General features: G+C 59.9%; 51 protein-coding genes and 1 pseudogene (1 of these 52 running past the window's edge). 30 read left to right on the top strand and 22 right to left on the bottom strand.

Translation table 11 applies throughout. The features are described 5' to 3' along the window. Both QMX84_RS03940 and paaZ read left to right on the top strand, forming a co-directional pair. On the top strand, window positions 1–1,386 hold the 3' portion of the coding sequence (locus QMX84_RS03940) for a cation acetate symporter (protein ID WP_282363221.1). It extends 261 nt beyond the left edge of the window; only the last 1,386 of its 1,647 coding nucleotides appear in the window; the start codon falls outside the window, past its left edge; it ends in the stop codon at window positions 1,384–1,386. A 29-nt stretch (window positions 1,387–1,415) separates the two neighbouring features. After that, complete coding sequence (gene paaZ / locus QMX84_RS03935) at window positions 1,416–3,470, top strand: phenylacetic acid degradation bifunctional protein PaaZ (RefSeq protein WP_282363220.1); 2,055 nt, start codon at window positions 1,416–1,418, stop codon at window positions 3,468–3,470. A gap of 77 nt (window positions 3,471–3,547) precedes the next feature. Here the strand turns inward: paaZ and QMX84_RS03930 are convergent, their stop codons facing one another. After that, window positions 3,548–4,501 carry a LysR family transcriptional regulator gene (locus QMX84_RS03930; protein WP_282363219.1) on the bottom strand — a complete coding sequence of 318 codons (954 nt, stop codon included), beginning with the start codon at window positions 4,499–4,501 and terminating at the stop codon, window positions 3,548–3,550. Between the two features lie 94 nt (window positions 4,502–4,595). On the opposite strand from QMX84_RS03930, the gene QMX84_RS03925 reads away from it, so the two are divergent. From QMX84_RS03925 to QMX84_RS03835, 19 genes are all read left to right on the top strand, one after another. After that, on the top strand, window positions 4,596–5,087 hold the full coding sequence (locus tag QMX84_RS03925) for a GNAT family N-acetyltransferase (protein ID WP_262124484.1): 492 nt from the start codon (window positions 4,596–4,598) through the stop codon (window positions 5,085–5,087). 566 nt (window positions 5,088–5,653) lie between these two features. Continuing rightward, a complete protein-coding gene (locus tag QMX84_RS03920) occupies window positions 5,654–6,061 on the top strand; it encodes a biopolymer transporter ExbD (RefSeq protein WP_048372729.1) in 408 nt (135 codons plus the stop codon). A gap of 3 nt (window positions 6,062–6,064) precedes the next feature. After that, the gene (locus QMX84_RS03915) at window positions 6,065–6,826 is read left to right on the top strand and encodes an energy transducer TonB (protein ID WP_282363218.1); all 762 of its coding nucleotides are present in this window, start codon (window positions 6,065–6,067) and stop codon (window positions 6,824–6,826) included. A gap of 46 nt (window positions 6,827–6,872) precedes the next feature. After that, window positions 6,873–9,113, top strand: a complete 2,241-nt coding sequence (locus QMX84_RS03910; RefSeq protein ID WP_282363217.1) for a TonB-dependent receptor — start codon at window positions 6,873–6,875, stop codon at window positions 9,111–9,113. Between the two features lie 73 nt (window positions 9,114–9,186). Continuing rightward, entirely contained in the window at window positions 9,187–9,834 is a 648-nt protein-coding gene (locus QMX84_RS03905; RefSeq protein ID WP_048372726.1) for a MotA/TolQ/ExbB proton channel family protein, read from the top strand. 19 nt (window positions 9,835–9,853) lie between these two features. Then, the gene (locus QMX84_RS03900; RefSeq protein ID WP_282363216.1) at window positions 9,854–11,578 is read left to right on the top strand and encodes a bifunctional metallophosphatase/5'-nucleotidase; all 1,725 of its coding nucleotides are present in this window, start codon (window positions 9,854–9,856) and stop codon (window positions 11,576–11,578) included. Continuing rightward, window positions 11,575–11,991 carry a cytidine deaminase gene (locus tag QMX84_RS03895; protein ID WP_048372724.1) on the top strand — a complete coding sequence of 139 codons (417 nt, stop codon included), beginning with the start codon at window positions 11,575–11,577 and terminating at the stop codon, window positions 11,989–11,991. Before QMX84_RS03900 ends, QMX84_RS03895 begins: the two co-directional genes overlap by 4 nt. A gap of 77 nt (window positions 11,992–12,068) precedes the next feature. After that, complete coding sequence (locus QMX84_RS03890; RefSeq protein ID WP_262124479.1) at window positions 12,069–13,328, top strand: NupC/NupG family nucleoside CNT transporter; 1,260 nt, start codon at window positions 12,069–12,071, stop codon at window positions 13,326–13,328. Window positions 13,329–13,396: 68 nt separating this feature from the next. Next, window positions 13,397–14,170 (top strand): deoxyribose-phosphate aldolase, encoded by a 774-nt coding sequence (deoC, locus tag QMX84_RS03885; protein WP_282363215.1) that lies wholly within the window; start codon window positions 13,397–13,399, stop codon window positions 14,168–14,170. After that, window positions 14,170–15,492 carry a thymidine phosphorylase gene (gene deoA / locus QMX84_RS03880; RefSeq protein WP_282363214.1) on the top strand — a complete coding sequence of 441 codons (1,323 nt, stop codon included), beginning with the start codon at window positions 14,170–14,172 and terminating at the stop codon, window positions 15,490–15,492. Before deoC ends, deoA begins: the two co-directional genes overlap by 1 nt. Beyond that, window positions 15,489–16,730 carry a phosphopentomutase gene (locus QMX84_RS03875; RefSeq protein WP_282363213.1) on the top strand — a complete coding sequence of 414 codons (1,242 nt, stop codon included), beginning with the start codon at window positions 15,489–15,491 and terminating at the stop codon, window positions 16,728–16,730. Before deoA ends, QMX84_RS03875 begins: the two co-directional genes overlap by 4 nt. A 2-nt stretch (window positions 16,731–16,732) precedes the next feature. Continuing rightward, the gene (gene deoD / locus QMX84_RS03870; protein WP_282363212.1) at window positions 16,733–17,443 is read left to right on the top strand and encodes a purine-nucleoside phosphorylase; all 711 of its coding nucleotides are present in this window, start codon (window positions 16,733–16,735) and stop codon (window positions 17,441–17,443) included. 50 nt (window positions 17,444–17,493) lie between these two features. Beyond that, a complete protein-coding gene (locus QMX84_RS03865) occupies window positions 17,494–18,582 on the top strand; it encodes an endonuclease/exonuclease/phosphatase family protein (protein ID WP_282363211.1) in 1,089 nt (362 codons plus the stop codon). 115 nt (window positions 18,583–18,697) lie between these two features. Next, on the top strand, window positions 18,698–19,318 hold the full coding sequence (locus QMX84_RS03860; RefSeq protein ID WP_048372709.1) for a TetR/AcrR family transcriptional regulator: 621 nt from the start codon (window positions 18,698–18,700) through the stop codon (window positions 19,316–19,318). 278 nt (window positions 19,319–19,596) lie between these two features. After that, window positions 19,597–20,442: an ABC transporter substrate-binding protein gene (locus QMX84_RS03855; RefSeq protein WP_282363210.1), complete on the top strand. Its 846-nt coding sequence runs from the start codon at window positions 19,597–19,599 to the stop codon at window positions 20,440–20,442. Between the two features lie 83 nt (window positions 20,443–20,525). Further along, on the top strand, window positions 20,526–22,034 hold the full coding sequence (locus QMX84_RS03850) for an amino acid ABC transporter permease/ATP-binding protein (RefSeq protein ID WP_123749407.1): 1,509 nt from the start codon (window positions 20,526–20,528) through the stop codon (window positions 22,032–22,034). Window positions 22,035–22,051: 17 nt separating this feature from the next. Continuing rightward, entirely contained in the window at window positions 22,052–22,717 is a 666-nt protein-coding gene (locus QMX84_RS03845) for a GntR family transcriptional regulator (protein ID WP_241486426.1), read from the top strand. Between the two features lie 14 nt (window positions 22,718–22,731). Beyond that, on the top strand, window positions 22,732–23,583 hold the full coding sequence (locus tag QMX84_RS03840; RefSeq protein ID WP_262124468.1) for a DUF1989 domain-containing protein: 852 nt from the start codon (window positions 22,732–22,734) through the stop codon (window positions 23,581–23,583). A gap of 118 nt (window positions 23,584–23,701) precedes the next feature. After that, window positions 23,702–24,280, top strand: coding sequence for a flavin reductase family protein (locus QMX84_RS03835; protein WP_282363209.1), 579 nt, complete (start codon window positions 23,702–23,704; stop codon window positions 24,278–24,280). Window positions 24,281–24,498: 218 nt separating this feature from the next. On the opposite strand, the gene QMX84_RS03830 is transcribed toward QMX84_RS03835, so the two are convergent. After that, window positions 24,499–24,984 (bottom strand): ATP-binding protein, encoded by a 486-nt coding sequence (locus QMX84_RS03830; protein ID WP_282363208.1) that lies wholly within the window; start codon window positions 24,982–24,984, stop codon window positions 24,499–24,501. A 219-nt stretch (window positions 24,985–25,203) separates the two neighbouring features. On the opposite strand from QMX84_RS03830, the pseudogene QMX84_RS03825 reads away from it, so the two are divergent. From QMX84_RS03825 to QMX84_RS03815, 3 genes and pseudogenes are all read left to right on the top strand, one after another. Continuing rightward, window positions 25,204–25,554 (top strand): annotated as a pseudogene (locus QMX84_RS03825) (glyoxalase superfamily protein); the annotation flags it as partial. A 111-nt stretch (window positions 25,555–25,665) separates the two neighbouring features. Continuing rightward, window positions 25,666–26,199: an RNA polymerase sigma factor gene (locus tag QMX84_RS03820; RefSeq protein WP_048372695.1), complete on the top strand. Its 534-nt coding sequence runs from the start codon at window positions 25,666–25,668 to the stop codon at window positions 26,197–26,199. Continuing rightward, window positions 26,192–27,157 (top strand): FecR family protein, encoded by a 966-nt coding sequence (locus tag QMX84_RS03815; protein ID WP_282363207.1) that lies wholly within the window; start codon window positions 26,192–26,194, stop codon window positions 27,155–27,157. The genes QMX84_RS03820 and QMX84_RS03815 overlap by 8 nt, the downstream gene beginning before the upstream one ends. A gap of 42 nt (window positions 27,158–27,199) precedes the next feature. Here QMX84_RS03815 and QMX84_RS03810 read toward each other — a convergent pair whose 3' ends face one another. Further along, window positions 27,200–28,237: an ABC transporter substrate-binding protein gene (locus QMX84_RS03810; protein ID WP_282363206.1), complete on the bottom strand. Its 1,038-nt coding sequence runs from the start codon at window positions 28,235–28,237 to the stop codon at window positions 27,200–27,202. A gap of 291 nt (window positions 28,238–28,528) precedes the next feature. Here QMX84_RS03810 and QMX84_RS03805 point away from each other — a divergent pair, with 291 nt between their 5' ends. Next, complete coding sequence (locus QMX84_RS03805) at window positions 28,529–30,970, top strand: TonB-dependent siderophore receptor (RefSeq protein ID WP_282363205.1); 2,442 nt, start codon at window positions 28,529–28,531, stop codon at window positions 30,968–30,970. A 78-nt stretch (window positions 30,971–31,048) separates the two neighbouring features. Here the strand turns inward: QMX84_RS03805 and QMX84_RS03800 are convergent, their stop codons facing one another. Continuing rightward, window positions 31,049–32,182, bottom strand: coding sequence for an NAD(P)/FAD-dependent oxidoreductase (locus QMX84_RS03800; protein WP_282363204.1), 1,134 nt, complete (start codon window positions 32,180–32,182; stop codon window positions 31,049–31,051). A 62-nt stretch (window positions 32,183–32,244) separates the two neighbouring features. On the opposite strand from QMX84_RS03800, the gene QMX84_RS03795 reads away from it, so the two are divergent. Further along, a complete protein-coding gene (locus QMX84_RS03795; protein ID WP_262124460.1) occupies window positions 32,245–32,706 on the top strand; it encodes a MarR family transcriptional regulator in 462 nt (153 codons plus the stop codon). Window positions 32,707–32,861: 155 nt separating this feature from the next. Here QMX84_RS03795 and QMX84_RS03790 read toward each other — a convergent pair whose 3' ends face one another. Next, entirely contained in the window at window positions 32,862–34,352 is a 1,491-nt protein-coding gene (locus tag QMX84_RS03790; protein ID WP_282363203.1) for an MFS transporter, read from the bottom strand. Window positions 34,353–34,523: 171 nt separating this feature from the next. On the opposite strand from QMX84_RS03790, the gene QMX84_RS03785 reads away from it, so the two are divergent. Beyond that, entirely contained in the window at window positions 34,524–35,372 is an 849-nt protein-coding gene (locus QMX84_RS03785) for a LysR substrate-binding domain-containing protein (RefSeq protein WP_282363202.1), read from the top strand. A gap of 24 nt (window positions 35,373–35,396) precedes the next feature. Here the strand turns inward: QMX84_RS03785 and QMX84_RS03780 are convergent, their stop codons facing one another. The 7 genes from QMX84_RS03780 to QMX84_RS03750 all read right to left on the bottom strand — a co-directional run bounded on the left by QMX84_RS03780 (window position 35,397) and on the right by QMX84_RS03750 (window position 42,787). After that, a complete protein-coding gene (locus tag QMX84_RS03780; protein ID WP_153332026.1) occupies window positions 35,397–36,452 on the bottom strand; it encodes a linear amide C-N hydrolase in 1,056 nt (351 codons plus the stop codon). A gap of 24 nt (window positions 36,453–36,476) precedes the next feature. Continuing rightward, on the bottom strand, window positions 36,477–37,280 hold the full coding sequence (locus QMX84_RS03775) for a hypothetical protein (RefSeq protein ID WP_315975367.1): 804 nt from the start codon (window positions 37,278–37,280) through the stop codon (window positions 36,477–36,479). Window positions 37,281–38,111: 831 nt separating this feature from the next. Continuing rightward, a complete protein-coding gene (locus QMX84_RS03770; protein ID WP_282363201.1) occupies window positions 38,112–39,137 on the bottom strand; it encodes a GlxA family transcriptional regulator in 1,026 nt (341 codons plus the stop codon). Window positions 39,138–39,260: 123 nt separating this feature from the next. After that, window positions 39,261–39,932 carry a methionine ABC transporter permease gene (locus QMX84_RS03765; RefSeq protein ID WP_048389456.1) on the bottom strand — a complete coding sequence of 224 codons (672 nt, stop codon included), beginning with the start codon at window positions 39,930–39,932 and terminating at the stop codon, window positions 39,261–39,263. Further along, complete coding sequence (locus tag QMX84_RS03760) at window positions 39,929–40,909, bottom strand: methionine ABC transporter ATP-binding protein (RefSeq protein ID WP_282363200.1); 981 nt, start codon at window positions 40,907–40,909, stop codon at window positions 39,929–39,931. Before QMX84_RS03760 ends, QMX84_RS03765 begins: the two co-directional genes overlap by 4 nt. Beyond that, entirely contained in the window at window positions 40,906–41,721 is an 816-nt protein-coding gene (locus QMX84_RS03755) for a MetQ/NlpA family ABC transporter substrate-binding protein (RefSeq protein WP_153336260.1), read from the bottom strand. Before QMX84_RS03755 ends, QMX84_RS03760 begins: the two co-directional genes overlap by 4 nt. 28 nt (window positions 41,722–41,749) lie before the next feature. After that, window positions 41,750–42,787, bottom strand: a complete 1,038-nt coding sequence (locus QMX84_RS03750) for an isopenicillin N synthase family oxygenase (protein WP_282363199.1) — start codon at window positions 42,785–42,787, stop codon at window positions 41,750–41,752. 316 nt (window positions 42,788–43,103) lie between these two features. Here QMX84_RS03750 and QMX84_RS03745 point away from each other — a divergent pair, with 316 nt between their 5' ends. The 3 genes from QMX84_RS03745 to QMX84_RS03735 all read left to right on the top strand — a co-directional run bounded on the left by QMX84_RS03745 (window position 43,104) and on the right by QMX84_RS03735 (window position 44,568). Further along, window positions 43,104–43,265, top strand: coding sequence for a hypothetical protein (locus tag QMX84_RS03745; RefSeq protein WP_282363198.1), 162 nt, complete (start codon window positions 43,104–43,106; stop codon window positions 43,263–43,265). A gap of 5 nt (window positions 43,266–43,270) precedes the next feature. Further along, window positions 43,271–43,909 carry an XRE family transcriptional regulator gene (locus QMX84_RS03740; protein ID WP_282363197.1) on the top strand — a complete coding sequence of 213 codons (639 nt, stop codon included), beginning with the start codon at window positions 43,271–43,273 and terminating at the stop codon, window positions 43,907–43,909. Between the two features lie 131 nt (window positions 43,910–44,040). Continuing rightward, window positions 44,041–44,568, top strand: a complete 528-nt coding sequence (locus tag QMX84_RS03735; RefSeq protein ID WP_282363196.1) for a hypothetical protein — start codon at window positions 44,041–44,043, stop codon at window positions 44,566–44,568. 255 nt (window positions 44,569–44,823) lie between these two features. Here the strand turns inward: QMX84_RS03735 and QMX84_RS03730 are convergent, their stop codons facing one another. The 10 genes from QMX84_RS03730 to QMX84_RS03685 all read right to left on the bottom strand — a co-directional run bounded on the left by QMX84_RS03730 (window position 44,824) and on the right by QMX84_RS03685 (window position 56,678). Next, window positions 44,824–45,405, bottom strand: coding sequence for a peroxidase-related enzyme (locus tag QMX84_RS03730; RefSeq protein WP_282363195.1), 582 nt, complete (start codon window positions 45,403–45,405; stop codon window positions 44,824–44,826). Next, window positions 45,402–45,917: a CMD domain protein gene (locus QMX84_RS03725; protein WP_282363194.1), complete on the bottom strand. Its 516-nt coding sequence runs from the start codon at window positions 45,915–45,917 to the stop codon at window positions 45,402–45,404. Before QMX84_RS03725 ends, QMX84_RS03730 begins: the two co-directional genes overlap by 4 nt. Further along, window positions 45,914–47,173 (bottom strand): acyl-CoA thioesterase/bile acid-CoA:amino acid N-acyltransferase family protein, encoded by a 1,260-nt coding sequence (locus QMX84_RS03720; RefSeq protein WP_282363193.1) that lies wholly within the window; start codon window positions 47,171–47,173, stop codon window positions 45,914–45,916. Before QMX84_RS03720 ends, QMX84_RS03725 begins: the two co-directional genes overlap by 4 nt. Next, on the bottom strand, window positions 47,173–48,741 hold the full coding sequence (locus QMX84_RS03715; RefSeq protein ID WP_282363192.1) for an ABC transporter substrate-binding protein: 1,569 nt from the start codon (window positions 48,739–48,741) through the stop codon (window positions 47,173–47,175). The genes QMX84_RS03720 and QMX84_RS03715 overlap by 1 nt, the downstream gene beginning before the upstream one ends. Window positions 48,742–48,758: 17 nt before the next feature. Then, a complete protein-coding gene (locus tag QMX84_RS03710; protein ID WP_282363191.1) occupies window positions 48,759–49,745 on the bottom strand; it encodes an ABC transporter ATP-binding protein in 987 nt (328 codons plus the stop codon). After that, window positions 49,735–50,748, bottom strand: a complete 1,014-nt coding sequence (locus tag QMX84_RS03705) for an ABC transporter ATP-binding protein (RefSeq protein ID WP_153332017.1) — start codon at window positions 50,746–50,748, stop codon at window positions 49,735–49,737. Before QMX84_RS03705 ends, QMX84_RS03710 begins: the two co-directional genes overlap by 11 nt. After that, window positions 50,745–51,656: an ABC transporter permease gene (locus QMX84_RS03700; protein WP_282363189.1), complete on the bottom strand. Its 912-nt coding sequence runs from the start codon at window positions 51,654–51,656 to the stop codon at window positions 50,745–50,747. The genes QMX84_RS03705 and QMX84_RS03700 overlap by 4 nt, the downstream gene beginning before the upstream one ends. Beyond that, window positions 51,653–52,627: an ABC transporter permease gene (locus QMX84_RS03695; protein ID WP_282363188.1), complete on the bottom strand. Its 975-nt coding sequence runs from the start codon at window positions 52,625–52,627 to the stop codon at window positions 51,653–51,655. The genes QMX84_RS03700 and QMX84_RS03695 overlap by 4 nt, the downstream gene beginning before the upstream one ends. Next, the gene (locus QMX84_RS03690) at window positions 52,624–54,084 is read right to left on the bottom strand and encodes an NAD(P)/FAD-dependent oxidoreductase (RefSeq protein WP_282363187.1); all 1,461 of its coding nucleotides are present in this window, start codon (window positions 54,082–54,084) and stop codon (window positions 52,624–52,626) included. The genes QMX84_RS03695 and QMX84_RS03690 overlap by 4 nt, the downstream gene beginning before the upstream one ends. 95 nt (window positions 54,085–54,179) lie before the next feature. Then, the gene (locus tag QMX84_RS03685; RefSeq protein WP_282363186.1) at window positions 54,180–56,678 is read right to left on the bottom strand and encodes a TonB-dependent receptor; all 2,499 of its coding nucleotides are present in this window, start codon (window positions 56,676–56,678) and stop codon (window positions 54,180–54,182) included. Between the last annotated feature and the right edge of the window lie 279 nt (window positions 56,679–56,957).

Raw genomic sequence — 56,957 nt, 5'->3', positions numbered from 1 at the left:
CTGGGCATCTCGGCGATGATGTTTCTCAACGGCTATGACGGGCTTTTGTACGCGCTGGGCGTATTGGCCGGCTGGCCGATCATCCTGTTCCTGATTGCCGAGCGCCTGCGCAATCTGGGCAAATACACATTTGCCGACGTGGTCTCGTATCGCCTTGAACAAACGCCGGTACGCCTGACTTCAGCGTTCGGCACCCTGACCGTGGCGTTGATGTACCTGGTGGCGCAGATGGTCGGGGCGGGCAAACTCATTGAGCTGCTGTTTGGCATCGACTACCTCTACGCGGTGATCCTGGTTGGCGTGCTGATGGTGTTCTATGTGACCTTTGGCGGCATGCTGGCGACCACGTGGGTGCAGATCATCAAGGCGGTGATGCTGTTGTTCGGCACCAGTTTCATGGCCTTTATGGTGCTCAAGCATTTTGGCTTCAGCACCGAAGCGATGTTCGCCCAGGCGAGCGCAGTCCACGCCAAAGGCACCGCGATCATGGCGCCGGGCGGCTTGCTAGCCAACCCTGTCGAGGCCATTTCCCTGGGGCTTGGCTTGATTTTCGGCACCGCTGGCCTGCCGCATATTCTCATGCGTTTTTTCACCGTCAGCGATGCCAAGGAAGCCCGCAAGAGCGTGTTCTACGCCACCGGCTTTATTGGCTACTTCTACCTGCTGCTGATCATCGTCGGCTTTGGCGCCATCGTCATGGTCGGCACCGCCCCGGAGTTCCGTGACGCCAGCGGCGCAATCATCGGCGGCAGCAACATGATCGCCGTGCACCTGGCGCAGGCGGTGGGTGGCAACCTGTTTTTGGGGTTCATTTCGGCGGTGGCCTTCGCCACGATCCTGGCGGTGGTGGCCGGGCTCGCACTGTCGGGTGCCTCAGCGGTGTCCCATGACGTGTATGCCTGCGTGATTCGCAAGGGCCAGGTCAGCGAACAGCAGGAAATTCGCGTGTCGCGCATCGCCACCCTGTGCATTGGCGTGCTGGCGATCATCCTCGGCCTGTTGTTTGAATCTCAGAACATTGCCTTCCTTTCCGGCCTGGTGCTGGCAATTGCCGCCTCGGTGAATTTCCCGGTGCTGTTCCTTTCCATGTACTGGAAAGGCCTGACCACCCGCGGCGCCGTACTCGGCAGCCTGTCGGGGCTGGTCTCGGCGATTGTGCTGCTGGTGCTCAGCCCGGCGGTGTGGGTCAACGTGTTGCACCACGACAAGGCGCTGTTCCCGTATTCCAACCCCGCGTTGTTTTCCATGAGCCTGGCGTTTTTCAGCGCGTGGTTCTTTTCCGTGACCGACCGTTCGCCCCGCGCGGTCCTTGAGCGCGGCCGATACCTGGCGCAGTTCATTCGTTCCATGACCGGCATTGGCGCTGCGGGCGCCAGCAAACACTAATCCCATATTTTTAACCCGGAGGAACCGTGATGCCTCACGCCCCTACCCTGCAAAGTTTTATCGCTGGCCGCTGGATCGGCCAACACGGCGCTCAAGTGCTGCGCAGTGCCATCGACGGCCACGAACTGGCGCGCACCCACGAGGAGCGTCTGGACTTTGCCGAAGCCATCGAGCACGGTCGCCATCAAGGCATCAGCGCCCTGCAGGCTCTTGATTTTCAACAGCGCGCCCAGCGTCTCAAGGCATTGGCGTTGTACCTGAGCGAGCGTAAAGAACAGCTCTACGCGCTGTCCCACCACAGTGGCGCGACCCGTGCCGACAGCTGGATTGATATCGAGGGCGGCAACAGCACGCTGTTCACCTATGCCAGCCTCGGCTCACGCGAACTGCCTTCGGGCAACATCGTGCACGAGGGCCCGGCGATGCCACTGAGCAAGCTGGGCACGTTCGCAGGCACGCACATTCTGGTGCCCCGTGGCGGCCTGGTGGTGCACATCAACGCCTTCAACTTCCCGATCTGGGGCATGTTGGAAAAATTTGCCCCCAGCTTTCTGGCCGGCATGCCGTGCATTGTCAAACCGGCCAGCGCCACCAGCTACCTGACCGAGGCCGTGGTGCGTCTGATGGACGAGTCGGGCTTGCTGCCTGCGGGCAGCCTGCAACTGATCATTGGCAGCACCGGTGACTTGCTCGACCGCCTGCAAGGCCAGGATGTGGTGACTTTTACCGGGTCCGCCGACACCGCCGCCAAGCTGCGGGTCAACCCCAACCTGATCCGTCACTCGGTGCCGTTCAACGCCGAAGCTGACTCGCTGAACTGCGCAATTTTGGCCCCGGACGTGAGCCCGGACGATGAAGAGTTCGAACTGTTCATCAAAGAAATAGCCCGCGAGATGACCACCAAGGCCGGGCAAAAATGCACCGCCATCCGTCGCGCCATCGTCCCGGCCAAGCACATCGATGCGGTGGCCAGCCGCTTGCGTGATCGATTGCGTAAAGTCGTGGTCGGCGACCCGTCGGTCGAAGGCGTGCGCATGGGCGCCCTGGCTTCCCATGATCAACATAAAGACGTCAGCGAACGCCTTGAAAGCCTGCTGCAAAGCAGCGACCTGCTGTTCGGTGCCCGCGACGGTTTTGAGCCACGCGGAACAAACGTCAGCCAGGGTGCGTTCTTTGCTCCAACCTTGCTGCAAGCCCGTGACCCGCATGCTGAAGGCGGCGCCCATGACATCGAAGCGTTCGGCCCGGTCAGCACCTTGATGGCCTACGACGATCTCGACGAAGCACTGGTACTGGCCGCTCGCGGCAAAGGCAGCCTGGTGGCCAGTTTGATCACCAAAGACCCGCACATTGCGGCCAAGGCCATCCCGGTGGCGGCAGCCTGGCACGGCCGTTTACTGGTGCTTGATCGTGAATCGGCGGCAGAGTCCACCGGCCATGGCTCGCCCCTGCCGCAACTCAAGCACGGCGGCCCGGGCCGCGCGGGGGGCGGCGAAGAGCTCGGCGGTTTGCGTGCAGTCAAACACTACCTGCAACGCGCCGCCGTACAGGGCTCGCCGAGCATGCTGGCAGCGGTGACCGGTGAATACGTACGCGGCGCCAAGGTCATCGAAACCGAGGTGCACCCGTTCCGCCGGTACTTCCAGGACCTGCAGATCGGCGAGTCACTCCTGACCCACCGGCGCACCGTCACCGAAGCCGACCTGGTGAACTTCGGTTGCCTGTCGGGTGATCACTTCTATATGCACTTCGACGACATCGCCGCCAAGGAATCGCAGTTCGGCAAACGCATTGCCCACGGCTACTTTGTGCTGTCGGCAGCGGCCGGCCTGTTCGTCTCCCCGGCACCCGGCCCGGTACTGGCCAACTACGGGCTGGACACTCTGCGGTTTATCAACCCGGTGGGGATTGGCGACACCATTCAGGCGCGCCTGACCTGCAAGCGCAAGATTGACCAGGGCAAGAAGAGCCCCCAAGGCATCCCGCAAGGGGTGGTGGCGTGGGATGTTGAAGTGACCAATCAACTGGGCGAACTGGTCGCCAGTTACGATATTTTGACCTTGGTGGTTAAGCGCGAAGCTTAAACTTTTTAGTCTTAAAACATCGAAACTCTCGTAAAAACGCCCTAAAGGAGTGGGCTGACTCTTTTGGGGCGTAACGGTTAACACGCTGATGCACTTGATGAGGCAGCAACATCAGCGTTAGCAAGCACAAACCTCAATTGCTCACACACCCAACGATGCGCTGGAGTACCGGCATTACGCGCATGGAAAAGTACTTTTAGGGTATAGCGCGGCGATAAAAAGGGGGTCTCAAAGACTGCAAAACCCGTGTCCTGACAGAGCTGGCCCGCCACGCGGCGAGGCAGGGTCAGCAAAAGCCGCGAACCGTGCACCAGTGATGGTGCTACTGCCAAACCTGGCACTTGTACGGCGACATCCCGCGTGAGGTTTTGCCGCGCCAACGCTGCATCGATCACGCTGCCAGCATCCCGCCAGGGGATGACGGCGATATGCCTGGCGCTTAAATACTGTTCAAGCGTAAGCCCGGCACCCGCCTGCACATGGGTGCTGCTGGCCACGACCACATAGTCATCGGTAAATCCTTCCAGCGCTTCGATCCCTTCATATGAGCCGCTGTACTCATCGGCAAAACCCAGTACGAACTGGGTTCTTCCGCTTGCCAGATCATCCAGTGAATCCCTGTGGCTGGCGCTGTGGACCTCAAGCCGAACACGGGGTGCCAGTTGCTCAAGCCTGGCAATCAGGCCCGGTAACACGGCAAGTGAGGTAGCGTCTGTCGCGGTAAAGGTGAAGGTCTTCTGGCTGGTGGACGGCGTGAACGTGCCAGCCGCATCGACTCCTGAGGACAAAAGCTGAAGCGCCTGATCAACCGCCGCTGACAGTTGTTCTGCCTGGGCGGTCGGCTGCATGGCGCTGCCCTGACGTACAAAAAGCTCATCGCAGAGTGCCTGGCGCAGTCTGGCGAGGGCATGGCTACAGGCCGAAGGACTCATTGCAAGTTCTTCGGCCGCCGCCGTGACGCTACGATGGCGATACAGCGAGTCAAAAACCAAGAGCAGGTTTAGATCTAGGCGGCGCAGATTTAAGTGCATAGCGTGCATCACAGCCTGAAAAAAATGCAGTATGCGCATTCCACGCCGATCTTAAAATGGCAAACCTACTCGCGCTTCAACAGGATTGATCCACATGACACACCCCATCTTCCGCCAGGCAGTACCCGCTGACACCGATCGCTGCTTCGAAATCGAAACCCTCGCCTACGAAGGCGACGAAGCCGCCACCCTCGCAAAAATTTCCACGCGTATCGGTCAGTATCCAGAAGGCTTCCTGGTGCTGGAACTGGAGGGCGAAATCGCCGGGTTCATCAACAGTGGTTGCGCCCATGAAGTGGTCATGTCCGACGAGTCTTTCAAAGAGCTGATAGGCCACGACCCAGACGCAGCCAATGTCGTGATCATGTCGGTGGTGCTGGATCCGGCCCATCAAGGCAAGGGCCATGCGGGCAAGCTGATGCGCCAATTTGTCGAGCATATGCGCGGCATGGACAAATCCACCATTCACCTGATGTGCAAAGAACAGCACATCGACCTTTACAAACACTTTGGCTATGCCTACGTGCAGCCTTCGCCCTCCGAGCATGGCGGGATGGCGTGGCACGAGATGGTGATGGTCCTGTAGGAGGGACCGCGCCGTCTTAGACGCCGCGCTGTCGCGCAGCAAACAGGCCACCGATAATCGTCAGCATCCCCCAATCGGTTCCCTCTCCTTCGGGAGAGGGCTAGGGTGAGGGGGCTCTTTTGATCTTGAGCTGTTTGCAAGTTTTAACCTCGCTGTCATACAAATCACCATGACTTGACCGTAACGTGTCGTCGACATTGTCACGGTCTGCTTCCCCTTCCCATGCTGAAAGCCACTCATAAATCCAAAAAACTGACACACATGTCAGTTTTTTTCAGTTTGAGCCAGCAACTCACCTACATCCTGCGTCCCAAAACAAAACCCATAAAAACGCGTTAAAACCCATAAAAAACCGCGACTTACACAGCAGCTTTACAGAAACAACACACATCCAGAGCTTTCGTAACAAAATAATATTGCTGAAATCAAAATGAAACACCGCTCCCCTACTCTCCAACCTGTCACTTGAGACAGGTTCGACAGCTACTGTGCCCTGGCTAACCACAAGTGAGAATCTGAATGGGCGATCAGCTGTGTGATCCCCTCTGTGGACTGGAGTACACGTGATGCGAAGCTGGGAAGAACCGAAGAAAAAGCGCCTGCATATCGAGATCATTCCGATGATCGACGTGATGATGTTTCTGCTGGTGTTTTTCGTATTGATCAGTCTCAACGTGATCCCTGCGCTGGGGATCAAGACTCAGTTGCCAGGCGCTGCACACGCGCAACAACTCAAGCCGCAAAACAAGGCTGTGATTACCCTGGGCCTGGACGACCGCCTGCAACTGGACGGCAAGGACCTGGACCAGACCGAACTGGTGGTACAGCTCAAGGCCATGGAAAATCCTGAGCAGAAGATGGTGATCATCCTCAACAGCGATGAGGGTGTTGAAGTAGCGCGTTTGGTGAGCGTGATGGACGTGCTCAAAAGCAGCGGTTTCTCCTCCGTTTCCATCGCGACCCGGAAGCTCTAAGTCATGTCGGTTCTTTTCAAATCCCGCAAAGCAATCGCCTGTCTTCCAGCGATTTGCCTGCTGGCGGTGGCCATTCATAGCGCCACCCACACGACCTTGAAGATCACGCCGAAGTACGACGATACAACCGTCGAAATCGCCTTGATCGATCCTGAGGAGTTGCTCCCGCCGCCGCCTGAACCCGAGCCTGAGCCAGTGGTTGAACAACCGCCACCGCCGCCGGAAATCGAAGAGGCCGAAGCGCAAATCGAAGAGCCGCCACCACCGCCACCCAAGCCCAAGCCGCCGGCACCAAAACCGCCGCCGCCCAAGCCCAAGCCGCAAGTGGTCAAGGCCGCACCGACACCGCCCAAGCCTCAACCCGTGGTGCAGGCACCGGCCCCCGCGCCAACAGCAGCACCGCCTGCGGCAGCCCCGGTGACCAGACCTGTTGCGCAAGTGCCACACACCAACCCGGCAGACCAGGAGAGCCGCTACACCGCTCGCCTGCTGGCGGAGTTAGAGAGATACAAGCAATACCCGCGAGGTCGCGAAGCTTCATTACAACGCCCGGAAGGCAATGTGGTGGTGTGGTTGCTGATTGATCGAAGCGGCAAGGTGCTCGATTCGGGCATTGAAAAGAAGGCGGCAAACATGTTGCTCAATCGAGCAGCACAAACAAGCTTGAAACGCCTCGACCAAGTTGTGCCTTTTCCCGACAACACTTTTTCGGGTAAGGATAAATACCGCTTTAGCGCCACGCTTGTATACAACATTGAGCAATAACTAAAACCACTTCTGCTCCACTCATGATGTTCAAGAGGAAAGCGTTTTGAAACTCAATACTTTATTTGCAACGTTGCTGGCCGTTGGGGTTGGCGGCTGGACTTTGTCTGCGCTCGCGCAAGATTCAGTTGATATAGGTGACGTTAAAGTAACCGGCCAAAGTCTGGGCAATGGCCATATGGTTCAGGAAGACTCGGCCAAGAGCCGCTCCACTGTGACCAAAGAGGCGATGGACGAAATGGCACCCACTGCCAACGCCCTCGACAAACTCAAGTACACGCCCGGCATCAACGTGTCCAGCACCGACGCCTCGGGCCTCAGCGGCACCAGCTTCACCATGCGCGGCATGAACTCCGACCAGGTCGGCGTCTCGGCTGACGGCATCCCGATCAACGACTCGGGTGACTACTCGATCTATCCAAACTTGCTCGGCGACCCGGAAAATTTCAGTGAAATATTCGCCACTCAAGGTTCTTCGGAAATTGACGGCCCGCATATTGGTTCCAGCGGTGGCAACATCGGCCTGGTGACCCTGCGTCCGACGAAAGACTTTGGTGTTTTCGTTAAACAAGCAGTGGGTTCCAACAGCCTCGACAAATCGTTTGTGCGTATTAACACCGGCGATATCAATGGTTTTAAAACCTATATATCGGCGTCGCACACCGAAGGTGATAAGTGGCGCGGTAAAGGTGTTGTACGCGCAGACAAAGTTGAATGGAACACGTTGTTTGAAGACGGCAATGGCAACTCGACCAACGCCATCATTAAATACAACCGCCAGGACAACTATAACTACAACACGCTGAGCAAGGCGCAGTTCGAGAAGTCGGGTCGCAGCCTTGATTACGCAGAAAACCCGATCTACAACAGCAGCGGCAAGTTGACCTCGTATTACAAGATCAACCGTAACCCGTTTGAAAACGTGTCCGCCACGCTGACCCAGCGCTTCCAGCTGCGCGACGACCTGTCACTGTCCATTGCGCCTTACTACATGTGGGCCAACGGCGGCAGCTTCAGCGGCCAGACTGCGTCCGCCCTGTCGTCCACCAGCAGCAAAGCCGGCAACTACGACCTCAAGGGCCTGCCGTACGACACCTACTACCGCCCTTCCTGGACCGAAACCTGGCGTACAGGTATCTACAACAAGCTGAAATGGGACATGAACGAGTCCCACAGCATCGACCTGGGCTACTGGTACGAGCGCGCCCGTCAGCGCCAGACCCAGCCATTTATCAGCATCGATGCCAACGGCGCGCCAAGCGACATCTGGGGCGATTACAACTCCGGCAACCAGGTTAAAGACAACAATGGCGTAACCGTACAAGGCCGCCATCAGTACACCGTTACCCCGGCACAGAAACTCTCGCTGCAAGACACCTGGATCGTGACACCCGACCTGACCCTGGTCGGTGGCCTTGCCTACCAGTACGTCGAGCGTGATGGTAACAACCTCGGCGACCTGTACAACAAGCCTGAAAAGCGTGACGCCAAGTACCACCAGTTCCTGCCGAACTTCAGCGCCCGTTACCAGATCAACGAGCAGAACCAGGCGTTCTATAACATCACCCGCAACATGCGTACCCCGCCTAACTACGTGCTGTACAACGTCGGCGACTCGATCAGCACCAAGCCTGAGCTGAGCTGGAACCAGGAACTGGGCTGGCGCTTCACTAAGGACGACATGGCGCTGAGCGCAACGTTGTTCCATATCTCGTACCGCGACCGTCAGTTGTCGACCACCAACTCGGATGGCGACTACGAAATGCTCAACGTCGGCAGTGTGGTCAACAAAGGTCTGGAATTGGAGTGGAGCGGCCTGCTGCCGTACAACTTCAACTACTACACCTCGTACACCTACACCGATTCCGAGCAGAAAGACGACATCACAATCCGCAACAGAAACCTGCCGACCGCGGGCAAACAACTGGCCAACGTGCCGAAAAACATGCTTAACGCCAGCATCGGTTGGGACAACAAACGCTACTACGCCAACATCGCCGGCAAATACGTCGGCAGCTACTACGGCGACTTGACCAACGACCAGGAAATCGCTGGCCGTACCACCGTTGACCTGAGCGCCGGTGTGCGCCTGCCAGTCGACAAAAAGATCTTCAAATCTGCCGCCATCCGCGTCTCGATGCTCAACGTTTTCGACAAGGAATACCTGTCGTCGGCACGCACCGTGGTGCTCAACGCCGCGCCGGTTAACGGTCTGAACGCTGCAACGCCGTACTACAACGTCGGTGAAGAACGTACTGCCATGGTTTCGTTTGAAGCCAGCTTCTAACCCTTGATTTGACCTGTAACCAGGCCCGGCTAAACAGCGGGCCTGGGCTGTACCCACCCATAGGAAGAACCTGATGAACATGAATCTGCTGCACGATCTCACTTTCTACGTCATGTACGGCGCTGCTGCGCTGGCCGCCTTTGTCGTCGTTGAACGTTGCATCTTTTTCAGCTACTCCCTGCGCAAGGCCCGCCAACTGGTCCCGGCCATCAGCGGCAAAGTGCGCAGCGTCGACGACCTGCCAGCAGCCTTGACCCAACGTGACAGCCTGCCGCTGCAACTGCTCTCGCAAATTTACGACGGCCGTCGCCAACTGCACTCGCACCAGGAACTCGAAGACCTCGGCCAAGCCATTTACATCTCCATGCGCGGCAAGCTGTCCCACAGCCTATGGATCCTCGAAGCCGTCGTCGCCGGCGCACCGCTGCTGGGTTTGCTCGGCACCATCATGGGCATCATCGACACCTTCAAGGCCCTGGCCGAAGCCGGTGTTTCCGACCCGGGTGAAGTGTCCCGCGGTATCGGTACGGCGCTGTACGCCACCGCGCTGGGTATCGCCATTGCACTGGTGGGCATGGTCTTCAACAGCCACCTGCAAGACCGCCTGGAACTGATCAACGACAACCTGAAAATGCTTCTGCTGCGCGCAGGCCTGGGCACTCAGTACGTCGCCTCCCCTACGCCTGCCGCCTCGCTGGCCGGCCAGCCACGTACCGCCTGAGCCAAGCCAAGGAGCCCCCATGTCGAATGTATTCTCGCGCCTGTGCCAGGCCAGCCTGATTCTACCGCTGGCCATGGCAATAGCCGCCTGTAACCCGCCCGGCAAAACGGTCGAGGTCAACATTGCTGCCATCAACGACTTCCACGGCAACCTCGCACCCAACCCGTTCACCTACGCCGATGCCTCGGCGCCCGGTGGCAAGGTGACGATGCAGGCGGGCGGCATCAACGCCCTCAGCGGTGTGGTCAGCGAATTGCGCAAAAAAGACCCGCAAACGCTGTTGGTCGGCGCCGGGGACATGATTGGGGCCAGCCCGCCGATGTCTGCCATGTGGGCCGACGAGCCGACGTTGACGGCTCTCGGCACCCTGGGGCTGAAATTCAGCGTAATCGGCAACCATGAACTGGATCAGGGCACGATTGAGTTGCAACGCCAGATCAACGGCGGCTGCGACTCACCTCGCCCGGAAAAGGCCTGCCTGTACAGCAAGGATTACAAAGGCACGCGCTTCCCCTATGTGGCAGCCAACCTGATGGACGCACAAACCGGCAAGACGCTCTTTCCGGCTTACCAGATTGAAGAAGCCAACGGCGCGAAAATCGCGTTCGTCGGTGCCGTGCTGCGCAATGTGTCGACCTATGTCAGCACCCAAAGCATGAACGGCCTGTACACCATCGATGAAGCCGAAGCGGCCAACGCGCTGCTGCCAGAACTGCACAAGCAAGGCGTGGACGCGGTGATCATGGTGATTCACCAGGGCGGCGAAACCGCCGAATCCTTCGACAAGACCGATTGCAGCCAGCTCAAGGGCGACATCCTCGATGTGACCAATCGTCTGGCCCCGGAAATCAAGGTGGTGATCACCGCGCACACCCACCAGGGCTACATGTGCCGCCTGGGCGACAAACTGATCACCCAGGCCAGCTCGTACGGGCGTCTGGTCACGCACCTGAACCTGAAGATCGACACCGGTAAGCACCAGTTGCTGGATGCCAAGGCCGAAAACATTGTGGTCGACCCCAAGCGCTACCAGCCGATGCCAGAAATCGCTGCGCAACAGGCCGAAGTCGAAGCCCGCAGCCATGAGCAACTGAACAAGCCAATCGCGCGCATGGCCGCAACAGAAGTCAAACGCACACTCAACGCCGCAGGCGAGTCCGCCATGGGCGACCTGGTGTCCGATGCGCAATTGCATGCCACCCGTTCGCTGGGTGCGCAAGTGGCGTTCATCAACCTCGGCGGGATCCGTACCGACCTGATTCTTGACCCGGGCCAGGACCAACTCAGCTACAGCCAGGTGGCCTCGGTCCAGCCCTTCAACAACACCCTGAACATCCTCACCCTGACCGGCGCACAGCTGAAACAACTGCTGGAACAACAGTGGCAAAACAACGGTTTCGGCTTCTACCCGTTGCAGCCGTCGTCTTCGCTGACTTACAGCTGGGATGCCAGCAAACCTCAAGGTGACCGGGTACTGGCCAACAGCATGAAAATTGACGGTGTGCCGGTGATTGCCGACTACCCGTACCAAGTCACGGTCAACTCGTTTATGGCCGGTGGCGGCGATAACTTCACGGTCTTCAAGGACGCCAGCGAACGTCTGGACACCGGTCTCAATGACCTCAATGCGCTGATCGACTACCTGCAAGCCAACGACCGCGCCGGTAACCCGGTGGGCGAACACACCCCCGCGAAGCGCATTCACAAGGTCGACGATGCATTGGCCAAGAGTGCCCAGCGATGAGCCGCACGGCCCAAGCGCAAGCACTCTACGAGCGCCTGCTGCCCGAGGCCATTGCGGCCTCGAAAGCCGCCTGGTGCCCGCACTCGGACTTCCCTGTCGGGGCCGCGTTGCTGACCGCGGATGATCAAATCATCCGCGGCTGCAACGTCGAGAACGTCTCGTATGGGCTGACCAACTGCGCTGAACGCAGCGCACTGTTCAGCGCGATTGCCCAGGGACATGCCCCCGGCAGCTTCAAGGCGATGCTGGTGTATGCCCCCAAAGTGGCGCTGATTTCCCCCTGCGGCGCCTGCCGTCAGGTCATGCACGAACTCATGCTTGCTCACTGCCCGGTGTTTTGTGTCGGGCATCAAGAATCGGCCAGCCGCGACTGGACCATCGAGCAACTGTTACCCGGCGCTTTCCGTTTTTAACGACCCACTGCCCTGCCCGCCGCAGCACCCCACAGAGGTGCAGGCGATTTCGCTGCTTTACACATGGGAATGCAGTCATGAGCTTCATTGGTGTAGGTGTATTGATCCTTCTGGCGGTATTGCTCTCCAGCAACCGCCGGGCGATCAAGTTACAAACAGTGGGCGGAGCCTTTTTACTGCAAGCAGGCGTCGGTGCATTCGCGCTGTACGTGCCATGGGGGCAGACCACCCTGGCGGCCATTTCCAACACCGTTTCGTCGCTGCAAGACTATGCCAACGAAGGGATCAGCTTTCTCTTCGGGCCGCTGGCCAGCGAGAAGATGTTCGAAGTATTCGGCCATCAGGGGTTTGTCTTTGCGATCAAGGTGTTGCCGCTGATTGTGTTCTTCAGCAGCTTTATTGCCATTCTTTACTACCTGGGCGTGATGAACGTGATCATCCGGGTGATCGGTGGCGCCTTGCACCGCATCTTGGGCACCAGCCGCACCGAGTCGATGTCGGCCACCGCCAACATCTTTGTCGGCCAGTCCGAAGCGCCGATGGTGGTGCGCCCGTTTCTGGCCAGCATGACCCGCAGCGAACTGTTCGCGGTGATGGCGGGCGGCCTGGCCTCGGTGGCCGGCTCTGTATTGATCGGCTACGCCAGCCTCGGCATCGAGCTTAAATACCTGATCGCTGCCAGCTTTATGGCCGCCCCCGGCGGGTTGCTGATGGCCAAACTGATGGAACCTGAAACCCACCTGCCCCATGACGACCCGAGCTGCGTTGAGGTGTACCCCGAGGACAAACCGGCCAACGTCATCGACGCTGCGGCACTGGGCGTCAGCAACGGCCTGCACCTGGCACTCAACGTCGGCGCCATGCTGCTGGCCTTTATCGCCCTGATCGCCATGCTCAACGGCATTCTCGGCTGGTGCGGCGCCTGGTTCGGCCTGCCGCACCTGAGCCTGCAACTGATTCTTGGTCACCTGTTTGCGCCGCTGGCGTTCCTGATTGGCGTACCTTGGAGCGAAGCCACGGTTGCTGGCGGATTTATCGGTGAAAAACTGGTGCTCAACGAGTTTGTTGCTTACGTCGACTTCGCGGCTTACATCGATCCGGTGCAAGCGGCAAGCAAAGGCGTCAGTGTGTTGTCGGCCCACACCCAAGTCATCGTGACCTTTGCCCTGTGCGGTTTTGCCAACCTCTCATCAATCGGCATCATCCTCGGCGGCCTGGGGGTCATGGCCCCCTCCCGTCGAAAGGATCTCGCCCGCATGGGCCTGCGCGCCGTCACCGCCGGGACATTGTCTAACCTTATGAGTGCAGCACTGGCCGGCGTGTTTATTTCACTGTGAAACGCACCTTATTACCCCAACAGGCGCCCACCACTGACCGGGCGCCCTTGAAAGATCGAAGAACCGACATGAATGACACCGAACTCCAACTGGCACGTCGAGTCATCGCCCTGCTGGACCTTACCTCACTCAACGCCGACGACACCGACGCCAGCATCCTGGCGCTGTGCCGCAAGGCCCTGACCCCGGTCGGGCCTGTCGCCGCAGTGTGTGTCTACCCGCAGTTTGTCCGTTTGGCGCGCAGCACCCTGAATACCCTGGGTGGCGACTCGATCCAGGTGGCCACCGTGTGCAACTTCCCCGCAGGCGATGCGCCGCTGGCCGAGGTGCTGGCGCAAATTCGCCAGGCACTGGCAGACGGGGCCAACGAAATCGATGTGGTTTACCCGTACCGCGCCCTGATTGGCGGCGACGAACAACGCGGGCGCGAGCTGGTCGCCGCCTGCAAAGCGCTGTGCGAAGGCCGAGCGCTGCTCAAGGTGATCCTCGAAACCGGTGAACTCAACGCCTTGCTGATCCGCCGGGCGAGCATCGATGCCATCGAAGCCGGCACCGACTTTATCAAGACCAGCACCGGCAAAGTGAAAATCAACGCCACCCCTGAAGCGGCTGAATTGATGTTGCATGTGATCGCCAAAACCAACCCGAACGTCGGCTTCAAGCCCGCCGGCGGCATGCGCATGCTGGGCGATGCAGCGGTGTACCTGTGGCTGGCCGAACACACCCTTGGCAAAGACTGGATCTCGCCGCGCCACTTGCGCTTTGGCGCCTCCAGCCTGCTCGACAACACGCTTGAACTCATCGGCCTGAGTGCCGACACCCCAGCGCAAGGAGCGTACTGATGAACTGGTTGCCACAAGAAGTCATTCGCCGCAAAAGCGCAGGCCTGACCCTCAGCGACAGCGATATCCAGCGCTTTGTTCGCGGCATCACCGACAACAGCATCGGCGAAGGCCAGATCGCCGCCTTCGCCATGGCCGTGATGCTCAAGGGCATGACGGTGCAGGAACGCGTCGCTTTGGCGCTGGCCATGCGCGACTCAGGGCAAGTCATGAGCTGGGACCTGCCGGGCCCGGTGGTCGACAAACACTCCACCGGCGGGGTCGGTGACATGGTCAGCCTGCCGCTGGCACCGCTGCTGGCCGCCTGCGGTTGTTACGTGCCGATGATCTCCGGACGCGGCCTGGGCCACACCGGTGGCACCCTCGACAAACTCGACAGCATCCCCGGCTACAACAGCCTGCCCTCCCCTGAGCGCTTGCAGGCCATCGTCGCTGACGTGGGTTGCGCGATCATTGGCCAGACCGGTGATCTGGCCCCGGCCGACAAGCGCCTGTACTCGATTCGCGACGTGACCGCGACCGTCGAATCCATCGACCTGATCACCGCCTCGATCCTCAGCAAAAAACTGGCGGCGGGCCTCGATGTACTGCTGATTGACGTCAAAGTGGGCAACGGCGCGTTTATGTCCACGGCCGACAACGCTGTGGCCCTGGCCGACTCGCTGGTGTCCGGGGCCAACGGCGCCGGGGTCAAGACCCGCGCCCTGATCACTGACATGAACCAGCCGCTGGCGCGCTCGGCGGGCAACGCGCTGGAGGTCGAAGAAGCGATTGCCCTGTTGCGCGGTGAAGTGCGCAGCGAGCGCCTGTGGGAAGTAACCCTGGCGCTGGCCACCCAAGTGTTGCTCTGTGCAGGCCTGGCCAGCAGCGCCGAACAGGCCCGTGAGCACTTGCTTGACGCCTGGCGCAGCGGTGAAGCCCTGCGCCGCTTCTCACGCATGGTCGAAGCACTCGGCGGCCCGGCCGACCTGGCCCAGCACCCGCAGGCCTACCTGGCCTCAGCCGAGGTAGTGATCCCGGTCTGCGCCCCGGTGTCGGGCGTGGTCAACAGCATTGATACCCGGGCCATCGGCATTTGCGTGGTGTCTCTGGGCGGCGGCCGCCTGCACCCGCAAGACCGCATCGACCCGAGCGTCGGCCTCAGCCAGTTAAAACTCCCCGGCGAGCACGTTGAAGCCGGTCAACCGTTGGCCATGGTGCATGCCAGCAACCCGTTCAAGGCCGAGCAAGCCGCCAAGGCCGTGCTTGCGGCCTATACCATTACCGAGCACACCGACAGCGCCTCGCCGTTGATCGTGCAGCTGTTGATGGAGGCTTCATGAGCCGGGCACTGCTGCTGGTGCTCGACTCTTTCGGCATTGGCGCCAGCGCCGATGCCGACGCCTTTGGTGACAGCGGGGCCAACACCTTGCTGCATATCGCCCAAGCCTGCGCCCGTGGCGAAGCCGACACCCCACAACGCCAAGGGCCGCTGCACTTGCCCAACCTGGCCCGCCTCGGGCTGGGGCATGCCGCGGCATTAAGCGCCGGGGTGTTCCCGCCCGGCCTGCCAGCCGAGAGTCAGGTTGATGGCGCCTACGGCTACGCCCGTGAGCTGTCCAGCGGCAAAGACACACCGTCCGGGCACTGGGAAATGGCCGGTGTGCCGGTGCTGTTTGAGTGGGGTTACTTTACCGAACAGCAAAACAGCTTCCCGCCCGAACTGCTGGAGGCTTTGATCGCACGGGGCAACCTGCCGGGCATCCTCGGCAACTGCCACGCCTCCGGCACCACTATCCTCGAGCAACTGGGCGACGAGCATCGGCGCAGCGGCAAACCGATTCTCTACACCTCCGCCGACAGCGTGTTGCAAATCGCCGCCCACGAGGACGACTTTGGTCTTGAGCGGTTGCTGGCCCTGTGCGAAATCGCCCGTGAATTGTGCGATGCGTACACCATCGGCCGGGTCATCGCCCGGCCCTTTAAAGGTGATAGCCCGAGCACCTACGTGCGCACGGGCAACCGCCATGACTACACCGTGCCGCCGCCCGCCCCGACCGTACTTGACCGTTTGTGCGAAGCCGGTGGCCAGGTTTTTGCCGTGGGCAAGATCGGCGATATTTTTGCCCACCGTGGCATCAGCCGACTGTACAAGGCCGACGGTAACGATGCGCTGTTCGACGCCACCCTCAGCGCGCTGGCCGATGCACCGGACCGCACGTTGATTTTCAGCAACTTTGTCGACTTCGACATGCTCTACGGCCATCGCCGTGATATCCCCGGCTATGCCGCAGCGCTGGAGGCCTTCGACCGGCGCCTGCCCGAGTTGCTCGTGCAGATGCGCCCTGACGATCTGCTGCTGATGGGTGCTGACCATGGCTGCGACCCCAGCTTTGCCGGCAGCGATCACACCCGCGAACACATTCCCGTGTTGGCCTGGGGCGCAGGCATTACGCCTGGCAGCCTCGGCGAACGCGACAGTTTTGCCGATTTTGGTCAGACCCTGGCCGATTTCTTCAGGCTACCGCCATGCTCCCATGGGCGGTCTTTTCTTCTCGATACACCGGCGCGAGGCAACTGATCATGGCCACTGTGCACATCAACGCCGAACCTGGCGCCTTTGCAGACACCGTGCTGATGCCCGGCGACCCGCTGCGCGCCAAGATGCTCGCTGACACCTACCTGACCGACGTGGTGCAGGTCAACGGCGTGCGCAACATGCTGGCCTACACCGGCCGCTTTAACGGCCAGCGGATCTCGGTGATGGGCTCCGGCATGGGCATCCCCTCGGTGTCCATCTATGCCCACGAACTGTTCAGCCAGTTTGGCGTGGAACAGATCATCCGCGTCGGCAGTTGCGGCTCGGTGCAGCCCCACGTCCAGCTCAGCGAGCTGATTATCGCCATGGGCGCCTGTACAGATTCCAACGTCAACCGCAAACGCCTGGCCGGCCACGACTTTGCCGCCATCTGCGATTACCGCCTGCTTGAGCGCGTGGTGCGTCAAGCCGACAGGCAAAAACTGCCGGTACACATCGGCAATATTTTTTCCGCCGATCTGTTCTACGAACCAGAGGCAGGGCTGTTTGAACGCATGCAAAAAATGGGCTTGCTGGCCGTAGAAATGGAAGCGGCCGGGCTGTATGGCGTTGCCGCCGAGCTGGGTAAAAAAGCCCTGACCGTCCTCACCGTCAGCGACCACATCCTCACCGGCCATAAGCTCAGCGCCCAACAACGCCAGGACGACTTCCACGCCATGATGCAGTTGAGCCTGGAGGCGCTGACCACTCCGTAACCCCTAACGCTTAAGACCAACACTTCCCTACTTGCCTGGATCGATCCACCATGAAATTCCTCCGTGCCCCTATCGCCATTGCGCTGAGCGTCCTGTGCCTGAGCGCCTGCACCCCCCATCACAGCGCCGACTCGGCGCGGGTGTCGCTGATGACCTATAACGTCGAAAACCTCTTCGACACCGTGCACGACGAGGGCAAGGACGACTACGCTTACCTGCCCCTGAGCGTCAAGCAAGCTCACCCGGAATACCTCGCCACCTGCACCAAAATTGACGTGGCGGCGTGGCGCAAGGAGTGTGAAGAAAACGACTGGACCGACGCCCTGCTCAACGAAAAACTCAAACGCCTGAGCGCCGTCATCCAGCAGATCAACCAGGGCCGTGGCCCGGACATCCTGATGCTCGACGAAGTTGAAAACATCAACGTGATTGAGCAGCTCAACAGCCACCTCGGCAAGTCGAACTACCAGACCCGTGTGCTGATCGAAGGTTGGGATGCGCGGGGTATCGACACCGCCGTGCTCAGCCGTTTACCGCAATGGGACAAGGCCCGCCTGCACCGAGTGCCGTACAAAGCCTTGGGCAACGAAGACCAGGAACGCGTGAGCAAAACCCGCGGCATCCTTGAAGTGCGCTTGCTGCTGCCGGGTGGGCAAAAAGCCGCCGTGTTCGCCGTGCACCTGCCATCTGGCGGCGCTCCGGGCTACCTGCGCCAGCAAGCCGTGGCGTATCTGGCACAGCTGAAAAGCGAACTGCCAAGCGATGTGCTGCCCATTGTCGGCGGTGACTTCAACATCAATGCCGGGGAAGAAAAACAGAACGGCTATATCGCCAAAGACCTGGCCCGCACCTGGGCCGTCTCGCAATTCATTGGCTGCAATGACTGCAAAGGCAGCTACTACTACCACACCAAACGCGAGTGGTCGTTCTTCGACATGCTGCTGTTCCCCAAGCAAATGACCACGGCGGGCGGCTTCAATGGCTGGCAGGTCGACCCGGCGAGCATCCGGTTAGCCAACCGCAGCCCGTACCAGGTCAATCGCTGGGGCAGCCCGGCACGTTTTGACAGTGCCCGGCATGCCGAAGGCGTGTCTGACCACTGGCCGCTGTACGCAGAAATCTTCCGCACTGCGCCATAAAAAGGCGGACAGGTCGGCCGTCTGTTCAGGCGGCTGACCTGATTGTCGTGAATGATTTGAACTATGCTACGCACGCATAGACCCGAGCTGATCCTTCGCCCGAATATGGAATTCGATGACCAATCCTAAAGTTAAAATCCGCCGAAAAAACGTCGAAAAAATCCTTTTAGCTGCGGAGAAAATTTTTGCCGAACAAGGCTATGCCGGGACCAAAATGGCCGACATTGCCCTGCATGCCGAACTGCCACGCTCCAACCTGCATTACTACTTCACCACCAAGGAAGACCTCTACCGCGAAGTGCTGGTCAACCTCCTCGGCACCTGGGACCTGGAAGGCGACTGCTTTGTACAGTTCGACGACCCGCGCGTGGTACTGACCAGCTACGTGATGAAAAAAATGACCCACTCGCGTTTGCGCCCCCACGGTTCAAAACTCTGGGCCAACGAGATCATGCGCGGTGCGCCCCTGTTTCAGGACATGCTCGAAGAACACATGTCCAAGGGCGCCAAATTCATGGAAGAGAAGATCCGCCAGTGGGTTGAAGAAAAACGCATCAACCCGGTAGAGCCCTCTGCCCTGCTGTACATGATCTGGGCCTCGACCCAGCACTACGCGGACTTCGACTACCAGGTCAACGTGCTCAACGGCCACCAGCCGCTGTCAGACCAACAGTTTGATCAAGCGGTACAAACCATCACCACGGTCATCCTGCGCGGCATCGGGCTGGAGCCGTAGGCTGCCCTAGCCCCCGCCTCGCGATCTTTCAAGATCAAAAGATCGCGAGGCAAGCTCGCTCCTACACATAAAAACCCACACCCCGCCCCAAAACGTGGCGCCCGGTAACAAATCGCACCGCTTAAGCGCACCTTCTCTCCTCAAAAAATCATTTATCTGACTCTAAAGCGCTCTTTCGCACGCCATAAATAATAGTTGGCACGAAATACGCTTACTCACAAATAACAGATTGTTGAACAATCATTGCCGCACTGCTGTCACCCACCGAGGATACGAAGATGCGTAAAGGTCTGATGAGCACTACCACCAAGCACACTCTGGCGCTGACAGTCGCCCTTGCGTGTTTAGCGCCGCTGGTATCGGCGGCAGAGGTCAAAGGCACGCTCAAACAAGGGGAGCTGTCGGTCGGCTCCGACCTGACCTACCCGCCCTACACCTACCTGGATCAAAAACAACCCGCTGGCTTCGACCCGGAGTTCATCCAGTTGCTCGGCCAGCAATTGGGGCTGAAGCCGCGCTTTCTCGATACTCGCTTCGCCAACCTGATTCTCGGGGTCAACGCCCAGCGCTTCGACGTGGTGGCCTCGGCGCTTTACGTCACCCCGGAGCGCGCCAAGCAGGTCGACTTTGTCAGCTACCTGAAAACCGGCTCATCGTTGATGGTGCTCAGCGGCAGCGACTTCAAGCCTCAGCAGCCCCAGGACTTGTGCGGCAAGCGCGTTGGCTCGATCAAAGGCGCCTCGTGGGTACCCAAGCTGAATCAGGTTTCCGCCGAGTACTGCCTGCCCAATGGCAAGCCAGCGATTGAGTCCCGCGAGTTCCCGACCTCGCCTGAAGCCACCCAGGCCCTGCTGTCGCGCGGGGTCGATGTGCAAATGGAAGACCCGGCCGTGGCCAAGATCACCGTCGAAAAACTTCAGGGCAAAACCGTTATCAGTTCCAACGAACTGATTTACCCGGTGGTCATCGGCCTGGCCGTGCGCAAGGGCAACCAGCCGCTGCTGGAAGAACTGACCGAAGCCCTCGCGCAAATCAAGCAGAACGGCAGTTACGGCCAACTGCTCGCCCGCTACAACCTGGCTGAACCCACGGCTCAGGAAATCAGCACGGCATTGGGCAACTGAAACACCCCGTGAGGCGTAACCGGTAGCGGATTCCCCGGTGCTTCCCTACCGGCGCAACGATCACAGACATTCGGAGCAAGCACATGCAATTCGATTGGCACTACACCCTGGGCCTGTTGTGGAACGGTGACTTCTGGCGGGCCGTCGCGACGGTGGTTGAACTGAGCCTGGAAACCTGGGTGCTGGGGATCATCTTCGGCTTCTTTCTGGCCCTGGCCAGACAGTCGCAACGCCGCTGGCTACGCAATGCCGCAGGCCTCTATATCTGGTTCTTTCGCAGCCTGCCGCTGCTGGTCCTGCTGATTTTTGTCTACAACCTGCCGCAGGTGTTTCCGTCCACCAGCGTGGTGTTGTCCAACCCCTACAGCGCCGGGCTTATCGCGCTGGTGCTCAGTGAAGCGGCGTATATCGCCGAGATTCACCGTGGCGGGCTGCTGGCCGTGGTCAAAGGGCAACTGGAGGCCGGCAAGGCGCTGGGCGTCGGCTATAAAGGCATTCAACGCCTGATTGTGGTGCCCCAAGCCTTGCGTGTCGCGCTGCCCACCCTGGCCAATGAATACATCACGATCGTCAAACTGACCTCGCTGGTGTCGGTGATTTCGCTGTCAGAAATCCTTCTGGTAGGCCAACAGCTTTACACCCAGAACTTCCTCGTGATGGAGACCATGCTGGCCGTGGCGTTCTATTACGTGCTCATCGTCACGGTGTTCAGCCGCCTGCTGCACCTGCTGGAAAACCATCTGGACGTAACCCGCCGCAAACCCAAAACCATCGCCCCGGCTGAACTGGGCCAAGTGGTTACCCGGCGTAACAGCGATCAAGCTGCGCCCGGCGAATTTGCCCTGCAAGCGCAAAGCGTGCGCAAGTCGTATGGCGAGCTGGAAGTGCTCAAAGGCGTGGACTTGAATGTGCGCTGGGGCGAAGTGGTGTCGATCATCGGCCCTTCCGGCTCGGGCAAGACCACGCTGATCCGCACCATGAATGGCCTCGAGAGCCTCGATCATGGCCAGATCACCCTGCAAGGCCAGCCATTTCTGCGCGGCACGCAAGACCCCGAAGGCCCGCTCAGCCACAAAGTGCACATGCAAAACATCGTGCATGTGGGCATGGTCTTCCAGGGCTTCAACCTGTTTGCCCACAAGACCGTGCTGGAGAACGTGATGCTCGCCCCGGTCTATCACGCCCACGGCGCGGGTGAAGAACTGCGCCTGCTGAGCCTGGCCCTGTTGAAAAAGGTCGGCATGCTCGATCACGCCGGCAAATACCCGCATCAACTGTCTGGCGGCCAGCAACAGCGGGTGGCCATCGCCCGGGCATTGGCCATGCGCCCTTCGGTGATGCTGTTTGACGAACCCACCTCGGCCCTCGACCCGGAACTGGTCGGCGACGTGCTGGCGGTCATCGAAGAGCTGGCGCGAGAAGGCATGACCATGGTCATCGTCACCCACGAAATGAACTTCGCCTTCAAGCTTTCGGACCGCGTGGTGTTTATGGAGGGCGGTCAGATCATTCAAGACGCGGCGCCGCGCGAGATGCTCGAACAACGCAGCGAACGCATGACCAAGTTCCTCAAAGACGTACAGCTTGCATGAGCCCAAGGAGTCTCAGCGTGAATCAACCCAAGGAAAAAAGCCTGTCCCTGTCGGACCAGGTCGCCATCGAATTGCGTGAAGACATCATTGGCGGGCGCCTGCTGCCGGGCATGCCGCTGACAGAAAGCGAACTGGTGAATGCCTACAACGCCTCGCGCAACACCGTGCGCGAGGCCCTGCACCAACTGGGCCGTGAAGGCCTGACCAGCTACGTACGCAACAAAGGCGTGATGGTACGGCGCATGGGCATCGACGACGTGCGCGACATTTTCAATGTGCGCCGCACCCTCGAATTACAGGCCATTGCCGCCAGCAAACCGCTGCGCGAGTACCAGTCCGACCTGATGCTCGAAGCCATCGAAGCCGCGCAACTGGCCCAGGACCGGGAAAACTGGCAAGCCTTCGGCACCCACAGCTTGCGCTTTCACCAACACATCGTCGGCTTGCTGCGCAGCCCGCTGTTCGATGAGTTTTTCACCCAGGTCGCGGCGCAAATGCGCCTGGTGTTTTCCAGTGCCCCCAGTGAAGAAAACTTTCAGAAACCCTGGCTCGAACGGGACCGGCAGATCCACGACCTGCTCGCCGAAGGCAACAAAAAAGCCGCCGAGGAAGCCATGAGCAGCTACCTCAATGATTCCGAAACCGTGCTGTTGGACATTCTGGCCAGCACGCCCAAACCCTGAGAAGAGGACCCACTATGTACAAGGACTATCCAGCGGCCTACCAAGTCAGCAAAGGTGCCGCGCTACAAGTCGACAAGCCTTTCTATGACCGCGTGCGTGAATCTGCCGGCAAACGCACCCTGATCGAACAGTTCGAAGTGCCGATCCGTACCGGCCGTGCCTGGAAAGTACCGGCTGGCCATGTGTTTCGCGTGACCACGCCGATAGGCCCGCAAGTCGGCGACTTCAACATCTGGAACGCCAACGACCCGCGTGAGCGCATGTGGGCCGCCCGCACTCGCCAACTTCAGGGCGCGCACGTCACTACTTATGACCGCCTGTGGTCGAACCTGCCATTTTTGCGGCCTTTGGTAACCATCACCGACGACAGCCTGGCCGATTACGGCATTGATGAACACGGCGGCCGCCTGCACGACTTGCTCGGCACCCGCTGCGACCCTTACGTCAACAAGATGCTCACCGGCGAAGACTTTCATCATCACTGCCACTCAAACCTGACCCGCGCAGTCCTGCCCCACGGCCTGACCGAGTTCGACGTGCATGACGTGCTGAACATCTTCCAGTGCACCGGCCTGAACCACGACGACATGTACTTTATGAAGGCATGCCCGGCCAAACAGGGTGATTACCTGGAGTTTTTCGCCGAAATTGACGTGCTGTGCGCCCTGTCGACCTGCCCTGGCGGCGACCTGTCATTGCCCATGTGGGGCCCGGACGCAGAAGACCCGCTCAAGGTCTGCCGCCCGTTGGGCGTAGAAATCTACAAGCTCGACGAGTCGCTGCTCGAAGGCTGGAAGCAACCCGAGCGCGCCGCCTATAACGGCAATCACGGCTTGCTGATTGCCAAGGCGGAGTGGGAAAAGTAATACCGCTGCAACCGTGCACGTGTAACCCGCAGCGGCGCTGTCAACGCCGGCCCGCTGACGGGTTTGCACAAATCAGTCATTATCTGCTCCCTACCCGGCCCTCTTTTCAGGAGCAAGAATGGACAAGCACATTGCCGCCGTCCCGCTGGACAAAGCCTATCGACTGATCAACCACGGGCCGACCATTCTGGTGTCGGCGCGCCATGCTGGCGTGCAAAACGTCATGGCGGCCTCCTGGGCCTGTGCGCTGGATTTTGCCCCGCCCAAGCTCACCGTGGTGCTGGACAAGAGCGTAAAAACCCGCGAACTGGTGGAGCACAGCGGCTTGTTCGTGATTCAGGTGCCGACCGTGGCGCAAATTGAACTCACCAGCAAAGTCGGCAGTTTGAGCCTCAACACCGACCCGAACAAACTCAGCGACAGCGGTGTTGAACTGTTTGCTATTGAAGGGCATGACCAGCCGTTCGTAGCCGGGTGTTCGGCATGGCTGGCCTGCAAATTGATACCCGAACCGCACAACCAGACGGCCTACGATCTGTTTATAGGTGAAGTGATCGGTGCCTGGGCAGACACCCGCGTCTTCAGCGACGGCCATTGGCACTTCGAAACCGCCGACCCGGCCTGGCGCAGCCTGCACTACATTGCCGGTGGCCATTACTACGCAACCGGCGAAGCGCTGGATATTGACGAGGCCTGACCCTCGCTACGGGTTGTACGCGATCCAACTGTAGGAGCGAGCTTGTCTCGCGATCTTTTAACTTTGGCTCTTTTTACGGCCGATGCTCGACCGATCGCAGCCTTCGTCCCTCGTCAGCGACTACAGGTGCACGCAATAAAAGCGTAGGAGTTGCCGAAGGCTGCGATCTTTTACGTTTTAAGATCAAAAGATCGCGAGACAAGCTCGCTCCTACAGATTTATTGCGTCTCGCAGACTATGGTCAATCCTTCTAGCTCATCCGGGGCCTTAAAGTACCGGGTGATCAAGTCGAACTCTGCATCGGTGGCGGCAAACTCATGCTCGCCTTTGGCGTTGCGCGCGCGCAATCGGGCGCGACAGGTATCGTCATCGACGTCCAAGTAATGCAGACAATGCGCAACCTGTGCCTGATCAGCCAAGGCCCGCAGCCATTGGCGGTCGGCGACGGTGTTGGCCGGAAAATCCAGCACCACGTTGACACCGGAACCCAGCAATTCGATCACCAAGGGCTGCAACACGTCACGCAGGCGCCGGGCGCAGCGCAGGTAATCGGTTACCGAGCGAATCTCCTCAGGGTAAAGCGCCGCCAGCCAGCGATCTTCGCTAATCAAAATCGCCGTATGCTCTTCGACCAACGCCTTTGCCAGGGTCGATTTGCCCGAAGCGATCTTGCCGCACATCAAATGCAGAACGGGGGTGGTCATAAGCAGCCTTCCTGAAGGTGAGCCAAAGATCATGCCCAACCGGTATCGGGCCAGCAAGCAATGCCCAGCCGAAACACGCAACTTTCACCTTTGCGCCCGCTTGGTTATGCTCGGCGCTGGCTGATGCTGCCCGCCCTTTTGTCTCTCTTGAGCATCAAGGCTTGGCAGCGCGAGCATCCAGACATGTCGGTGACAGGAGGCAGCATGTTTTCAATCGAATTTGAAAAACCCATTCCCATCTTGCGAATGTTTGACGAGGCCAAGGCGCGGGAGTTTTATCTCGAGTTTCTGGGCTTTGACGTGGAGTTCGAGCATCGCTTCGAACCTGGCATGCCGTTGTACCTGGGCATCAGCCGTAACGGGCTTGAACTGCATTTGTCGGAACATCACGGCGATGCCAGCCCGGGTTCGACGCTGTTTGTCCCGATGCACAATATCGAGCTGTTTCACGCTGAGTTAACAGCTAAACACTATGGTTATGCGCGCCCGCAAATCGTTCAACAGGACTGGGGCCAAGTGCTGGAAGTGCACGACCCTTTCGGCAACCGCATACGGTTCTGTCAACGCTGATCGGCCCACCCGCGAGGGCTGATAAAAAATTATGTGGAAATGATACTGGTTCTCATTAGAATGCTCCCCGAGCACGCTGGATTTGCGTGGGAATGGCGGGAGCGGTTCAGCATGAGTACAGAGGACAGTCAGCAAAAACTGAGCGAGCTTTTCATCAACCAGCGGGTTTCGCTGGTGCGGATGCTCTCGCGGGTGGTGGGCTGCGCCAGCCTGGCAGAAGACCTGGCGCAGGAAACCTATGTAAAAGTGGCTAATGCGCTGAAAACCCGGCCAGTGGAGTTTCTGCACCCTTTTTTGTATCAGACTGCCCGCTACCTGGCCTTCGATCACCTGCGCAGCTTACGCAGCAAAAGGCGCTTCGAATGCCAGGTCAGCGATGAGCGCCATTTGACCGAAATCGCTACCACCGCCCCCGGCCCGGACAGTCAGCTGCAAGGCCAGCAGTCCCTGAAGCAGTTTCAGGCTGCCCTCAAGACCTTGCCCAAGCGCCAGCAACAGATTCTGGTGCTGAGCCGATTACAGGACCTGTCCAAAGGAGAAATCGCCCAGCGCCTGGATGTTTCGATCAGTACGGTTGAAAAAGATTTGCGTACTGCGCTTAATGCCTGCGCCAAAGCCATCCAGAAGCAAGCCGCCCATGACTGACTCACCCACCGCCCCTGTTGTGCCCAGCGAGCACGTGCAACGTCAGGCAACCGACTGGTTCGCCCAGCGCGAAGAAATGGCCCGGCAACCCGCCTTGCGTCAACGCTTTGAACAATGGCGTACGGCAAACCCCGAACACAGCGCCGCCTACCAGACCCTGGAAAACCTGTGGCAAAGCCATGCGTTCGAGCAGGCGCTGCGCAGCCTTGACCTGGATCTCGACCTGCCCGCCGCCCCGCCCCACAAGCCGCGCAAGGCGTGGGCGTTTGCCACTGCTGCGATGCTGCTGCTCATGCTCACCAGCGCCTGGTTGTCAGACCTGCCGATGCACCTGCGCGCCGATCAAATGACTGCCGTGGCAGAGGTCAGACACCTCACCCTGGGCGATGGCTCGCAGATTGTGCTGGGCAGCAACAGCGCCATCAGCACCGACATCAACGCCGATCACCGGCGCATCCGCTTATTGCGGGGTGAGTTTTTTATCGAAGCCTTCCATGATCCATCGCGCCCGCTGGAAATCGACGCCGCCGACGCCCGCGTCACCGTGGTCGGCACCCAATTCAGCGTGGCCCTCCAGGGCGAGGACGTTACCGTCGCAGTGCGTGAAGGCAAGGTGCGCTTTACCGACAAGGCCGGTGAGCAAAGCCTGTTGCAGGCCGGCAATTGGCAACAGTTCGAAAACGGTCACCTGCAAGACCTCAACAGCGACGGCGCTGAACGGCAAATGGCCTGGGTGCAAGGCCGACTGTCATTTCAGGACCAGCCACTGGCGCAGGTGCTGAACACCCTCGGGCGTTACTACCCGCAGCCCATCCTGTTGTTCAACGAAACGGCGGCCAAACACCGTGTCAGCGGCAATTACCAACTGAACAACCCCGTGGCAATCGTTGAGGCGCTGAATAAAGTCACTTCAACCCGACTGACGCGTTTGCCCGGTGGCGTGCTGGTGATTCATTAAGACAACCGCCATGGCACACCCACCATGGCGGAGTCATTCAGGTTAGCGCGAGGCCCAGGCGTTGAAACGCTGTTCCAGTTGCTCGCCGTGATCGGCCCAGAACAGCGCATCCACCGGAATCTGCTGCGCCAGGTTGGCAGGCGCGGTGGGCAGTTCGGCGATCCGGGCCTTGTCGAGCAGGTCCATGGCGCGCATGTTGGCGGCGCCGTAGTCGATGTTTTCGGCGAAGTTTTTCTGCTGCTCAGGCTCTAACGTAAAAGCGATGAACTCGCGGGTCTTGTCTTGATGCTTGGCGCCTTTGGGGATAGCCCAGGAATCGAACTCGTAGAGCCCGCCGTTCCAGACCAGGTCCAGGTCATACTTTTTCTTTTGCTCGGCCGAGAGCCGTCCGTTGTAGACGGAACTCATCACTACGTCCCCGGCAGCCAAAAACTGCGGCGGCTGGGCACCAGCCTCCCACCATTGAATGTGCGGTTTAATCTGGTCCAGTTTGGCAAAGGCACGGTCCTGACCGGCCTTGGTCGCCAAGGTGGTGTAGACGTCGGCAGGCGCAACGCCGTCAGCGATCAAGGCAAACTCCAGGGTCGATTTAGCCAGCTTGCGCAGGCCACGTTTGCCCGGAAATTTCTCGACATCCCAGAAGTCCTGCCAGCCGGTAGGCGCCTCTTTCAGCTTCTTGGTGTTGTAGGCCAGTACCGTCGAGTAGACGAGAAAGCCGATGCCGCACGGCTGGATGGCGCCCGGCACGAAGTCTTTGGGATCGAGGCCGATTTGCGCCGGATCGAGGGTTTCAAACATGCCCTCGTCGCAGCCGCGGGCCAGTTCGGCAGACTCCACCTCCACGGTGTTCCAGGACACACTGCCGGTGTCGACCATGGCTTTGACCTTGGCCATTTCCCCGTTGTATTCACCGGAAATCACCTTGCTGCCATCGGCCTTTTGCCAAGGCTTGTAGAAGGCTTTTACCTGGGCGTCCTTGTTGGCGCCGCCAAACGAAACGATGGTGAGGTCGGCCGCGAGGCCGTGGCTGGCAGTGACGATCCCCGTTGCCAGAACTGCGAATTTCAGAGCTTTGATCATTATTGTTATCTCCTACTGTTCAAGGGTGATTGCACATCACTCGAATGGGTCTTGCTCTCCTGTTGCGGGCTGAATGAACGTCGTAAGGTGGCACGGTGCTATTGAGGGTAAAAGTCTGCTTTCCTGATGCTTGGATCGGTTTTGGCTAAACAATCGCAGGCTTCCACGCAGTTCATTGCAGGCAGAAGCGGGCCCCGCGCAAAAAATTTTCAAAAAGTTTTACGGCTTTCGTGAGCTCAACCCGTCAAGGTGTTTGTTATTGCAAATACTTCCTATTCACTCGGGGCTCGCATGTACTTTCCTACCCTCAACACCACCTATGCACGCAGCGCATTGGCGCTCGCTGTTTTCCTCGCATACAGCAACGTTCAGGCCGTCGAGCCCGCAACCACCTCCGTCAGCAATACAGCGCTGGACACCCACAGTTTCGCGATTGCCCGCCAGCCGCTGGCCAACGCGCTGGACCAACTGAGCACCCAGAGCGGGCTGCAAATCGCCTACTCCGCAGACATGGCCCAAGGTATTACCTCGCCGGACGTCAACGGCACCATGACCACCCGCCAGGCCTTGACTCAACTGCTGACCGGCAGCGGCCTTGAAGCTCAGTCGAGTGGCGAAAATGCCGTGGTGCTGGCGCCGGTGCCGCAAACCGGTTCGGCACTGGAACTGGGCGCGACAGCGGTCACCAGCAACCTGTTGGGTACCGTGACCGAAGGCTCGGGTTCCTACACGCCAGGCACCATCGCCACCGCCACCCGGTTGGTGCTGACACCGCGTGAAACACCGCAAACGGTCACCGTTGTGACCCGTCAGCACATGGACGACTTCGGCCTCAACAACGTCGACGACGTGATGCGCCACACCCCCGGCATCACCGTGTCGGCCTATGACAGTGACCGCAGCAACTACTACGCACGCGGGTTCTCGATCAGCAACTTCCAGTACGACGGCATCCCGTCGGCCACCACCAACGTCGGCTATTCGGCAGGCAATACCTTGAGCGACACGGCCATTTATGACCGTATTGAAGTGATCAAGGGCTCGACCGGCCTGCTCACCGGGGCCGGTTCGTTGGGCGCGGTGATCAACCTGGTGCGCAAAAAACCTACCTCCGAGTTCAAAGGCCATGCCACGCTCGGCGCAGGCTCGTGGGACGACTACCGCAGCGAAGTGGACGTAAGCGGCCCCCTGACCGAAACCGGTAACGTGCGTGGCCGCGCAGTAGCGGCCTATCAGGCCAAAAACTCGTACCAGGACCACTACTCGCGCAAAACCTCAGTGTTCTACGGGATTCTCGAATTTGACCTGACGCCCGACACACTACTGACTGTGGGCGGCGACTATCAGGACAACAAACCCATGGGGTCGAGCTGGTCCGGCAGCTACCCGCTGATCAATTCCAAGGGCGACCTCAACAGCGTCAAACGCTCATTCAACAACGGCACCGACTGGAGCAACTGGAAGCAATACACCCGCACCGTGTTCGCCACGCTTGAGCATGACTTGGGCGAAGGCTGGGTGACCAAGCTGCAACTGGACCACAAGCTCAATGGCTACGATGCGCAAATGGGCTCGATCCAGGGTGACTACCCGTATGAAGACGGCACCACCCCGATCAACGCCCAACGCTACGTTGGCAACACGCGCAGCAACTCGGCCGATCTGTATGTGAGCGGCCCCTTCCAGCTGTTTGGTCGCGAACATGAAATGGTCCTTGGCGGCTCGATCAGCTCAGCCCACTGGAAGGGTCAAGGCTACTGGAACCCCATCTACCAGGGCACCAACCTGGTGGACTTCAACAACTGGGACGGCCACGCAGAAAAACCGGCCTGGGGGCCTGTTGGCCAATACACCGACGACGTGATTCGCCAGACCGGCACCTACATGACCACCCGCTTCAACGTCACTGATGACTTGAAAGTGCTGGTCGGTGGCCGCGTGGTGGACTACCACATGACCGGCAACACGCCGTCGTACCGTGAATCCGGGCGCTTCATTCCCTATGTCGGGGCCATTTACGACCTGAATGACACCTACTCCGTGTACGCCAGCTACACCGATATTTTCATTCCGCAGGAAAACTACAACCGCGACCGAAATGATCGCCTGATTGATCCGGACAAAGGCGAGAACTACGAAGTGGGTCTCAAGGCCGAGTTCCTTGAGGGCCGACTGAACGCTAGCCTGGCTTACTTCGAGATCAAAGAAAGCAACCGTTCAGTACCCGATGATGCCTACAACAACCTCAAGCCGACCCCTTCCAACTATGCGTTCGTCGGCACCAAAGCCCGGACCAAAGGCTTTGAATTTGAACTCTCGGGCGAGTTGAGCCCTGGCTGGCAGGTACAAGGCGGCTACACCCACAAGATCGTGCGCGACGATAACGGCGAGAAAATCTCCACCTTCGAACCGCAGGACCAGTTCAAGGTGTACACCAGCTACAAACTGCAAGGCCAACTGGACAAATTCACCGTGGGTGGCGGTGCACGCTGGCAGAACACCGCGTGGCAAAACATCTGGAACTCACCGCACGGCCAGTACGAGAAGTTTGAACAGCCCAACTACTGGGTGGTTGACCTGATGACCCGTTACCAGATCAGCAAAAACCTCTCGGCTACGGTTAACGTCAACAACCTGTTCGACAAATACTACTTCACCAACATCGGCTTCTATAACTCGGCGGTGTACGGCGAACCGCGTAACTTCATGGTGACCACGCGCTGGGATTTCTGATGCAGAGAAAAAATCGCAGCCGTCGTTCCTCGGCAGCTCCTACGTTCGATGTAGGAGCTGCCGCAGGCTGCGATATTTTTAACGTTGTTTAAAGTGCTCCAGCGAAAGTTCCAGCCCCACATGAGATAACGCGGTGGCGACGGCCTCGGCAGCGTGGGTCGCCGGCTCGATTACCCGCTCAAACATTGCGGTTTCAGCCGCCCTTACCGCTTCGCGCCAGTCATCGCTACTCAGCAAATGGCGCGCAAGCTCGGCCGCATCAAGCATCGCCGCATTCACCCCTTCCCCACCAAATGGCGACATCACGTGCGCTGCATCTCCGATCAGGGTGAGTCCGTTTCGGTTGGGCCAATGATGCCCCACGGGCAGCGCATACAATGGCCGTGCAACCAGCAGGTCGTTACTGGCGCGGATCAAATCAGTAAACACCGGCGCCCACCCGCTGAACTCCTGCTCAAGCCGGGCGCGTGCTGTTGCCGGTGAGCTGAATGCAAAGGTCGCATCGGCCCAGCCTGCCGGCACCCGAAACATCGCATAACCGCGCAAATGCGCATGGGCATTGCGCTGCACAATCAACCCGCGACCGTCGCCTTGCACATCCATTTTGCCGGGCCCCACCAGCGCGGATAACGCCGGGTAGCGGCTGTCAGCCGAATCGATGCCAAACTCAACCAGCGTCAACCCCGTATAGGCCGGCTGATAACGTGACAGCAACGGCCGCACCCGCGACCATGTGCCATCTGCGCCCACCACCAAATCAAAAGGCCCGACAGTTTCGCCCTCGAACACCAGCTCCCATGTACCGTCTTCAAGGGGCTGCACGCGCTGCAAGACCTTGCCCCACTGAACAGAGGGTCCAGCCAGTGATTGCAGGAGCATCTCGCGCAGCGCCGTCCGGTCAACTTCCGGGCGCTCGCCCTGCGCTGCGGTGTCATCCGTGGCGTAAATCAAACGCCCGGTCTTGTCATACAGGCGATCGCCCTGGTCCTCATAACGGGCAATACCCATGAACGCTTCGGACAACCCCGCGCACTCGATGGCGTGCTGCCCGGAACCGACATGCAGGTCGAGCGTGCCGCCCTGCGGTCGCTCATGGGCATGCGCCTCACGCTCAAACACCGTCGCCTGCACACCGTGCTGCTGGAGGATCCGCGCCAGGGTCAAACCGCCAGGACCGGCGCCAATAATGGCAATGCGAAGTAATTGAGTCATGGACACGGCGCCTCATTCAATTTATATAGGCACCTATATAACACGCTCGAGTGGCCATTTACATGAACACACTAGATTGGGATTTGTTCGCCAAGCCGGCTCCGCTGATCAACATGGCAGCGCGCAACTTTGCCCGTTTGGGCGAGCGGCGCCTCAAAAGTCTGGGGCTCAATGTTGCTCAGGTCCCGGTGCTCTACCTGCTGCGCAATGGCGATGCGCTGTCACAGAAAAGCCTCGCCCAATTGACCCGGGTCGAACAGCCGTCCATGGCGCAAACCCTGGTCAGAATGGAACGTGAAGGCCTGATCCAGCGCACCCCGGCCCCGGATGACCGCAGGAGCCAACTGATTTCATTAACCGGCGCCGCACTGGCAAAACTGCCCGCTGCCCGCGAAGCGCTGGATGCGGGCAGCAGCCGCGCCCTGGAAGGTTTTAGCGACGCAGAGGCGGCAACACTGTTGGCTTTACTGCGTCGCCTCAACCAGAACCTGGACCGCATGGTGATTGAAGAAGCGCTGCTCTAACGCCGGGCACTGGCGGTGCGAAACACCCAGCAACTGGCCACCATCAACAACCATGCCCACGCGCCGCAGTTCTCTGTAGCCGCTGACGAGGCACGAAGGCTGCGATGCGGGCCGCAGGACCGCCGCTTGGGGGCGCCTCGCACCCCATCGCAGCCTCATGCTTCGACAGCGACTACAGTACGGTCTCGAAACACCCAGTAACTGGCCGCCATCAAAAACCATGCCGCCATCGCGCCATACACCATCACCCAGCCAAAGCCGTGGGCCAACGCCGCGCCCTGCCCCACACCATTGACGCTACCCGCCGAAATGGTCTGCGCCAGCACGCGCATTTGCTCCTCGTCAACCAGGCCGGTCACGCTGTCACGCAACGAAGACAGCGTGCCTTGCACGAGGATAAAACCCATCAACGCGATGTTCACCGCGAGGCTGATCATGCGCGCGCTGATGTCGATGCCCGAGGCCATGCCTGAACGCTCACTGGGTACAGAACCGGTGGTGGTATTGGTCACCGGGGTGTTGGTCAGGCCAAGCCCGGTCCCGGCCAACACGCAACCGGCCAGCATGGTCAGCCAACTGGCCTGCTCGACGCTGCTGCCCCATTTCATCAACAAAAAGCCCAGGCCGATGGTGAACAAACCCACGGGGATCACCCTTTCGGCGCGGTAGCGCAGCGCCAGGCGTTCGCCAAGGGGCGGCACCACCAGCGTCGGCAAGGTATACGCCAGCAGGGCCAAGCCGGTCCCCACGCTGCTGTAGCCCAGGCTGTTTTGAAAGTACAACGGCAGGTAGATCATAAAAGGCCAAAAACTGAAGTTCATCGCCGCGGCGCCGATCAGCGCGCCAGAAAAACGCCGAATGCGCAAAACTGAGAAGTCGAACATCGCATCGCTGCCACGGCGCTGCGACCCTACAAACACAGCAAAACTCAGCACGGCCGCGAGCAAGCTGAACAGGGCCTCGCGGGTGCCAAACCCGGTGACCGCGCATTGGGTCAAAAACCACGAAAGCCCCAGCACCGCCAATGACAGCGAGGTAATGCCCAGCACATCCAGACGCCGACGTTGCGGGTCTTTGGACTCGTCGACCCCGGCAATCACCAGCAGCAGCGCCAGCACGGCAATCGGCGCATGCACCAGAAACACCCATTCCCAACTCGACACGGCGACAATGCCCGCGCCAATGATCGGACCAAAGCCCAGGCCAATGCCGAAAACAATGCCCCAGGCGCTGAAGGCTTTACCCCGTGCAGCTGCTGACTGAAATCTGTGGGAGAGCACCGCCACCTGGCAGATCAACATCGCCCCTGCCGCCATGCCTTGCAGAAAACGGCTGGCAATCAGCACGTCATTGTCGGGTGCCAGGCCGCAGCTCAACGAGGTGATGCCGAACAGTACCAGGCTGATCATAAACACACGTTTACGCCCGTAACGATCCGACAGTGTACCGATGGCCATCAGCACCATGGTGCAGGCGATGGTGTAGGCATTCATGATCCACTGCAGATCGCTGAAATTACTGTGCAGCTCTGCCTCAAGGGTAGGCAGGATGGCCGGTACGCTGGATATTTCGAGGCCAAACATCAGGGCTGCAATGCACACGGCAGCCAGGGTAAAAGCATCTTTTTGTGCGGGGGAGAACAGCATGGCGATCTTCCAGATCAAAGGGATAGGTGCTGGCAAAGGCTCCATAAGGTATTGCTGCCAGCATCACCCGAGGTGTCTTCAGGCGACCGCGCGCATTCTGCGAGCAATTAAAAAATGACAAAAATGATTTAATTTCGTAGGTTTTATTAACTTTCATCATGAGTGGGCCAAATGGACTTCGACCCGGCGCTGTTGCGCGCCTTTATCGCAATCAAAGAAACCGGCAGCTTCACCCGAGCCGCAGAGCGGATGCACATCAGCCAATCGGCCATAAGCCATCAGATCCGGCGTCTCGAAGAACAGGCCGCCACCAAACTGCTGAGCCGCACCACCCGCAGTTTGACGCTGACCGAAGATGGCGAGGATTTTCTGCGCCACGCCGAGTGCATCCTCAAGGCCCAGGACGCGTTGATCCGCCGTTTTGCCACATCATCGGTGTCAGGTGCCGTACGCTTTGGCCTGCCCGAAAACTTTATCGGTGACGGCTTGCCGCCATTGCTGACACGCTTTACCCGGCAATTCCCGGCCGTGCGCCTGGACGTCACGATTTGCCCTTACCTTGACCTGCGCGCGCAGGTCGACACCGACAAGCTCGATCTGGCCGTGGTGCTGGCATTGCCGGGCAGCCCGCCAGGTGGCACAGTTTTGCGTGAAACTCACTTTGTCTGGGCGGCAGCGCACGACTTCGAGTTCTCTGGGGAGAACCCGCTACCGCTGGCCTTTGCCCCCGTGCCTTGTGTGCATCGGCAAGTGGCCATCGACGCGCTGCAAGGCTCCAGCGTGCAATGGCGGGTGGCGTTCACCTCACCCAGCCAGCAAGGCTTGCGCGCAGCGGTACTGGCCGGGCTGGCCGTGACCGCTTTGCCCTTGGGTGATATGGAGCCCGGCATGCGCGTGATTGACGGCCACTACGGTCTGCCAGCGTTGCCCGAAGCGGACTTCCGGCTTATCTGGAGCACCACCACCAAAACCCCGGCGGCCTGCGCATTCGGGCAACTGCTGATCGGTGAATGTGAATGACAGGCCTCGCAGAAACAGCCTCTATCAAGCGCCTTCAAACTTGAACGGCGCTGCCACTTCAAAGCGCCCCGACACTTCGCCAGAGAAGATGTTGCTCTGATTCGGCCCCAGATCGAGCTTTTTGACCTTGCCGGTGGCCTGGGACAGATCCAGTTTTTTCAGGTCCACCCAGAATGTATTCGGGGTGACAGCCGACTCAAAAAAGTACAGCCCCTGCTTGTGGTCGATAACCGAGCGCCAACGGGTCGAGGAGATATTCGGCTCGCCGGGGGTGGTGATGCCGTAAGGCACCGACACGTTGCGGATCACGCTAAACACGCTGGCCAATGACAAACGCGCATCTTGATCCTTGGGCACCGCGTTCACGTAAAACGACGCACGCGCAAATCGGTCCGCAGACCGGTTGGTGCCGGGCAGCATGACCGTGCCGCCAATGGCTTGCCAGTAAGCGTTCATCGCCAACTGGGCCTCGAATGCCGGGGAGTTGGTCATCACCTGGTACTTGCGGCTGTGGTGAATCACTTGCTTGCCGTCGATGTATTCAATGATCGCGCTGTCGCCCGAGGCATCAGACATTGACAGGTGCAGCGTGGCCAGTCGGCTTTCACCCGGCACTTGCGCAGTTACTACATTGAATGGCTCGGTCTTGAGCACTTCAACGGCCTCGGCCACGGTGCTGAAGTTGTCCAGAACGTATTGCGCCCAAGCGGCAATGCTCAAGCCGGGTTTGTCTTTGTTGAACGGCGGGTACTCCGACTCCACCAGCCACAAGACGTTGGCCGCGAGGCCGGCTTCGTTGACGCCGTCGGTGGTGGAAATGTCGTAACCGCTGGCAATCAGGCTGCCGTACTTGGAAGTCCACTTGACGGACGAAGGCCCGACTTCACCCGTGCGCTGCATGCCCTTGGGAAACACCCACAGATTGGTCGCAACGTCGGTTTTCCAGTCCATGGAACGGGCCGTGATCACGCTGTGATCGTCGCCCAGGTACACCAGCCGGGTGCACGCCTGCGCCAATGGCAGTGATAAAACAAACCCTGATACCGCCAGTACCAGCGCTTTGAGAACAGGCTTTTTCATTCCGTTGATCCTTGCAAAAACAGATTAGAAACGCATGGACAAGCCCAACACCGGGCCGCGCTGAGTCACATCGTATTTAAAGGTGTTGCCGGTAAAATCCCGGCTTTTATATTCCTGCGCCAGCACCCGATAACCGACCCGCACAATCGTCGGGTTTTCGAACAGGTACAGGCGGTAGCCGAGGTAAGCCTGGGCGTTGTAGGTTTTTTTCGATGAGGTATCAAACCCGCCGGTGTCCGCCGCGCCAGACAGCGTCCAGCGATCAGTCAGGTCGGCCTGCATGCGCAGCCCTACAAACGGGTCGGTCCACTCGGATTTTTTCTTGGTGCTATAGCCCACCGGGTCGATCTCGACCTTGGTCGACAGCTTGGTCCAGCGCAGCCCCGCCGTGGGCTCGACCCGCCAGCTACGTGGCTCGCCAAACACGTTGTTGCCGCCTAAAGCGTATTCATACACCCGGTAATACACGCCCCCGGCCAGGGTGCTCTGGGTGATGTCCAGGCCGATTTTCTGGCCGTAGGCACGCTCAGACTGGCTGGTCTTGGCGTAGACCCCGTCCAGGTAAAAGCCCAGTTTGCGGTTGGTGACTTCCAGGTTGCCCATAAAGACCCGGTTGAGATTATTGAAAATCTCGCGAAAGCCGACATCCGCCTTGGCATCAACGCCGCCCAACGCCACTTGACCATTCATGGCCGGGGCCCAGACAAAGGGGCTGACCAACACCAGCCATTCATCTTTATCAGTACTGGATTTGCCTTGGGAATCGTCGGCATTTGCCGTCGCGTAAACGCCCATTAAAGGCCAGGCAATGCACATCATTCTGAACATCTGCTTAGCCGCAACTAGCCTCAGTGTCATCGCTTTCGTCTTCCTGACTGCAAGTTCTAAATTTCTGACCACTGTGTATAGCACAGCCATCCTGAACCGCTAATGCATGCCCGCGAAAACCTGGAGGAACCTCCGCCCCGTCTTCGATGCCGCGCTGTCGCGCAGCAAACGGGCCACCGATAATCGACAGCATCCCCCAATCGGTCCCTCTCCTTCGGGAGAGGCGTGATGAGGGGGCTCTCAGATCAAAAACCAGATCAAGATCAAAAGATCGCGTGTCAAGCTCGCTCCTACAGGGCCGTTTGATTAAAGCGGGCGCCCCGTCTTCTACGCCGCGCTGTCGCGCAGCAAACAGGCCACCGAGAATCTTCAGCATCCCCCAATCGGTTCCCTCTCCTGCGGGCGAGGGCTAGGGTGAGGGGGCTCTTGATTTTTTGTACATATCCATTGCTGCGGCAACGGCCACTTAGGGTTCCGGCCTTACGCCGCGTTACTTTGAAAAAGCGCAAAGTAACCAAACGCTTTTTTGCCCCACCACTCGGTGCCTCGCTGTGGCTCGGTATGCCCTCACCACAGGCCTTGCTCCGTGGGCCCGCCGCGATCGGCCATCCTTGGCCGTGTCGCGGCTAACCCGGCGTCCTGCCGGGTTACCCTCTGCGCAACACCTGCGTTCGGCCAGCGTGGTTTAACGGGGCCTCTCAGATCAAAAACCAGATCAAGATCAACAGATCGCGAGACAAGCTCGCTCCTACAGAGCCTTTAGAATCAATCACTTATTTCATGTATGTTAAGAACGGGCGCGTTCTGGATCTTTTGATCATCGCCCAGCCGCTATTTAACCAAGCGTTTTTCCTTGGACGGCCGATAGCCAAAGTAGGCGCTGTAGCATTTGCTGAAATGACTGGGCGAGACAAAACCGCACGCCACCAGCACATCAACCTGGGACAGCTCGGTGTGCTGCAACAAGCGGCGCGCTTCGGTAATGCGCAGCTCCATGTAATAGCGCTGTGGCGTGGTGCCCAGCTGTTCCTTGAACAACCGCTCAAGCTGGCGACGTGAGCGGCCCGCGTACACCGCCAACTGCTCCAGCTCCAGCGGCTCTTCAAGGTTGGCATCCATCAGTTTCAAGACTTCACGCAAAGGCGCGCTGACGCTGACTTTTTCCGTGGGTTTGATCCGTCGATAACGCGACTCTTCAAACGCCAGAATGTCCTCGACCCCTTCGACCAGCGCTTTGTCATGCAGGCTCTTGATCCACGCAAGGGCCATCTGAATCGCCCCCGAGGGGCTGGACGCCGTGAGCCGGTCGCGGTCAATCACAAATGGCTCACTGGTCACATGCGCCGTCTTGGACACTTCCGCCAACGCCGGACGATGCTCAGGGTGAATCGCACATCGATAGCCCTCCAGCAACCCCGCACTGCCGAGAAACCAGGCGCCATTCCACAACCCGGCCAAGGTAATGCCCTGGTGCGCAGCGGTTTTAAGCACGTGGGTAAACGCCTCATCGCTATTCAGTTCAGTGCGGTAGCCGCCGCACACCACCAGCACATCCAGCGCGTTGAGCTGCGCTGCCTCTAGCTGCGAATCAGGCCGGATCACCAGCCCCAGGTCACTGACCACCTCGCCTTGCGCCAGGCCGAAAGTCTGGGTGGCAAACAACCCTGGGCGCAACAAGTTGGCGGTGATCAGGGCATCCAGCGCCTGGGTAAACGCTGGCAGAGAAAAGTGCTCAAGCAGGACAAAACCCACGCGCACCGTTGGCCGGTCCAGCCCCGGGTTTTCGGTTAGATAGCGCAGGTTTTTGCCTTTCAGGCCGGCACTGAATTGACGACGCTCAATCACGATTCGATCCATCTGGTCAGGTTAACGAACAGCCGCATGTACCGGGCCGATCATACCTGCACAGGTATCGATTATCAGAACAATGCTGACTCCATCCGTGAAGGGTGAATGCCTGCGTTCACCAGGCCCCGCAGATCAACGCCGATGCGCCAACGAGCGCACCATCCGGTCGCCCAAGCTTTGCACGCTCTGCACCAGAACCACCAGCACGATGACGGTGACCACCATCACCTGGTTGTTGAAGCGTTGATAGCCGTAGCGAATGGCCAAATCGCCCAGCCCGCCGCCGCCAATAACCCCGGCCATGGATGAAAAGCCAATCAGCATGACCAGGGTCAAGGTCACGCCCGCCACTAACGCCGGCAAGGCTTCGGGCAGCAGCACTTTGAAGATCACGTCACGCAGATCACCGCCCATGGCGAGGATCGCTTCGATGCGGCCTTTGTCGACTTCGTCCAGGGCGTTTTCGACAATTCGCGCAAAGAACGGGAAGGCGCCAATGGTGATGGGCACCACCGCCGCCGTGCTGCCCAACGTGGTGCCGACAATAAGCCGGGTCAGCGGGATCAAGGCGATGAGCATGACCACGAACGGCAATGAACGCCCAAGGTTGACCAGCCCGCCCAGGCTTTTATGCAATTGCGGCATCGGATAAATGCCGCCACTGCGGCTGATAAACAGTAATACCCCCAAAGGCAGGCCGATCAGCAGGGTAAACAGCCCCGCCAGCAGCACCATGTACAGGGTTTCTCCGGTGGCATTGAACACCAGTTGCAGAATCTCGTTCCAATCGATGGTTCGGTTCATGTGCGTTCTACCCTGACGCCGCGCTGTTTAAGAAAGTCCACGACCTGGGTCAACTTCAGTTCGCTGCCCGGCTGACGCAAAGCCACACGCAAACGGCCTACGTTTTGCCCGCCTACGGACTCGACCCCTTGGGCCAGCAAGTCCACTGCTACGCCTTGCTGGCGAGTCAATTCGCTGAGCACTGGCGTGGCCAGCAGCGAGTCGAAAAAGCTCAGTTCCAGTACCTGCGCCTCACTGCCTAACGCGGTGCTGTAGCCCGGTAACAAGGAGCGACCGAGTGCAGAGTCGGGGTTGGCCAACAGCTGAGCAATCGGCCCCGCCTCGACCAGACGACCATTGGCCAGTGACGCGGCGTGGTCACAAATGGACTTGACCACGTCCAGCTCGTGGGTGATCAGAACGATGGTCAGCCCCAACCGACGATTGATATCGCGCAGCAGTTCGAGAATCGAAGCTGTGGTTTCCGGGTCGAGGGCGCTGGTTGCCTCGTCCGAAAGCAGGTAGGCAGGCCGCGCAGCCAAGGCCCGGGCGATGCCCACCCGCTGTTTCTGCCCGCCGGACAACTGCGACGGGAACGCCAGCGCCTTGTCGCTCAGGCCAACCAGATCCAACAATTCAAGCACCCGCGCCTGACGCTGCGCTTTACTGACCTTGGCAATTTCCAGAGGCACGGCGATGTTGTCAAAAACATTACGCGAGTGCAGCAGGTTGAAGCCCTGAAAGATCATGCCGATGCGTTGCCGTTGCAGGCGCAATTCACGATCTGACAACGCTGTCAGGTCTGCGCCGTCCAGCACAATACGCCCGGCACTGGGCCGTTCGAGCAGGTTGAGACAGCGCAGCAGCGTCGATTTACCCGCCCCGCTACGCCCAAGAATCCCGTAGATGGCACCGTCTGGAATGCTCAATGACACTTGATCCAGTGAAGGCGCCTGCCCCGGTATGTACGTCTTGCTCAACTGCTCGATGCTGATCATGGTTGGGCACCCACCTGGGTCACGGGCAACACCGAGCCGGTGTAGGAATCGGTAATAAACTTAGCCACCTCGGGCGACGTCAGGTCCTTGGCCAGGCGCTTGATGCGCGGGTCATCCAGCAACTTGGGGGTGGTCACCAGAATATTGGCGTAAGGGTTGTGCTCGACCTTTTCGAGCCCCAAGGCGTCCTTGGCCGGCACCAGCCCGGCTTCCAGCGCGTAGTTGCCATTGATCACCGCCAGATCAAGGTCGCCCAGCGCCCGTGGGATCTGCGCCGACTCCACTTCGAGGATTTTCAGTTGTTTGGGGTTTTCAGCGATGTCCTTGGGGGTTGCCTGCTCAGCGGCGGGGTCGTTGAAGCCAGGCTTGAGCTTGATCAGGCCGTTGTCTTGCAGCAGATATAAGGCACGGCTGAGGTTGGTCACGTTATTGGGCACGGCGACGGTGCCCTTGACCGGCACATCGGCGAAGCTTTTATGGCGTTGGGAATAAATGCCCAGCGGCTCGATATGCACGGTCGCGGCCACGGCAAATTTTTGCCCCAAAGCCTGTTCCTGCGACTTTAAATAGGGCAGGTGCTGGGTGTAGTTGGCATCGACATCACCGTGGGCCAGCAGCTCATTGGCGTTGATGCCGCTGGTGAGCTCGATCACCTTGATCTTCAGTTCCGGGTCGATCTTGCGCACGTATTCCAGAATCTGCGCATGGGGCACCGGGTCTGCCGCTATCCGCAGGGTTTCCAGCGCCAATGCATCGTAAGACGTCAGCAAGCCGCCGAGCACCGCCAGGGTCAATCCTGTTTGCTTGAACATGGTCAAAATCCTTGATCGGGTGAGGGACTCAAGCGCTCAGCGCGTCGGGAATCAGTGCATCGGCGTAATAACGCTGTGCGACATCGGGGTGCGAACGCAGGCGACCCTTGAGGTAGTTCCAGCCCACATCCCGAAACAACGGGTTGTCCGGATCGCTGGCAGGCCCGCGGGCCTCGCGCAACAGCGCCGCAGGCAATGGATACAGCGGCACCACGGCATCCAGTCGGGCACCCAGGAAGAACGCGATCGACAAACGCTCGCTGCCCTGGGCCGGTGACACCACACGGTGCACGGTGGCGCGCAGATAGCCATTAGTCGCCAGTTCGAGCAACTCGCCAATGTTCACCACCAGGGTGTTGGCGCGCGGCAGTGCGTCAATCCAGCGCCCCTCTTCAACCTCGACTTGCAAACCCGCCTGCTGGTCCTGCAACAGAAAACTCAGAAAACCTGAATCCTTGTGTGCCCCAACCCCCTGGTTGCTGGCATCTGCTGCCTGGCCCGGATAGCGAATCAACTTGATGTGCTCATTGGGTGTGTCGCCGTACAACTGATCAAAGGCGTGCTCAGGCAGCGACAGCGCCTGGGCAAACGCACGCAACAAACGCAAGGACATGGCGGTCATCGCCTGCTGCCATTCCAGCAGCAAGGGTTTCAGCTCGGGCAGCGCTTCGGGCCACTGGTTCGGGCCTTGCAGGCGTGCCCAGAACGGGCTGTTTGGCTCAGTGGGCAGCACCGCCCGTTCAGCGCCAAGGTCGAACTGCTCGCGCAGATCTGGCTTGCCACGGGTGATCTCGGAAGCGGCGCGGTTGTAGCCGCGAAAGTGGGGGGAGTTGATCATCCCGACGGCCGCTTTATCGGCGTCGGGCAAGGCGAAGAATTGCCGTGAATACTGTTGCACTTGGCTCAACAACTCGCTGTCGATGCCGTGCCCGGTCAAATAGAAAAAGCCAACGTCCCGTGCCGCGTTACGCAACTCCTCAAAAAAGCCCTGACGCTGCGCCACGGTGCCTTCAAGCAGCGACAAGTCGAGGACTGGCAAGGCGGTGATATCCCTTGTATGCGGCATGCTTCACTCCCATGTGAATCAATGAAGATCGCGGACGATGCAACTGCCCGGCGCTTCATTAAAGCTAAACGATCTTAAAAATCACCATCCAATACCTTTTTAGAATTAGCTTAAGTAAAAACTCATCTTGTCTTGCGATCTTTTAAAAGATCAAAAGATCGCGAGGCAAGCTCGCTCCTACAGAGGTTTTTTGCCTGAACAGGGTGGACACGCTAAGTCCAAAATCGAATTAACAAATGAAAATTCAGTATTTATAGAAATAAGAACTACGGATTACTGTGGGTCCACTGAGTTGCCACTGCCCAAGGATCTGACCATGTCCGTATCTGCCAATGTCATTGATTTCGCCCTTTACCGAAAACGCCGTCAGGCACGTGCGGCGGCTGAGCTGATGTGGACTGCGTACGCAGCACGAGCCGGGATCACCGTGTTCTTTGCCCCGCCGGTAAGTTCGTCCAGCGATACCCGCCGGGCGTAACGTGGATGAATTACCTGCACACCGTTCCCGATCTGCCCGAACTCCCTCCCCCCGCCAAAGACTGTAATACCGGCGACGATGACGCCATTGGCCAATGCGTCGCCCTCAACCTGCAACGCCTGCGCAGCAAACGCTATTTGTCCCTGGATGCACTGGCCCGCGCCAGCGGCGTGAGTCGGGCGATGCTGGCGCAGATTGAGTCCGGGCGCAGCGTGCCGTCGATCAAGGTGCTGTGCAAAATCGCCAAGGGGCTGAAAGTCTCGGTGGCCGCGTTTCTGGAAAATCGCGCGTTTGAAGGGGTTGAGTTGCTGCCGGCGCAACAGAGCAAGCGACTGGTCAGCGCCAGTGGTGCGTTCACCAGCCGGGCGTTGTTCCCCTACGACAGGGCGCGCCAGTCCGAGTTTTACGAGATTCGCCTCAAGCCGTTAGGCGAAGAAGTGTCCGAGGGCCATGGCCCCGGCATTCAGGAGAACCTGGTGGTGGCCCAGGGGGTGGTGGAAGTCAGCGTTAACGAAGAACGTTATTTACTCTCGACCGGGGACTCGATCCTGTTCTATGCCGACCAGCCCCACCGCTATCGCAACCCGGCGGACAGCGAGGCCGTGGCGTTTTTGGTGATCACCTACCCCGAACGCCTGGACTAAATTCTGTAGCCGCTGCCGCAGGCTGCGATACGGGCCGAAGGACCGTCAAGCGGGCCGCAACCGTCAAGCGGGCCGCTGCGCAGCCCATCGCAGCCTCGTTCCTCGTCAGCGACTACGGGGTGGGTTAGCAGGTGCAGCACATCATTGGCATACCGTTGCAGCTCATCATCATCGGCATGGCGCAGTCGTTCATCATTTTCATCATCAGCATGCAGCAGTTGTTCATCATGTCCATGCTCATGCCGGGCATCGGCATCATCATGCAGGTCATGCAATCTGCTTCCATTTTGCATTCCATGACGCATTTCATCATCGGCATCGGCATCGGCATGCCCATTGGCATCATCATCGGCATGTTCATGCTCGACATGCTGTTCATCATCGCCATGCCGTCTTCAGACATGCACATCATCGACATGTTGGCGCACTGCATCATCATCGGCATGCCGCAGTTCATCATCATCGCCATCATTTCAGCGTTGTTTTTGAACATCGCCATGTCCATGCCCGCAGCTGGCTTCATGGTGCACTTCATGCCCTTGTCGTTCATTTCGCACTGCATGGTGGCCATCATCATCGGCATGCCCATCATCGGCATCATTGGCATGGAGGTGTTCATTGGCATTTGCATGGCGTTCATCATGTTCGAAACTCCGTAATCGACAGTCATGTAGAAAATATGGATTCGATTTTAGAGCGCCCCGAGGCTCGCGCAAGCTGACGGCCGAGCAGCAGAAATAGCCGTTGCACCGCCTGTTTACCCAAGCAATACAGCCTTTAACGCTGCCATTGCAGGTAAACACTTGTTGCAACTGCATTATCTGTCTGCTGCTACAGCGATACCGACGCAATAGATATTCATTCGAGGAATATCTAAAGACCTTAAAGAAATAAACGGTCTAACCAGTGATCAATTAAGGCCACACCGGTTCGCCCAGGTTGAGCATCAAACGATTGGCCCAGGCAAAAATAGCGATCGCGTGGATCAAGTCGAGTATTTCACCGTCATTCAGGCCCTGTTCGCGCAATGCCAACAGCCGCTCGGGCGGTAACTCACCAGGTGCCAGGGTCATGTCAATGGCGAATTGCACAATCGCCTGCTCCCGTGGCGTGGTGCCCGCCGTGTGCGGGTCGGCAAACACCTGGGCGATGGTGTCGTTGCGCTTGGCCAGTTGTTCGAACCGCTGGGCGTGCACCGAGGCGCAAAACACACACTGGTTGATTCGCGACACCACGGCGCTGGCCAGTTCGCGCTCGGCACGGGACAAACCGCCCGGGGCATACATGATCGCGTTAAAGGCCAATGAACGCTGGCGCAGCACCTCAGGCTGGTGAATGAGCGTCAGGTAGTACTGCGACACTTTCGCCTGCGGGTGACTCTCTTCCAGCACCGCCTGCTGCGCGGGGCTGGCCTGCGCCGGATCAAGGGTCGGCAGCCAGGCCTTCCAGCCCAAGGTGCGGTTGGTGAAGCCTTGAATATCCAGTGACTCGCTCATTGCGCAGGCTCCAGTGCTTGCAGTGCGCTAAGGCCCGCCGCCAGGCGCACTTGGTAGGAAATAAAAGCAATCAACTGCCCCAGCGTGACCACGTCGATGGTCTCAAGGCCTGCGGCCAGCAATGCATTGAGCGCCTCGCGGTCACCCTCGACCGGGTTGCGCACCAACGTGCGGGTAAAACCCAGCATCGCCTGCAAGCGCGTCGATTGCAGTTCGGCCAATGCGTCCTGCTCTACAGCTGCCAAGGTCTGCGCATCAGTGGCCAACAGGTGCAGCGGTTCGCGGTAATGCGCGGCCAAGGGTGCATGCGGGGTCAATCGGCAGGCATACCAGGCCACCAGCAAGCGCTCTTCAAGGCTGAGGTTGCCCGGCAAATCGGCATCGAACAACGCCTCATAACTGCCTTGCGTGGCGCTGACCACTTTGCCCCTGGCCTGACGCAACTGTTGCACCGGGCCTCCGGCCGTGAGTAACAACCGATCCAACAGATCGGGTGTGGCAGAACTGTTCATTGCAACTCCTTGGATTGCGCCCGGCGTGCCGCCACGGCGTTATGCAGAAAATCCCTGACGGCCAGCCACGATTGCTCATTGGCCCGGGCATTGGCTGACGGTTCGCCGTCGTCGCTGTAGGTGGCGGGAATGTACGGCAGCAAAATGCTGTGCCCGGCCTGCGGGTAATCATGCTGCGCCACCGGCCACGGGTGTTCGAACCTTGCAAGGCGCTGGCTGACCATCTGCCCGAAATGGCTGGAAGGCCACGCGGCGTCATCACCTGCGGTAAGCAACAGCACCGGCCCGCGGATGCGCTCAACGGCGATCCGTGCCCGCTCCACGGCCTCTTCGTCTTGCAGCGCGGTATTCATCGACACGGCATTGCGCTGCCCGGCATCGCGGGCGGCCCATGAGGCATGCCGGTTGTGGTTCCACAGATGCACCAAAGGCTGGCCGTTGTGCAGCCAGGCCGGGCCATCGCGGCCAACGGCCGGGTCTGCCGCTGCTTGCCCGCCATGCACCAGCGCACTGGGCACGTAGCCGATCACAGCGCTCACCGAGTCCGGGAACAGGCTGCCCAGCAAGAGCACCAGTTCACCGCCGCGCGACTGCCCGCTGAGGGCGACAAAGCCATGGGCCGGGGCCAGTTCACGGCGTATCCAGGCCAAGCCCTGCTGGAAGTACTCCAGTGGCGTATTGGAGATGTAATCCGACAAGCCCGGCGCCTTGAAATAACCCAGCGCCAAGGCGCTGTAGCCACGCGAGGCATACAGCGCAGCGCGGGCTTCGTTGATACCGCCGCCAGAACCATTAAGCACCATCACGGCCGGGTGCGGGCCTGTGCCTGCGGGCTCAAACAAGGTGCCGACCAGGCCGTCTACACGGATCTCGCGGCGCGTCACGCCGGGGGCGGCAAGGCGCTGGATCAGGGTGTGTTCCAGGTCGCTGCCTTGTACCTGGATGCGGGTCAGCAACGGCTGCAGTATGGCGTCAGGAAACACCGCCGAGCTGCGCCCATGCTCAGGCCGCTGGCTCCACAACAGGCCCATGGCCGAAACGCCGGCGTAATCGCCTGCCACCGGCGCGTCCTGCGTCAGGTCAACCCGGCCCTGGGCATTGGCGATAAACGTCGCCGAACTGCGCCAGAGCAGCCCGTTGCCGCGCACGGTCTGGCTAGTCAAGGTCACCCCCGCGCCCGCTGCCAAGCCTTCCAGGACAATCTGCCGGGGCTCATCGAGCAAGCCGTCGGCCGGGGTGATATGCAGGTGCGCCATTACTTTTTTTCCTCGGTGACCATCATCGCCGTGGTCCGGTCACTGAGCCATGGCTCGACCCGCAGCCCTTTACGCGCCGCCCAGATGTTCTGGTAATGAAACAGCGGCAACACGCCCACGTCGTCGGTCACAAGCTTGACTGACTCGCGCAAAATGGCCTCGCGCTTGCTGTCGTCAAACTCGGCCGAGGCCTGTTGCAATGCCTGGTCCACCAGCGGGTTGCTGTAGCGCCCCCAGTTTGATGAGCCCAGACCTTTGCTGGCGTCAGCCGTAGCCAGCACGTTGGCCAGCCCGTAACTGGCCTCGCCGGTGCCGTTGCCCCAGGCGATCACCGTGACCGCGTACTCGTTTTTGTTGGCGCGGCTGGCGTACACCGACCACGGCACCACTTGCAGATCAACCTTGACCCCGATGCGCGCCCAGAACTGTGCCACGGCTTGCAGGGTTTCCGGGGCCAGCGGGTAGCGATCACCCGGCACGTGCACGGTCAGTTGGAAGCCGTCGGGGTAGCCCGCCTCGGCCAGCAGTTTTTTTGCCTGCGCCGGGTCATTGGCGATGTCTGTGACCGCCGGGTTGTAGCCGAAGGTGTTGGCTGGCATCCATTGGTTGGCCGGGGTCACTGTGTTTTGCAAAATGCGCTCAGCGATTGCCTTGCGGTTGATCGCCAACGACAGCGCCTGGCGGACCCGCACGTCACGCAGCGGGTTTTGCGCCAGCGGCTGGCCCGCATTGTCGCGAACAAATTCGTTGGGCCCCGCACGGAAGCTCGGCTGAATCAGCAACGCACGCAAGCCGGGGTAGGCAAAGACGCTGACACTCGGGGTAGCGCTGAGTTTTTTCACGTCCGAGGGCGACACCTTGTCGATCACGTCCACGTCCCCCGCCAGCAAGGCGGCCGTGCGACTGGCCGGGTTGGCGATGTAACGGTAGTCAACGGTGTCCCACGTTGCAGGCTTGCCCCAGTAGTCGGTGTTGCGCTCAAACAGGCTACGGTCGCCCTGGGCATTGGACACCAACCGATATGGCCCGGTGCCGATCATCGCCTTGCCGCTGTTGTAGTCGGCTGTGCTGGAGTGCTCACCGACATGCCGGCTGACGATGTAAATCGAGTCGATGTTTTGCAACAGCAATGGATTGGGTTCAGACGTCTTGACCCGCAAGGTGTAAGGGTCAGGGGCGCTCACCGACTCGACTGTGCGCAGCGAACTGGAATACGGCGCCACGCTGCCGGGAACGTTACGCGCCCGTTGCAGGGAATACACCAGGTCATCGGCGGTCAGCGGCTGGCCATCCTGCCATTTGACGTCCTTGCGCAGGTAGAACTCCCACGTAGTGGCATCCAAGGTTTTCCAGCTTTCAGCCAGCCCCGGCAGTGTCTTGTCATCGCGACGTTCCAGCAACGACTCAAACACATGCAGCGCCAGCGAACGGTCACCAGCGTGGTTGTTCAATTGCGGATCCAGCGACGACACCGGATCGGCGTAGGCAATGCGCAGGGATTGGGCACTGGCCCCCGCCGCGCCGGTCAACAGTGCAGCGGTCAGTAACGTAAGCAGCAGCGGTTTCATGGCAGGTATCCGAAGGTTCAAGAAACAAGGTTGAGATGGCAGGCGCTGAGGTGCCCCGGCGACACTTCACGAAGCGTCGGCGCCTGTTCGCGGCAACGTTGGCTGGCGTGCGGGCAGCGCGGGTGAAAGTGGCAACCGGACGGCGGATTCAGCGGGCTGGGCATTTCGCCGCGAATGGCCTGGTACTGGCTGCGGCGCAGCTCGAAACGCGGGATCTGCGCCATCAATGCCTGGGTATACGGGTGGTTGGCGCGGCTGAACAATTCGTCCACCGTGGCCGACTCCACCACCCGCCCCAAGTACATCACCACCACCCGGTCACACAGGTGCTCGACCACGCCCAGGTCATGGCTGATAAACAGGTAAGTCAGGCCCAGTTGCTCGCGCAGGTCCATAAACAGGTTGAGGATCTGCGCCTGAATCGACACGTCCAGCGCCGCCACCGACTCATCGCACACCAGCAACTCGGGCTGCACCGCCAGGGCCCGGGCAATGCCGATGCGCTGGCGCTGGCCGCCACTGAACTGATGCGGATAGCGCTGACGCAGCTCCGGACTTAACCCCGCACGGCGCAGTTGCGCACTGACGTAGTCGTCAAAATCGCTGCGACTGGTCAAGCCCTGGCGCAAGGCGCCCTCACCCACAATGCGGTCAACCCGCAAGCGTGGATTGAGGCTGGCGTAAGGGTCCTGAAAGATCATTTGCACCTTGAGCCGCGCACCTGCGCTCAAGGACTCATAGGGTTGCCCCTCGACATTAACGCTGCCGCTGGAGGCTGGCAGCAGGCCCGCGACCATGCGCCCCAAGGTCGACTTGCCGCAACCGGACTCACCCACCAGCCCCACCACTTCGCCACGGGCGATGCGCAGGTCGACGTTGTCCACGGCGCGGGTCAAGGGCCGTGGCTGGCTCCAGCTCAAGCGCTGCAGCAGGCCACCAGGGGCCTGGCCAAACTGCTTGCTGACCTGGCGAAGTTCGATCAAAGGCACGGATTCATTGGCCATGGGCAGCTCCAGCTTCATAGACGGCGGGATGAAAGCAGCGCAGGCTGCGCCCCGGTTCAATTTCAACGGCGGGCGGCAATTCGCTGCACGCGCTGCTGGCCCGGCTGCACCGCTGGGCGAAGGCGCAACCGGCGGGCATCGACAACAGATTGGGGGCCATGCCGGGGATCTGCCGCAGGCGTTGCCCGCGCTGATTGCGGCTCGGCAGGCTGTCGATCAGGCCTTGGGTATACGGGTGCAGCGGGCGGTCGAGCACCGCATCGACACTGCCCTGCTCGACAATGCGCCCGGCGTACATCACCGCCACTTGATCGGCCAGCCCGGCCACCACCGACAGGTCATGGGTGATCCAGATCAGTGACGTGCCCTGCTCGCGTACCAGCTTCTGCACCTCGCCCAAAATCTGCGCCTGAATCGTCACATCCAGTGCGGTGGTCGGCTCGTCGGCGATGATCAAGTCCGGGCGGTGCAGCAAGGCAATCGCAATAGCGACCCGCTGGCGCATGCCGCCAGACAACTGATGCGGGTAGGCGCGCAGGCGCTCTTCCGGGCTAGCGATGCCCATCGACGCCAAGGTGTCACAGGCGTGCTGGCGCGCCTCGCGACGGCTCATCGGGCTGTGCGCACGCACTGCTTCGATCATTTGTGCATCGATGCGCAGCACCGGGTTGAGGGTCATCATCGGGTCTTGAAAAATCATGGCGATCCGATTGCCCTGCAAATGGCGCAGCTCTTTGGCTGATAACCGGGTCAGGTCGCGGCCCTGAAAAATAATCTCTCCGCCGCTGATTCGCCCCGGTGCATCCACCAGCCCGAGGATCGAAAAACCGGTCACCGACTTGCCCGAGCCCGACTCGCCCACCAGCCCCAGAATCTGCCCCGGCTGCAAGCGCAAGGACACCTCGCGCACGGCAGGCAGCACGCCGTCACGGGTATGGAAAGAGGTCGACAGGTTGCGCACTTCAAGGGTCGCAGGCCGCACGTCTTGCTGGAATGCATTCATCGTTGCAGCCTCGGGTTGAGTACATCACGCAGACGGTCGCCCACCAGATTGATCGCGACGATGGTCAACAGCAGCGCAAGGCCTGGGAACACGCTGATCCAGTACTCGTCGCCGAGCATGAATTGAAAGCCGTTGGCAATCAGCAGGCCCAACGACGGCTCGGTAATCGGCACACCGAGGCCGAGAAACGACAGGGTCGCTTCCAGAGTGATGGCACGGGCGATCTGCAAGGCGCCGATCACAATCAGCGGCGGCAGGCAGTTGGGCAGAATGTGCCCCACCAGAATCCGCCAGCGGCTGATGCCCTGCCCGCGTGCGGCCTCGACGTATTCGCGGCGGCTTTCGACCAGCGCCTGGCCCCGCGCGGTGCGGGCGTAATAGGCCCACTCCAGCAGCACCAGGGTCAGCATCACGTTGCCCACGCCTTTGCCCAGCCAGGCGAGGATCATCAGCGCCATGAGAATCCCCGGGAACGACAGCAGCAGGTCCACCAGACGCATCACCAAGGCGTCGACCCAACCACCTGCATACGCCGAAATCAGCCCCAGCAACGTCCCGATCACGGCCGCGATCAAGGCTGAGCCCACGCCCACCAGCAAGCTGATGCGCAAGCCATAGACAATCGCCGAATACAGGTCGCGTCCCTGCCCGTCCGTACCAAGCCAGTAGGTGTAAGCCCCCTCGGCGCTGTGCGCTCCAGGCGCCAAGCGCGCATCCAGAACGTCCAATTGCATCAGGTCATAAGGGTTTTGCGGGGTGATCCAGGGCGCTAACAGTGCGGCCAGGGTGATCGACAGCAACATCAGCAGGCCGACCATCGCCAAAGGCGAGCGGATAAAGTCCAGCGCACCGCGTTGCCATAGCGATTCGACGCGCATCACGCTCGGCGGGGTTTGCAGGGCAGTCATTGCGCACCTTCCAGACGGACACGCGGGTCCAACACGCGATACAACACATCCACCAGCAGGTTGAGGCTCACAAAAATCACCACCACGACCAGCAGGTACGCCACCACCACCGGCCGGTCGAGGTTGTTGATGCTGTCCAGAATCAGCTTGCCGGCACCGGGCCAGGCAAAGATGGTTTCGGTAACCACCGCGTAGGCGATGGTCGAACCCAACTCCAGCCCCAGCACGGTGACCAGCGGGATCAAGGTATTGCGCAACACGTGCATCACAATCACCCGCCTGGGCGACAAGCCTTTGGCCCGAGCGAATTTGACGAAGTCCTGGGGGAGGATTTCACGCACCCCGGCGCGGGTCAGGCGCAGTACCAGCGAGACTTTGAACAGCGCCAGGTTCAACGCGGGCAGCAACAAGTGCTGCCAGCCATTGAGGGTCAGCCATGACCACTGAATGCCAAACAATTCCCGCGTCTCGCCACGGCCGCTGGCGGGCAGCCAGCCCAGGTGCACCGAGAACAGCAGAATCAGCATCAAGGCGACCCAGAAAGCCGGCAACGAAAACCCGATAATGCTGCCCGCCATCATCAGCCTCGCCGCTTTGCTGTCCGGGTATAACCCGGCAAACAGCCCCAGCGGCACGCCGATGACGATGGCCATCAACAAGGCGCTAAACGCCAGTTCGAAGGTCGCGGGCAGGCGCTGCACAATCAGTTGCAGGGCGTCTTCGTGATAGACATAACTCTTGCCCAGATGCCCGTGCAAAATCCCGCTGAGAAAGTTCAGGTATTGCTGCCACAACGGCTGATCCAGGCCCAGCCGGGCAATCGCTTGCAAGCGCTCGGCCTGATTGAGGTCTTCACCGATCAGAATGTCCACCGGGTTGCCGATGGCATTGAGCCCGACGAACACAATCAGGGTCATCAGCAGCATCACCAGCAAGGCTTGCCCCAGCCGCCGCAACAACCATCCGGTCATGTGCGCAACTCCTCGGCGCGCAGGATGCCCGGCTGCCATTCATCGCCCTTCAATTCCGGCTCGGCATAGGCTTGCATCGCCTCGAAATGCAGCTCGATATCGTCGTTGAACAATTGCCCGGCCAACCCTTGAGCCATGCGCTTGGCGCCTTCGCTGATGGCCGGAATATCACCGGACACACCGCCGTAAGTCAGCGCTGCCGGGTAACTGAAGCAATGCACGCGGTCCAGCCCCGGGCAGGAGCCAGGCACACGTTCGAGAAATTCGAATAACGGCCCCAAGTCGGGCAACTGCGACAGCTCAAGATCTTCTTGCCCGACCGGTGCACTGTATCGGTCGCTCCACAGCTTGATGTGCGGGGCAAACGGCGAGAACTCCGGGCGCAAGGCCCAGTTGCTGCGAAAGCCGGTGGCAAACACCAGAAAGTCGTAGTGCAAATGGGCGGTTGGCGTCTGCAGCAACAGGCTGCCATCGGCTTGCACTGCCACCGATTCAACCGGGCTGCCCAGCAAGAACCGCGCATTGGCATGCCGCGACACGCGCAACGTGCTGCCTTGGGGCGGCGGCACTTGTTGCAGATTGAGGTAATGGCGGATGCTCCATTTCCAGTCATCCGGCAGGCGCCAGTAGCCGTGGGTCATGCCCGGGCTGCCAGCACCTTTGCCCTTGTTGATGCGGGGTAAATCCTTGCGCCGGACCAGCACGTCCACCGACCGGGCGCCCGCCTCCAGCGCAGTCCCGGCAGCGTCCATGGCCGAGGCACCGCCGCCGATCACCGCCACGCGCTTGCCGACAAACCAGTGGTCCTGCAAACCGTCAGCCGAGTGCGCCCAGTATTCACGGGGCAGCGCGTCAGCCACTGCTGGCACCCAAGGCCCGCCCAAACCATCGCGACCGGTGGCCAGCACCACGTGCCGGGCCGAAACGTTGAGGGCTTGCCCGTCGGCATCAATACTCAGTTCGACGCGACCGTCCGCCTTTGGTTGCACCCGCATCACGCGGTGGCGGTTACGCACATCCAGGCGCAGCACGTGCCGATACCAGCGCAAATACTCAGCCCATTGCAGGCGCGGAATCTTGTCCAACTGCTCCCACGCGGCCAGGCCGAACTGGGCTTCGAACCAGGCGCGAAAGGTCAAGGCCGGCAAACCCAACGCCGGGCCGCTCAATTGCTTGGGCGACCGCAGGGTCTGCATGCGCGCCGTGGTCGCCCACGGCCCTTCAAAGCCTTCTTCGGACTGGTCGAACACCACCGCCTTCACCCCCAGATGGCGCAACTCGGTTGCCAGCGCCAACCCGGCCATCCCTCCGCCAATCACGGCCACTTCAAGCAGCAACTGGCCTTCTTGATGACGAGGTTTGACCCACGGCTGAGCCGGTAAATCGAGCCACTGCAAATCCTCGCGCAGGCGCGCTTCGAGGGCTGGCAGGCCAATGGGAGCTGTGGTGTGGGGCATTGTCGGTATCTCTATTAAAGTCATGAACGCTTCGCAGGATCTGCCACAGACTGCGGAAGATCCTGCGAAGAGCGGGCCAGGCGTTGGCCCCGGGTTTAAAAATCGATGTTCAGACGGCCGTAGTAAAACGCCCCGTAAGAGCCAAACGGTGAGATCGACGAGTAGTACGAGCCACCGGAGACATCAATGATCTGGTGCTTGTCCGGGTACACGTTGAACACGTTGTCGGCCCCCACAGACACGGTGATGTTGTCGGTCAGGGCGTAGTTCACGTCGACATCGGTGATCCACTTGGCGCTGAAGGTTTCGTCAATACCGCTGGTACCGCTGCCCAAGCGCTTGACCTTGCCGTAACGGGTGCTGCGCAGGCCAATGTCCCAGTCGCTGACTTGCCAGTTCACGCCGACGATGTACTTGCTCTTGGGCACCAGGTCGGTCACACCGCCCAGCTCCGTGCGCTCAAAACGCGACAGGCCGAGGCTTTGCAACTGGCCGGGATTGGCCTTGAGGTCGGTAATGGTGGCTTTGTTCCAGTTCGCCCCCAGGTTCCAGCGCAAACGCCCGTAACGGTCCAAGTGCTGGGTGTAGTCAGCCACCAGATCCAGGCCCTTGGTGCGGGTGTCAAAGGCGTTGGCGTAATACTGCACCTGCTGCACATGGGAGAAACCATTGGCCGCGAGGATCTTGTCGACTGCCGGGCCCGACAGCGGGCTGATCAGTGCAATACGGTCTTGCAGGTCAATCAGGTAAGCATCCAATGCGATGTTGAGGTTCTGCACCGGGCTCCAGGTCAGGCCCGCCGAGATGCTTTCAGACTTCACCGGGTCCAGGTCTTCAGCGCCCAACGCCCGGCCAATCGCCGAGTTGGGTTGCACACGCTTGATCATGATGTCCTGGGTTTCATTGCCCACGGTGCGACGGCCCAAACCGGTCTTGGCGTAGCCCTGTTGCACCATCGACGGCGCAACAAAACCGGTGCTGATGGCACCTCGCGCAGCCAGCTCCGGGGTAAAGGCATAACGGGTCGACAGCTTGCCGGTCCAGGTATTGCCCGAGCTGTCGGTGTAATGCTCAAACCGCCCGGCGGCGCCGACAAACCACTTGTCCGTCACATCCAGCCCCAGGTCGACATAAGCGGCCGAGTTGCTACGACGCAGATTGACTTCATCCTCGGGCAGCAGCAGGTAGTTTCCCAGCGCACCGATGGCCGACAACTGCCCCGCTCGCGGGTGGCCTTGTGGGTAACGGTAACCGCCGTTGGCATAGGATTCGGCGTCCCCGGACTCTGTGCGGTACTGCTCGAAACGGTATTCGAGGCCGGTGGCAAAGTTCAGCGGGTTGCGCGTGCCGATGTCCAGCTTGCGGTTGAGGTCCAGGTTGGTCGTCCACTGGGTGAACGTGTTGGTCTGCAGGTCAAAATGGCGCGGGCTGTCCGGCCCCAACGACGGGTTGAGGTTGTTTTTGGTGCTTTGCTTCTGCCGGTTCGAGCCGTATGAGGTGCTCAAGTCCCAGCCCCAGCCCGCCAAGTCATCGCCACGGGCACCGAACACGCTTTGGTAGTCAAAGCTGTCAAAGGTGAAATCCGGGGCCACGCCGTCCGGGTAGAGCTCGTTGATGATGGTGTTGCCGTTGGGGCGACGATAAGCGATCGACACCAGCGCATCCTGCTGGCCGACCGTGCTGAAGGAGTACAGCGAGATCGAATCGTTAAGCGGCAACTCGGCGTTGTACGACACGTTGAGCTGCTCGATCTCCGGCAGGCCACCACCATAGGTGCGCTTGTCGATGGTGTTTTCACGCGGGTCAGGCTGGCCGTTCACCGGGTAGTAAAAACTGCCGGTGGCCACCCCGGAACGCTTGGTGCTGTCCTGCTTTTTGGCATCCAGGGCGAAGTTGAAAAAGCCGTCATTGGGCAGCGGCAAACCGATGTCGAAGGTCTGCTGGTAGGTCTCGCCGTTAGAGCCCACCCCGCTGTGATAATGCGAACGACGCCCGGCCATGGTGCTGGCGCTGCCGCCGCTGCTGTTGGACTTGAGGATGATATTGATCACCCCGGCGATGGCGTCCGAACCATATTGTGCTGCCGCACCGTCGCGCAGTACTTCAACACGGTCGATGGCGCTGATGGGGATCAGGTCCAGATCGGCCGGGTTCCAGCCTTCGGACAGCACCGAGTTTTCCGAGGCAACCGAACCGCCATGGCGGCGCTTGCCATTGACCAGCACCAGCACATAGCCGCCCCCCAGGCCGCGCAAACCGGCCGAGCGGGCCACGTTGCTGTACGCGCCGCCAGTCACCTTGGCCACGTTGAACGAAGGCAGGGTTTGCGCCAGGGCATCGCGCAAACTGGTACTCGCACCTTGCTTGAGCAGTTCCTGGCCGCTGATCACATCGATCGGCACGGCACTTTCTGCCACCGTGCGCTGAGTACCGCGGTTACCGACCGAAACCACGGTTTGCATGACCGGCTCCGTTTTAGCGTGAGCCTTGTCGTCATCTTCTTGTGCCGCTACCGGTCCACTGACCAGGCACAGGCCGGTCAGCGCGAGGGCTGCCGGGGTAAAAAGTGAAGCCGATGAAGCGCCGGATTGCATATGCAAACTCCCCGATAAATCGCCAAAAAAGTTAAAACACGTCTTGCGGCGATTTGCCGAGGTCGGCTGGATGCCCGCGAAGCTGAAGGTCTGTGTTGGCAGCCTTCAATTCATTTTCATGATTCATTAGCGCATTGAATGCGGTAAATGAATACTAAGGAGCAGCGGTTATTCCATCAACTGGCAAAAAAGGATATGGATATTTCCGTATGGAATAAAAACTGTAGGAGCGAGCTTGCCTCGCGATCTTTTGACCTTTAAAAGATCGCGAGGCAAGCT

Source organism: Pseudomonas sp. PS01297 (genome assembly GCF_029959305.1).
GTDB classification, from domain to species: domain Bacteria; phylum Pseudomonadota; class Gammaproteobacteria; order Pseudomonadales; family Pseudomonadaceae; genus Aquipseudomonas; species Aquipseudomonas helleri.
The sequence above is the reverse complement of the archived record's forward strand: the minus strand, read 5'-3'. Positions and strand labels throughout refer to the sequence as shown.

Bases quoted from the DNA above. Each gene is read 5' to 3' on its own strand.
- paaZ (WP_282363220.1), top strand. From the start codon at position 1,416: ATGCCTCACGCCCCTACCCTGCAAAGTTTTATCGCTGGCCGCTGGATC.
- QMX84_RS03930 (WP_282363219.1), bottom strand. From the start codon at position 4,501: ATGCACTTAAATCTGCGCCGCCTAGATCTAAACCTGCTCTTGGTTTTT.
- QMX84_RS03925 (WP_262124484.1), top strand. From the start codon at position 4,596: ATGACACACCCCATCTTCCGCCAGGCAGTACCCGCTGACACCGATCGC.
- QMX84_RS03920 (WP_048372729.1), top strand. From the start codon at position 5,654: ATGCGAAGCTGGGAAGAACCGAAGAAAAAGCGCCTGCATATCGAGATC.
- QMX84_RS03915 (WP_282363218.1), top strand. From the start codon at position 6,065: ATGTCGGTTCTTTTCAAATCCCGCAAAGCAATCGCCTGTCTTCCAGCG.
- QMX84_RS03905 (WP_048372726.1), top strand. From the start codon at position 9,187: ATGAACATGAATCTGCTGCACGATCTCACTTTCTACGTCATGTACGGC.
- QMX84_RS03900 (WP_282363216.1), top strand. From the start codon at position 9,854: ATGTCGAATGTATTCTCGCGCCTGTGCCAGGCCAGCCTGATTCTACCG.
- QMX84_RS03895 (WP_048372724.1), top strand. From the start codon at position 11,575: ATGAGCCGCACGGCCCAAGCGCAAGCACTCTACGAGCGCCTGCTGCCC.
- QMX84_RS03890 (WP_262124479.1), top strand. From the start codon at position 12,069: ATGAGCTTCATTGGTGTAGGTGTATTGATCCTTCTGGCGGTATTGCTC.
- deoC (WP_282363215.1), top strand. From the start codon at position 13,397: ATGAATGACACCGAACTCCAACTGGCACGTCGAGTCATCGCCCTGCTG.
- deoA (WP_282363214.1), top strand. From the start codon at position 14,170: ATGAACTGGTTGCCACAAGAAGTCATTCGCCGCAAAAGCGCAGGCCTG.
- QMX84_RS03875 (WP_282363213.1), top strand. From the start codon at position 15,489: ATGAGCCGGGCACTGCTGCTGGTGCTCGACTCTTTCGGCATTGGCGCC.
- deoD (WP_282363212.1), top strand. From the start codon at position 16,733: ATGGCCACTGTGCACATCAACGCCGAACCTGGCGCCTTTGCAGACACC.
- QMX84_RS03865 (WP_282363211.1), top strand. From the start codon at position 17,494: ATGAAATTCCTCCGTGCCCCTATCGCCATTGCGCTGAGCGTCCTGTGC.
- QMX84_RS03860 (WP_048372709.1), top strand. From the start codon at position 18,698: ATGACCAATCCTAAAGTTAAAATCCGCCGAAAAAACGTCGAAAAAATC.
- QMX84_RS03855 (WP_282363210.1), top strand. From the start codon at position 19,597: ATGCGTAAAGGTCTGATGAGCACTACCACCAAGCACACTCTGGCGCTG.
- QMX84_RS03850 (WP_123749407.1), top strand. From the start codon at position 20,526: ATGCAATTCGATTGGCACTACACCCTGGGCCTGTTGTGGAACGGTGAC.
- QMX84_RS03840 (WP_262124468.1), top strand. From the start codon at position 22,732: ATGTACAAGGACTATCCAGCGGCCTACCAAGTCAGCAAAGGTGCCGCG.
- QMX84_RS03835 (WP_282363209.1), top strand. From the start codon at position 23,702: ATGGACAAGCACATTGCCGCCGTCCCGCTGGACAAAGCCTATCGACTG.
- QMX84_RS03830 (WP_282363208.1), bottom strand. From the start codon at position 24,984: ATGACCACCCCCGTTCTGCATTTGATGTGCGGCAAGATCGCTTCGGGC.
- QMX84_RS03820 (WP_048372695.1), top strand. From the start codon at position 25,666: ATGAGTACAGAGGACAGTCAGCAAAAACTGAGCGAGCTTTTCATCAAC.
- QMX84_RS03815 (WP_282363207.1), top strand. From the start codon at position 26,192: ATGACTGACTCACCCACCGCCCCTGTTGTGCCCAGCGAGCACGTGCAA.
- QMX84_RS03810 (WP_282363206.1), bottom strand. From the start codon at position 28,237: ATGATCAAAGCTCTGAAATTCGCAGTTCTGGCAACGGGGATCGTCACT.
- QMX84_RS03805 (WP_282363205.1), top strand. From the start codon at position 28,529: ATGTACTTTCCTACCCTCAACACCACCTATGCACGCAGCGCATTGGCG.
- QMX84_RS03800 (WP_282363204.1), bottom strand. From the start codon at position 32,182: ATGACTCAATTACTTCGCATTGCCATTATTGGCGCCGGTCCTGGCGGT.
- QMX84_RS03795 (WP_262124460.1), top strand. From the start codon at position 32,245: ATGAACACACTAGATTGGGATTTGTTCGCCAAGCCGGCTCCGCTGATC.
- QMX84_RS03790 (WP_282363203.1), bottom strand. From the start codon at position 34,352: ATGCTGTTCTCCCCCGCACAAAAAGATGCTTTTACCCTGGCTGCCGTG.
- QMX84_RS03785 (WP_282363202.1), top strand. From the start codon at position 34,524: ATGGACTTCGACCCGGCGCTGTTGCGCGCCTTTATCGCAATCAAAGAA.
- QMX84_RS03780 (WP_153332026.1), bottom strand. From the start codon at position 36,452: ATGAAAAAGCCTGTTCTCAAAGCGCTGGTACTGGCGGTATCAGGGTTT.
- QMX84_RS03775 (WP_315975367.1), bottom strand. From the start codon at position 37,280: ATGTTCAGAATGATGTGCATTGCCTGGCCTTTAATGGGCGTTTACGCG.
- QMX84_RS03770 (WP_282363201.1), bottom strand. From the start codon at position 39,137: ATGGATCGAATCGTGATTGAGCGTCGTCAATTCAGTGCCGGCCTGAAA.
- QMX84_RS03765 (WP_048389456.1), bottom strand. From the start codon at position 39,932: ATGAACCGAACCATCGATTGGAACGAGATTCTGCAACTGGTGTTCAAT.
- QMX84_RS03760 (WP_282363200.1), bottom strand. From the start codon at position 40,909: ATGATCAGCATCGAGCAGTTGAGCAAGACGTACATACCGGGGCAGGCG.
- QMX84_RS03755 (WP_153336260.1), bottom strand. From the start codon at position 41,721: ATGTTCAAGCAAACAGGATTGACCCTGGCGGTGCTCGGCGGCTTGCTG.
- QMX84_RS03750 (WP_282363199.1), bottom strand. From the start codon at position 42,787: ATGCCGCATACAAGGGATATCACCGCCTTGCCAGTCCTCGACTTGTCG.
- QMX84_RS03745 (WP_282363198.1), top strand. From the start codon at position 43,104: ATGTCCGTATCTGCCAATGTCATTGATTTCGCCCTTTACCGAAAACGC.
- QMX84_RS03740 (WP_282363197.1), top strand. From the start codon at position 43,271: ATGAATTACCTGCACACCGTTCCCGATCTGCCCGAACTCCCTCCCCCC.
- QMX84_RS03730 (WP_282363195.1), bottom strand. From the start codon at position 45,405: ATGAGCGAGTCACTGGATATTCAAGGCTTCACCAACCGCACCTTGGGC.
- QMX84_RS03725 (WP_282363194.1), bottom strand. From the start codon at position 45,917: ATGAACAGTTCTGCCACACCCGATCTGTTGGATCGGTTGTTACTCACG.
- QMX84_RS03720 (WP_282363193.1), bottom strand. From the start codon at position 47,173: ATGGCGCACCTGCATATCACCCCGGCCGACGGCTTGCTCGATGAGCCC.
- QMX84_RS03715 (WP_282363192.1), bottom strand. From the start codon at position 48,741: ATGAAACCGCTGCTGCTTACGTTACTGACCGCTGCACTGTTGACCGGC.
- QMX84_RS03710 (WP_282363191.1), bottom strand. From the start codon at position 49,745: ATGGCCAATGAATCCGTGCCTTTGATCGAACTTCGCCAGGTCAGCAAG.
- QMX84_RS03705 (WP_153332017.1), bottom strand. From the start codon at position 50,748: ATGAATGCATTCCAGCAAGACGTGCGGCCTGCGACCCTTGAAGTGCGC.
- QMX84_RS03700 (WP_282363189.1), bottom strand. From the start codon at position 51,656: ATGACTGCCCTGCAAACCCCGCCGAGCGTGATGCGCGTCGAATCGCTA.
- QMX84_RS03695 (WP_282363188.1), bottom strand. From the start codon at position 52,627: ATGACCGGATGGTTGTTGCGGCGGCTGGGGCAAGCCTTGCTGGTGATG.
- QMX84_RS03690 (WP_282363187.1), bottom strand. From the start codon at position 54,084: ATGCCCCACACCACAGCTCCCATTGGCCTGCCAGCCCTCGAAGCGCGC.
- QMX84_RS03685 (WP_282363186.1), bottom strand. From the start codon at position 56,678: ATGCAATCCGGCGCTTCATCGGCTTCACTTTTTACCCCGGCAGCCCTC.